Origin of the sequence: Rhodanobacter fulvus Jip2 (genome assembly GCF_000264315.1) — a bacterium.
Taxonomy (GTDB): Bacteria; Pseudomonadota; Gammaproteobacteria; order Xanthomonadales; family Rhodanobacteraceae; genus Rhodanobacter; species Rhodanobacter fulvus.
Genome location: NZ_AJXU01000075.1, coordinates 1 through 56905, shown reverse-complemented (window position 1 = coordinate 56905; position 56905 = coordinate 1). Strand labels below are relative to the sequence as shown.

The following is a 56905-nucleotide window of genomic DNA, read 5'->3' as shown; positions in this document are numbered from 1 at the left end:
GTCTACAAGCTCGAGGAGTTGATCGATCGCGACCACCTGCTCAAGCCGGGCATCAACGTGGTCGATCTTGGCGCCGCGCCAGGCAGCTGGTCACAGTTGGTGCGCAACCGGCTGGGCGACACCGGCAAGGTGCTGGCGCTCGATATCCTGCCCATGCAGAGCATCGCCGGCGTCGATTTCCTGCAGGGCGATTTCCGCGAGGAATCCGTCCTGCGCGAGCTGGAATCGCGTCTGGAAGGGCAGAAGCTGGATCTTGTACTGTGCGATCTGGCCCCCAATATGAGTGGTGTGGCGCTGGCCGACCAGATTCGTGCCATGGTTCTGGCTGAGCTGGCGCTCGATTTCAGCAAGCAGTGGCTCAAGCCAGGCGGCTCGTTCCTGATCAAGTTGTTCCAGGGAGCCGGATTCGACGTTTACCTGCGCAACTTGCGCGCGGAATTCACCCGCGTAACGATGCGTAAACCCAAAGCCTCGCGCGCCCGGTCGCGCGAGGTCTACGCGCTGGCGGTAGGCCGCAAGCCTTCCGCCGCGTCACCGGCGAGAACCGTGCATGAATGAAACAGCGAAAAACGTGTTGCTCTGGGTAATCATCGCGGTGGTGTTGTTCACCGTGTTCCAGAGCTTCAGCCCGCACGGCGCGGCCTCGTCCGAAATGCCATACAGCGGCTTCGTGCAGAGCGTCGACAACGGCAACGTGGCCAGCGCCACGATCAGTGCCGATCAACCCGCCACCATCAGCGGCAAGCTGAAGGACGGCAGCCCGTTCCGCACCGTTGCGCCGATGCTGGGCTTTTCCACCAACGAGGTGGTCAAGCAGATGCAGGACAAGGGCGTGGAAGTACGCCAGGACCCGGCCGAGGGTTTCTCGCTGATCGGTTTGCTGGTGAGCTGGCTGCCGGTGCTGCTGATCGTGGGCGTGTTCATCTGGTTCATGCGCCAGATGCAGTCCGGCGGTGGCGGCCGTGGCGCGATGAGTTTCGGCCGTTCACGCGCCAAGTTGCAGGGTGAGGATCAGATCAAGGTCAACTTCAGCGACGTCGCCGGTTGCGACGAGGCGAAGGAGGAGGTCGGCGAACTGGTCGAGTTCCTGCGTGATCCGGGCCGCTTCCAGAAGCTGGGCGGCAAGATTCCGCGCGGCGTGCTGATGGTCGGCCCCCCGGGTACCGGCAAGACCCTGCTGGCGAAGGCCATCGCGGGTGAGGCCAAGGTGCCGTTCTTCGCGATCTCCGGCTCCGATTTCGTCGAGATGTTCGTCGGCGTCGGCGCCAGCCGCGTGCGCGACATGTTCGAGCAGGCCAAGAAGCATGCCCCGTGCATCATCTTCATCGACGAGATCGACGCGGTCGGCCGCCATCGCGGCGCCGGCCTGGGCGGTGGTCACGACGAACGCGAGCAGACGCTGAACCAGTTGCTGGTGGAGATGGACGGTTTCGAGGGCACCGAGGGTGTCATCGTGATCGCCGCCACCAACCGTCCCGACGTGCTGGACCCGGCGCTGCTGCGTCCGGGCCGCTTCGATCGCCAGGTGGTGGTCGGCCTGCCCGACGTGCGCGGCCGCGAGCAGATCCTGAAAGTACACATGCGCAAGGTGCCCACCGCAAGCGACGTCAACGCGATGACCATCGCGCGCGGCACGCCGGGTTTCTCCGGTGCCGACCTCGCCAACCTGGTCAATGAGGCGGCCCTGTTCGCCGCGCGCGAGAACGCCCGCGAGGTTCGCATGAGCCATCTGGACAAGGCGCGCGACAAGATCCTGATGGGCAGCGAGCGGCGCTCGATGGCGATGAGCGAGGACGAAAAGAAGCTCACCGCCTATCACGAGGCCGGGCATGCCATCGTGGGTCGTCTGGTGCCCGAGCATGATCCGGTCTACAAGGTCACGATCATCCCGCGCGGGCGCGCGCTGGGCGTCACCATGTACCTGCCCGAAGGGGACAAGTACAGCATCAACCGGGTGGCGATCGAATCGCAGCTGTGCTCGCTGTATGGCGGGCGCGTTGCCGAAGAGTTGATCTTCGGCGCGGACAAGGTCACCACCGGTGCCTCCAACGACATCGAGCGGGCCACCAAGATGGCGCGCAACATGGCCACCAAGTGGGGCCTCTCCGACGAGCTTGGTCCGATCACCTATGGCGAGGACGAGGACGAGGTGTTCCTCGGTCGTTCGGTGACCCAGCACAAGAGCATCTCCAACGAGACCGCCAGCAAGATCGACGAGGTCGTGCGCAGCATTCTCGACCGCGCGTTCGCTCGGACCAGGGAACTGCTCACGGCGAACCTGGACAAGTTGCACGCCATGGCCGATGCGTTGCTGCAATACGAAACCATCGATGCCCACCAGATCGACGACATCATGGCCGGGCGTATCCCCGGCCCGCCCGCGGACTGGAGCAGGAACAACTCGACCGGTAGCACGCCACCGCCGCCTCCGCCGAGAGGGGATGCCGGCCAGCCCGTGGGCAATGTGGGTGATCCCGCGACGCAGAACAGGGCAGGCATCGACGATTGAAATGGACGGCCAAACGGGCGCGGTCATGCTGGCGCGCCCGGGTACTGTCGTGTCACGGTCTTGGTTGCGTAACTTCGGCACGTTTCGGCTGCGACGTACCTCAAATTCATTGACGTCGAATGACGCGCAATAAAAAATTTCACGAAAAAGGTTGACGCACGACGACGGAATCTGAATAATTCCGCTTCTCGCTTCACCGCCTCGGTGTCCCAAACACGGCAGCGGTGAAATGAAAATTTTTTTCAGTGCGCCCGTAGCTCAGTTGGATAGAGTACCTGGCTACGAACTAGGTGGTCGGGAGTTCGAATCTCTCCGGGCGCACCATTTTTATACTGTTGGATGAGGTGCTCGCACCTCGGTGCCTTTCACGAACGGAAGCGCTTTTGCCGGTCGTTGAAAGGGGCTCCAGATGTCATGGTGTGCTTCGACACGGATTGACTGGGCGAGGCGTCACCCGTAACAATTCAAGGCTTCGGTGTTTGATCAACCGGGGATTCGAAAGCGGGGTATAGCTCAGTCTGGTAGAGCGTTGCGTTTGGGACGCAAAAGTCGGGGGTTCGAATCCCTCTGCCCCGACCAGCGATACGTTCTGCCATAGGGACTGCGCCTGTAGCTCAACCGGATAGAGCATCGGCCTTCTAAGCCGACGGTTGCAGGTTCGAGTCCTGTCTGGCGCACCAGTTGCAAGATTTATGGTGGATGTAGCTCAGCTGGTTAGAGTCCCGGATTGTGATTCCGGTTGTCGTGGGTTCGAATCCCATCATCCACCCCAGTTTCAAACCCGGTTCCGGCGTCACGTCAGTTCATGGGCCGTTAGCTCAGTTGGTAGAGCAGTTGACTCTTAATCAATTGGTCGAAGGTTCGAATCCTTCACGGCCCACCAATCAGAACAGGCACCTCACGGCAACGTAGGTGCCTGTTTTTTTATATGCGGTCCAGCCCGCGGCGGGGGATTCGACGGAGGCGGGCGCGACTGCCATCGTGCGCGAAGGCGCGGCCCGCAAGCGGTCTCGCGTGCTTGTGCTGCATGGTGCGGCAACCGTAAAATGGCCCGTTATCCAGTGCCTGAATGCCATCGGTGGACAAGGGGTGGTGGCGGTATCCGGGTCGACGTTGACCGGTGCGCCGGGGCAAAGTTTTTGTTGCGCCAGTTGCGGCAAGGCGAGAGTGGCGGAATTGGTAGACGCACCAGATTTAGGATCTGGCGGTTAACCCCGTGGGGGTTCGAGTCCCCCCTTTCGCACCATGCCAAGCTGGTTTTTTCCATTTGCGGTGGCACAGTCGCCATGGTGCCTGTGGCAGGCCCATACATCAGGTAGTACCAGGAGACGTCATGCAGGTTTCGGTTGAGAACATCGGCACCCTCGAGCGCAAGCTCACGGTGAAGTTTCCCGCGGAGCGTTTCGATTCGCAGGTGAGCGCACGTATCGCGGAAATGGGCCGCACCGTGCGTTTGAAGGGCTTCCGGCCGGGCAAGGTGCCGGTCGCAGTGATCAAGCAGCGCTTCGGCAGCCAGGTTCGTGGCGAGGTTCTGTCCGACCTGATCGGCAGCACGCTGCGCGAGGCGGTGACGCAGGAAAAACTGCAGCCGATCGCGAATCCGGCGATCGACACCACCGGTGAGCCGGTGGACGGCGAGATTGCGTACACCGCCACGTTCGAGATCATGCCCGAGTTCCCGGTGGTCGATGTGGCCGCGCTGGAGATCACGCGTACCGTAGCCAGCGTCACCGATGCCGATATCGACAAGATGCTGGAAACCCTGCGTCAACAGCGCCGCAGCTTCGAGGACGTTGCCCGTGCCTCGATCGAGGGCGATTTCGTGATGTTCGAATACGCCGCCAAGGTAGACGACTACCGCTTCCCGGCGGATGGCCTGGAGCGTGCGGGCAGCGTGCTTGGTTCGGGCACCCTGTTCAAGGCGCTGGATGATTCCCTGCTTGGCCGCAGTGCCAACGACGAATTCGAGGCGGATGTCGCGTTTCCGGCTGATTTCCGCAACCCGGCGTTGGCTGGAAAGACCGCCAAGGTCAGTTTCAAGATCATCAAGGTGCAGGCGCAGAACCTGCCCGAGGTCGACGGCGAGTTTGCCAAGCTGTTCGGCATTGCCGACGGCAACCTGGAGACGTTCCGCAAGGAAGTGCGTGCCAATCTCGAGCGGGAATTGAATGCCGCGTTGATGGGCCGGTTGAAGTCCGAGGTGGCGGAGAAAGTCGCCGAGGCGCACAGCAATCTCGACGTGCCGCCGATGCTGGTGCGGTCGGAGGCGCAGAACCTGGCGGCCAACAGCGTGCCGCGTGGCGAACAGCCGCCGCCGCAGCTGGTCGAGTCGGCCATGCCGATGGCGCGCAAGCGCGTGATCGCGGGCTTGCTGATGAGCGAGATCGCTCGCAAACAGGAACTCAAGATCGACCGTACCCGCGTCGCCGAGCAGCTGGCGGCGATTGCCTCGACCTACGAGGAGCCGGAAAAGGTCATTGAACTCTACAACGGCGACCCCCAGTTGATGTCCGGGCTGCAGAATCGCGTGATGGAAGACCAGGTGGCCGAGTGGGTGGCGGAGCACGCCAAGACCACCAGCCTGGATCTGAGTTTCGACGAGGTGATGCGCCCGGCGGGTGCCTGATTCCACCGGTACCGTTCCAGTCCGGCCCTGATGTATCGGGCCGGATGCCATACTGTCAGGCACATCACCCGGAGAGCTGCTAATGGCCATGGATCAGATCCAGAACCTCAATTTGGTACCGATGGTCGTCGAGCAGACGGCCCGTGGCGAGCGCTCCTACGACATCTATTCACGCCTGTTGAAAGAGCGCGTGATTTTCCTGGTTGGCGAGGTCAATGACCAGGTGGCCAACCTGCTGGTTGCGCAGATGCTGTTCCTGGAGTCGGAGAACCCCGACAAGGACATCCAGTTCTACATCAACAGTCCTGGCGGCGCGGTCACGGCCGGCCTGGCGATCTACGACACCATGCAGTTCATCAAGCCGAGCGTCAGCACGATGTGCATCGGCCAGGCCTGCAGCATGGGTTCCTTCCTGTTGATGGCCGGCGCCAAGGGCAAGCGTTATGCGCTTCCCAACTCCCGCGTCATGATCCATCAGCCGTCCGGCGGCGCGCAGGGCCAGGCGACCGACATCGAGATCCAGGCGCGGGAAATCCTGTATGTGCGCGAACGCCTGAACAAGTTGTACGCGGAACACACCGGTCAGCCGCTGGCGAAAATCGAGCTGGACATGGAACGCGACCGCTTCATGGACGCGAACGAAGCCAAGACTTACGGCCTGATCGACGAGGTGCTGGAAAAGCGCGCCGGCGAAACGGTGAAATCGGCCTGATTCCCAGCACCAACCTTACTGTCACGAGTGGGGCTCCGCGTCTGCAGGCAGACGCGGAGCCCTGTGGTATTCTCGCGACGCATTCAGATTGACCAGCGGGATCGAAAGTATGAGTGACGACCGGCAGGGGCGTTCCAGCGACAGCGGCAAGATTCTCTATTGCTCCTTCTGTGGCAAGAGCCAGCATGAAGTGCGCAAGCTGATTGCGGGCCCATCCGTATTCATCTGTGACGAATGCGTCGAGTTGTGCAACGACATCATCCGCGAGGAGCTTGAGGAAAAGGCCGCTTCGGGCCGCACCCAGTTGCCCAAGCCGCGCGAGATCCGTGAGTCGCTGGACCAGTACGTGGTGGGCCAGTCGCGCGCCAAGAAGGCGCTGGCGGTGGCGGTGTACAACCACTACAAGCGGATCGAGTCGCGCCAGAAAAGCGACGACATCGAGCTGGGCAAATCCAACATCCTGTTGATCGGCCCCACCGGCTCGGGCAAGACGTTGCTGGCCGAAACGCTGGCGCGCCTGCTCAACGTGCCATTCACGATCGCCGACGCCACGACGCTGACCGAAGCGGGCTATGTGGGCGAGGATGTCGAGAACATCATCCAGAAGCTGTTGCAGAAGTGCGACTACGACGTGGAGAAGGCGCAGTCGGGCATCGTCTATATCGATGAGATCGACAAGATCTCGCGCAAGAGCGAAAACCCGTCGATCACCCGCGATGTCTCGGGTGAGGGCGTGCAGCAGGCCTTGTTGAAGCTGATCGAGGGCACGCTCGCCTCGGTACCGCCGCAGGGCGGGCGCAAGCATCCGCAGCAGGAATTCCTGCAGGTCGACACCAAGAACATCCTGTTCATTTGCGGCGGCGCCTTTGCCGGGCTGGAGAAAGTCATCCAGCAGCGCTCGGAGACCACCGGTATCGGCTTCTCGGCGGAGGTGCGCAGCAAGGAGCGCACCGAGAACCTCGGCAAGGTGCTCGCTGATGTCGAGCCCGAGGATCTGGTGCGGTTCGGCCTGATTCCCGAGTTCGTGGGACGCCTTCCGGTGGTCGCCACGCTCGACGAGCTGGACGAGGCGGCTTTGGTGAAAATCCTCACCGAACCGAAGAACGCCGTCACCAAGCAGTTCAAGAAGCTGTTCGAGATGGAAGAGGTGGAGCTGGAGTTCCGCCCCGAGGCGTTGCAGGCGATCGCCAAGAAGGCGCTCAAGCGCAAGACCGGCGCCCGTGGCTTGCGCACCATCCTCGAACAGGTGCTGCTGGAGACCATGTACGAGCTACCCTCGCTGGAACACGTGAGCAAGGTCGTGGTGGATGACGCGGTGATCAACGGCCAGGCCGAGCCTTACCTGATTTATCGTGGCAACCTGCAGCAGCGCGTGGCCAGCGACGGTAACGACGCAGCCTGATCGATGCCCTGTGGGAAAAAGGCGGCCCCGGTGAGTTACCGGGGCCATTTTTTTGGGTACGGCGGCATGGAAACCTTGTGCATCGCGCCGGATGCCTCCACTTGACGTGTCATGGGTCCCGGCGCAGTGTCAGAGCCCGTATGTCGATTCACCAGGAACTATTTTTCGATGGCCAAGACCGTCCGTAAAACCGAATTGCTGGATGCGCTGCCCGTGCTGCCGTTGCGCGACGTGGTGGTGTATCCGCACATGGTCATTCCATTGTTTGTCGGCCGCGACAAATCGATGCGCGCGCTCGAGCGCGCCATGGAAGGCGAACGTCAGATTCTGCTGGTAGCGCAGAAGAGTCCGGATATCGACGATCCGGAAGCCGCCGACCTGCACACGGTTGGCACGCTGGCGGGCGTGCTGCAGCTGCTCAAGCTGCCTGATGGCACGGTCAAGGTGCTGGTCGAAGGCCAGTCGCGGGTCACCATCGAGGACTGTCGGGAGGCCGACGGCATGCTGGTGGCGCGTTCACGCACGATTGAGCCCGTGTACAACGCCAAGGAGCGCGAGCTTGACGTGGTGTCGCGCACGCTGATCTCGTTGTTCGAGCAGCTCGTCAAGCAGAGCCGCAAGCTTCCGCCCGAAGTGCTGGCCAGCCTGTCCGGCATCGAGGAGCCGTCGCGCGTCGCCGACTCCATCGCCGCGCATCTTTCCGTGCGCATGGCCGACAAGCAGAAGGTGCTTGAAACCGCCGATGTGGCGCAACGGCTGGAGCTGCTCATCGGCCTGGTCGACAGCGAGATGGATCTGCAGCAGGTGGAGAAGCGCATCCGCGGCCGGGTCAAGACCCAGATGGAAAAGAGCCAGCGCGAGTACTACCTCAACGAACAGATGAAAGCCATCCAGAAGGAACTGGGTGACAACGAAGAGGGCACCAACGAAATCGAGGAGCTGCAGAAGAAGATCGAAAATGCCGGCATGCCCAAGGCTGTGCTGACCAAGGCGCGGCAGGAGTTTGGCAAGCTGAAGCAGATGTCACCGATGTCGGCGGAAGCGACGGTGGTGCGCAACTACCTCGACTGGCTGGTCGGCGTGCCGTGGAAGAAACGCAGCAAGGTGCACAAGGATCTGCGCATGGCGCAGGAAGTGCTGGACGCCGATCACTTCGGGCTGGAAAAGGTCAAGGACCGCATCCTCGAATACCTGGCGGTGCAACAGCGCGTGGCCACGATGAAGGGTCCGATCCTGTGCCTGGTCGGTCCGCCGGGTGTGGGCAAGACCTCCCTGGGCCAGTCGATCGCGAAGGCCACCAACCGCAAGTTCGTGCGGATGAGTCTGGGTGGCGTGCGTGACGAGGCCGAGATCCGTGGCCATCGACGTACCTACATCGGCTCCATGCCGGGTCGCATCGTTCAGAACCTGACCAAGGTCGGCACCCGCAATCCGCTGTTCATGCTGGACGAGATCGACAAGATGTCGATGGACTTCCGCGGCGACCCGTCGTCTGCGTTGCTCGAAGTGCTCGACCCGGAACAGAATCACGCCTTCAACGACCACTACCTTGAAGTCGATTTCGACCTGTCCGAGGTGATGTGGATCGCCACCGCCAACTCGCTGAACATTCCCGGCCCCTTGCTCGATCGCATGGAGGTCATTCGCATTCCCGGTTATACCGAGGATGAGAAGCTGGGGATCGCGCAGCGGTATCTGCTTGCCAAGCAGTTGAAGGCGAACGGCCTCAAGCCCGAGGAACTGCACGTGGACGAGGAGGCGTTGCGGGACATCGTGCGCTACTACACGCGCGAGTCCGGCGTGCGCAACCTCGAGCGCGAGATCTCGAAGATCTGCCGCAAGGTAGTCAAGGAGCTGACCCTGGGTGAAGTAACCAGGGCCAGGAAGGCGAAAACAAAAAGCGCGAAGCCCCAGAAGAAAGCCGCCGCCGGTGTCGAAGTGACGTCGGCGAATCTGGATCATTACCTCGGCGTTCGCCGTTTCGATTTCGGCCGCAAGGAAATCCAGAACGAGATCGGCCTGGTCACGGGGCTGGCCTGGACACAGGTCGGCGGCGAGCTGCTCAGCATCGAGGCATCGATTGTTCCCGGCAAGGGGCGGTTGGTGAATACCGGGCAACTCGGTGACGTCATGAAGGAGTCGATCCAGGCGGCGCTGTCGGTGGTGCGCGCGCGCGTGGATCAGCTCGGCATCGATCCCGAGTTCCACCAGAAGCTCGACGTGCACATCCACGTGCCGGAGGGCGCCACGCCCAAGGATGGCCCCAGTGCCGGCGTGGCAATGTGCACCGCGCTGGTGTCCGCCCTCACCAAGATACCGGTGCGTTCGGAAGTGGCCATGACTGGTGAAATCACCTTGCGTGGGCGCGTACTGCCGATTGGCGGGCTGAAGGAAAAACTGCTGGCGGCGCTTCGTGGCGGCATCACCACGGTGATCATTCCCGAAGACAACAAGAAGGATCTCGTCGACATGCCGGCCAACATCACCACGTCGCTGGAGATCCATCCGGTGCGCTGGATCGACGAGGTGCTCGACATCGCGTTGGAGCGTCCGTTGCAGCCCAGCCAGGCGGTCGATTCCGAGGAGGCTCACGCGTCCAAGGAAGGGGCGTCGGCGGAGGACGGTGCCGAGGTCCATTCGCGTACGCATTGAGTTGTTGGCCGGTCTCCATGGGCCGGCTCCTGTTCACCTGACGTGACGGCGGACGATGCTGAATCGGCATCGTTCGCTGTTTGCTTTACGCGTCGTTTCGTGCGCTGTATTTCCGCGAAAACGCTTGCCATGACTTGTGTTGCGAAGTTCGGCAACGCACTGGTATAAAGGTGGAACCGCAGATTTCATGCCCACCGCGGCGATTCCTGTTGCGACACGGCACCTGGCGCGAGCCAATCATCCACGCTGGCGTTGTTTCGTCGAAAACGAACCGCGTCGGTCGAAAACTAGGAGCTTTTCAATGAATAAAACCGATCTGATCAACGCCATCGCCGAAAAGGCCGAACTGACCAAGGCCGATGCAACCCGCGCGCTCGAAGCGTTCTTCGAGACCGTGCAGAAGACGCTCAAGAGCGGCGAAGACGTTTCTGTCGTCGGATTCGGTACTTTCACCGTGCGTGCGCGTGCTGCCCGTACGGGTCGCAACCCGCGGACCAACGAAATGATCCAGATCCAGGCGTCGAAAGTGCCGGCGTTCAAGGCTGGCAAGACCCTGAAGGATGCCCTAAACTAAGCGGCTGACGCTTGGTTCCGGGTGCTTAGCTCAGCGGTAGAGCGTCGCCCTTACAAGGCGGTGGTCGTAGGTTCGATCCCTACAGCACCCACCAGAAATGCGGAGCGGTAGTTCAGCTGGTTAGAATGCTGGCCTGTCACGCCGGAGGTCGCGGGTTCGAGTCCCGTCCGCTCCGCCACAGTTCACAAGGGCGCCCGTGTGGCGCCCTTGTTTTTTGGCACAAGGCTTCGTCAAGGCGAGGCTGATCATCAGGCGGTGCGTGATTGATGTTCTTGTGGCATCGCACGCGGGGGTAGCCTGGTGTTCGCATCGCGCTTCATGCGCCTACAACCACGTTGCGGGAAGATTTCAATGCTGCAGGCAATGCGTAACAAAATGCATGGATGGCCAGCCATCATCCTTCTGGGCATTTCCGTTTTCGCCATGTCGTTTTTCGGCATGGAAGGCTACCTGACGTCCAGTAGCGACATGTCGGTGGCGAAGGTCGGCAAGCATGAGATCAGCCAGAACGACATGCAGGATCGGCTGAACCTGTTGCGGCAGCGCGCCAACGCGGAGCAGGGCGATCAGTTCGACACCAGCATTTTCGAAAAGCCGGAAATGAAGCTGCGCGTGCTGAATTCGATGATCGACCAGCAGCTGCTGCTCAAGGCCAACGATGATTTCGGCCTGACGGTGTCCGACCAGGCCGTGCGTGATTACATCGCATCCATCCCGGCGTTCCAGGTCGATGGTCATTTCGACCCGACGTCCTACAGCGCGGTGCTGGCCAGCCAGCGCAAGACGCCCGAGATGTTCGAGGCCGAGGTTCGCTCCGATCTGGCCGTGCAGTTGCTTCCACGCGCCATCGATGCCAGCACCATCATTCCCGCGGCCGACGCCGAACGTTTCCTGGCGCTGCGTATGCAGCGTCGCGATGTCCGTTATTTCCTGTTGCCGCGTCCGACGATTTCCGACGCCAAGGTGACCGATGAGCAGATCGACGCCTACTATAAGGCGCATCTGGCCGACTACACGGACCCCGAGCGTGTTTCGGTGAAATACATCGAAGTGAATGGCGCGGATCTCGCGTCGGCATCGGCACCCAGCGACGAGGAACTGCGCAAGCGCTATGCCGATGAGAAGCAGCGCTTCGTGCAGCCGGAGCAACGCCTGGTTTCGCACATCCTCATCGACGTGCCCGCCAACGCCACGCCTGAGCAGCAAAAGGCCGCCCTGGCCAAGGCCAACGATATTGCCGCCCACGCGACCCCCGAGGATTTTGCCGAGCTGGCCCGAAAGGATTCGCAGGACCTGGGCTCCAAGCGCCAGGGCGGCGACCTGGGCTGGCTGGAGCGGGGTGTGACCAATCCGGCGTTCGAGTCGGCCATGCTCGCCATGACCAAGGGCCAGATATCCAAGCCCGTGTTGTCGCCGGAGGGTTACCACATCATCTGGTTGCGTGATGTCCGCAGCGGCGACGCCAAGCCGTTCGAGGAGGTGCGCGACACGCTGGTGAAAGAGGCGACGGCGGCGGACAAGGATCGGCTTTACAACGAAGTGGCCGGCAAGCTTTCCGACAACACGTATCAGAATCCGTCCTCGCTGGAGCCCGCTTCCGAGGCGCTGAAGCTGCCGATCAAGGAAACACCCCTGTTTTCCCGCGCGGGTGGTGAAGGCGTCGCGGCCAATCCCAAGGTTGTCGCCGCCGCGTTTTCGGATGACGTGCTGGCGCAGGGCAACAATTCGGGTCTGATCGACCTGGGTGGCGACCACTCGGTGGTGATCCACGTCGACAAACACCTGCCGTCGACGCCGCGGGCCTTGGCCGACGTACGTGGCGACGTACACGATCGCATCATCGATGAGCGTGTCGCCGCTGAAGCGAAGACGCAGGCGCAGGCGTTGCTGGCGCGCTTGCAGAAGGGCGATTCGATGGAGGACGTGGCCGCTTCCTCGAAGCTCGATGTGACCGCCGTCAAGAATGCGCTGCGCGTCCAGGCTGATCTGCCGCCATCGATCCGTGACCACGCGTTCCTCTTGCCGCATCCGGCCGACGGCAAGCCGCAGTACGCCTCGGTCGATATGGGCAAGGGCGTCTACGCTTTGCTCGCGCTGGACAAGGTGCAGCCCGGTGATCTGTCCGACGTGACAGCCGACCAGCGTGAGTCGCTGCGTCAGCAGATGGCGCAAGCCTACGGTGCCGAAGCGACGAGCGAACTGATCGAGATTTTGCGGTCGCGGACCGAGATCAAGATCAACAAGGAACGCCTGTAACCTGATTCGCAGCCTTGCCGCGAGACCAGGCCGGTAGTGGAAAAGTTCGAAAATGAAAAGGCGGCCATTGGCCGCCTTTTTCGTGGTGTCGTTTGTTGGGCGGCAGGCCGGTCGCCGCCGATGGTGGCTTGCGCGCTCGGCCAGCCGCGATGTGGATCGTCCACTCAGTGGGCGCTGCCCACTTTCAGCACCAGACCAGGCTTGATCGACTGTCCGCGCAGGTGGTTCCAGCTCCGCAGTTGGTCGACGCTGACCGAGTAGTGGCGGGCAATGCCCCAGAGGCTGTCGCCGGAGCGGACCGTGTGGTGGCGCGGTGATGTGGCCGATGGCTGACTGTTGTCTGCGCTACCCGGCGAAAGCGATGCGGCCGGCTCACGGTCCGCGTCTGCGGTGGAGGCCTCGTTGACCAGTGCGGTGCGAAATTGCCGTACGTGCTTCGCAGGCAGCACCAGGTAGGACGCCGCCTGGGCATCGATGGTGTCGCTGCGGAAGGCCGCATTGAGGTGTTTGAAGCGATCGACCGACATCCCCGCGTGGCTGGCCGCATCCGTGATCGACAAGGATTGATCGACCGGCACCTTGACCAGTTGCCGTTCGGGCGGCAGCGCCGGCAAGGTCACGCCGAATCGCGCCGGTTCGCGCACGACGCAGGCAATGGCCAGCAGTTTGGATAGATGTTCACGAGTCCCGCGGCGAACCGGCAGCTCGGGTATGGCCGGCAGTTCGGTGGGCGCGCCGTGTTTCTTCACCAGCTTGCGCACCGCGAATTCGCCCGCGTTGAACGCGTAATCGGCGAGCCGCCAGTCGTTGAATCGCCGGTGGTATCGCTGCAATTCTTTCATGACCGCGTGCGTCGCCGCGGGTACGTCCAGGCGTCCGTCGTAGCTGTCGTCCACACGCAGCCCCATGGCGCCCGCCGTGGCCGGCATGATCTGCCACATGCCGGCAGCTCGATTCCGGTGTCGCCCTGGCACGGGCTGGAAGTGACTTTCCACCCACGGCAGCAGCACGAACTCTCCGGCGACGTCGTAGTGGTCGGCGACCTGTTGCACATAGATCAGGCGCGGCAGTACCGCGCTCAACTGGCTTTCGAACTGCTTCGGATGACGCGTGTAGGTACGGGCCCAGGCGGTGATCGCCGGATCGGCCGCGCAATCGGCCATTTCAAAACGGCTGCGCAGTTGTTGCCATACATCGATCTGCGCTTGCGGCGCGGTTTCCGATGGCGGGAGCAGGCGGCTGCCATCCGTGGCAATCGGCGTGGTGACCACCGGATGATGGGTCTTTTGCGAAGGGCCGGTGGCGCAGGCCGTCAGCACCAGCGTCAGCGTGAGCGGAAGTAGCCGCCGACTCATGCGGCGAACGTGTTCTTGGCGTGGCGCAACGCGGCGAAGCGGGCAACGCGGTCGCCGCGGCCGTCATGGCGTTCGCACCAGGCAGATACGTCGTCGCTATCCACCCGCAGGAAGGGATTGGTGGCCAGCTCGCTGGCAAGGGAGACCGGCACGGTGGGCAACCCCTGGGTTCGCAACGTATCCACTTCCTGGCGTCGGGCCGCGAGGGCGGTATTGGCCGGTTCGACCGTGTGCGCAAAACGTCCGTTGGCCTCGGTGTATTCGTGGCCGCAGCACACCAGGGTGTCTTCCGGCAACGTCGACAAGTGGTCCAGGGATGCCAGCATTTGCGCGGGCGTACCCTCGAACAGGCGGCCACATCCGAGACTGAACAAGGTGTCGCCACAGAACACGATGCCCGCACCGAGGTAGGCGACGTGGCTCAGGGTGTGGCCAGGGATGGCGATGGTGTCGAATCCGATGCCGGGCGCCGCGAGTTCGATACGCTGGCCGTCCGCGACGGGATGCGTGGTCGCGGCGATACGTCCGTCGTCGGGGGCGTAGACGGGTACGCCATGCTGCGCGGCCAACGCCGCGGCACCGCCGATGTGGTCCAGATGGTGATGCGTCAGCAGGATCGCGCGCAGTTGCAGATCGTTCGCGATCAGTGCGTCTTCGACCACCTGGGCCTCGCCCGGATCCACCACGATGGCATCGCCCGCGTCGTCATGAAGAAGCCAGATGTAGTTGTCGGAAAGCGCCGGTAGGGGGATCAGGTGCACGATGAACTCCACTGCGTTGGGTGATCCGGAAACCGACAGGTGCAGCCTTCCGAGGCGGGAAACGCCCGACTATAAGGGGGCGGCGCCGGCGCCTCGTTAGCCTGGTGTTAAATGCTTTTAACCGTTCAGTTGCGCTCACGACCTCCGCCGCCGGCATGGTTGGCAGCAGCTACACTTCCTGGATAGATGAGTCAGGACGTCCGCATGCTTCATCGCGATCACCGGATCTACAGCAGCGCGCCTCTGCGGCAGCTGGCCGACGAGCAGACGCGTGCGATGTTGCCCGATATCCAGCGCAGCGCCGGCGCGCGTGCGTTGTCGCTGGGCGCTTCCGGCGACGGCGTGGTTCCCTCGCTGCCGATGATCGGCGGCTGGACCCGGATGTGGATTGCGACCGGCGGTTATCGCGGCGATGTGTGCGCCGCGATCGACGCACCGTTGCCCTTCCTGGACGAAGCCTTCGATGTGGTGTTGCTGCGCCACGCCCTCGAGGCCGTGGCCGAACCATCGGTCCTGCTGGTCGAAGCCATGCGCGTACTGGCGCCGGGCGGCGTGCTGGTCGTGACCGGGTTGCATCCCGTGAGCGGCTGGGCGCCCTGGTTCTATTGGCGATCCGGTGGCACGCGGACGCTGCGGTTTCCGGGGCAACTCGGCCGGCGGCTTGAACGCCATGGGCTGGAAATCGAATGGACACGGCGGGTGGGTCGACCGTGGCCAAGTGATGCGGCCCCGCGTGCAGCACCGTTCAACCCCTGCGGCGGCGGCTACGTGATGATGGCGCGGAAAAGGTGTCGCAGGGCGACGCCATTGCGCATACTCCCCGCCCCGACCCGACTGCGCGTGGCCAGTGGAAGCCTTTCACCCGGCACGCGACGCAGTGCGGTTTTGTGATTTCAATTCATAGCGAGCAATGATGAGCGAAGTGGAAGCATTTACGGACGGCGCCTGTCTGGGCAATCCGGGACCCGGTGGCTGGGCGGCCTTGCTGAGGGCAAAAGGCAGTGAACGCATGATCGCCGGCGGTGATCCGGCCACCACCAATAACCGCATGGAACTGATGGCCGCCATCGGTGCACTGGAAGCGCTGAAGCGCCCCTGCCAGGTCGTGCTCACCACCGATTCGCGCTACGTGATGCAGGGCATCGAGCAGTGGATGCCGAAGTGGATGGCCAACGGCTGGCGCACCGCGGACAAGAAGCCGGTGAAGAACCAGGATCTGTGGCAGCGCCTGTCGGCGGCGGTGGCGTCGCATCAGGTGCGCTGGAAGTGGGTACGTGGGCATAACGGCCACGTCGAGAATGAACGGGTGGATCAGGCGGCGCGTGAGCAGGCCGAGCTGCTGCGGGTAAGCGCATGAGGCAGGTCGTCCTCGATACCGAAACCACGGGCCTGGAGGTGCGTCAGGGCCACCGGCTGGTGGAAATCGCCTGCGTGGAGATGGTCGAACGCCGGCTTACCGGTCGTTATTACCAGACGTATCTCAACCCCGACCGTGCCATCGACGAAGGTGCGCGCATGGTCACCGGCATCGAAGACGCGTTCCTGCTGGACAAGCCGCACTTCGAGGACGTGGCCGAGGAATTCCTGGCGTTCATCGATGGTGCCGAGCTGGTCATCCACAACGCCAGTTTCGATATCGGTTTTCTCGATGCGGAGCTGGCGCGCCTGGGCGAGCAGGCCGGGCGGGTAGGCGACCGCTGCGCCGTACTCGATACGTTGAAGATGGCGCGGGAGCTTTTTCCCGGTCAACGCAACAACCTCGATGCCTTGTGCAAACGGCTGGGCGTGGACAATTCGCGTCGCGATCTGCACGGCGGCCTGATCGATGCGCAGTTGCTGGCCGACGTCTATCTGGCCATGACCTCGGGCCAGGTTGCGTTCGACCTGGGTTTCGAGGACGAAGCCGATACGCGCAGCACGACGGTGGCGGTGCCATTGTCGCTGCAGGAACGGCCACGCGTGCTGCGTGCCTCGGCGGAGGAAGTGGAAGCGCATCAGGGTCGGCTTGCCGCACTGGACAAGAGTGCCGCCGACGGCAGCCTGTGGCGCCGGCTTGCGTCGCCACAGGCCGAAGCCGTCGAGTAAGGCATCAACTGATGCGTGCGAGGATCGCGGTGATGTTGTCGCTGCCACCGCCGTCCAGTGCGCCGAGCAGCAATTGATCGACGCATTCCTGCGCGGCCAGGTCCGTGCGCGCCACCAGTCGGCCGATGGCCGCATCGGTGACATCCTCGGTGAGTCCATCGCTGCACAGCAGGAAACCCATGCCGGGAAGGGCGGTGCCGCGGTTCATGCCGATATGCAGCTGATCCGCCGCCGTCACGCCCAGCGCCTGGGTCAACACATTGCGCTGCGGATGTTGCGAGGCCTGCGCAGGATCCAGTTGGCCCGCTTCCACCAACGCCTGCACCAACGAATGGTCATGGCTGATCTGGCGCAAACCCTGTTGCCATAGATAGATGCGGCTGTCGCCCACCCAGGCAACCTCGTAGTTGTCGCCGATGATCCGCAACGCGGCAATGGTGGTGCCCATGGGGAGCCGGTCGCCGTTGCCGCGCGTAAGCGCAAGCAGTCGTTCGCCGGCGCCTTGCACGGCTTCGATGAGCCCATGCCCGCGCGCGACCAGATCCACCACGGCATCGCGTACCAGCGCCGAAGCCACTTCACCGTGCTGGTGTCCGCCCATGCCGTCGGCCACCAGGAACAGGCCCAGCGAGGCATCTGCGTAATACGTGTCTTCGTTGCGCGTGCGGCGCAGGCCGACGTGGGTGGCGTGTCCGAATTCGATCATGGGGGTCTGATCAAGCGAGTGGGATGCAGCATGCCGGATGCGGGGGTGGGGCGCAAAAGCAATTAGGGGTGAGCAAGTACGGGGCGTTTGCGATGGGCACGGGAAACGTGGGTATTCCGGGGTTGTTCGGCCCATCCATGGGTCGTACCCCTTCGCGCTGCGCGGGAGGGTCTCACCCAGCCGTCACCAACAGAAAAGCAAAAACGCCCCGTCTGGGGCGTTTTGCTTTTCTGGCGGAGAGGGAGGGATTCGAACCCTCGGTACGCTTACACGTACGCCTGATTTCGAGTCAGGTACATTCGACCACTCTGCCACCTCTCCAAAAGGTTCGCGTGGTCTGCGCGAGCCGGCAAGTTTACGCGGTAGGTTTGGCCGAAACAAGCGCGAAGGCATGGCCCGGAAGGCAAGGCCTGGCGCTCAGCCCGCCTTCTTCTTCGCCAGCCGCAACCAGGTATCGACCACCGTATCCGGGTTCAGCGAAAGCGATTCGATGCCCTGTTCCATCAGCCACTCGGCCAGATCCGGGTGATCGGACGGCCCTTGGCCGCAGATGCCGATGTACTTGCCCTTGGCGCGGGCGGTCTTGATCGCCATGGCCAGCAGCTTCTTCACCGCCGGGTCGCGCTCGTCGAACAGGCCGGCCACGATGCTGGAATCGCGGTCGAGGCCGAGCGTGAGCTGGGTGAGGTCGTTGGAGCCGATCGAGAAGCCATCGAAGATATCCAGGAATTCGTCGGCGAGCAGGGCGTTGGAAGGTACCTCGCACATCATGATGACCTTGAGGCCGTGCTCACTCCGGACCAGGCCGTTCTTCGCCAATACCTCGATCACCTTGCGGCCTTCGCCCAGGGTGCGCACGAACGGGATCATCACCCAGACGTTGTCCAACCCCATCGTCTCGCGCACGTGCTTGACTGCCTTGCACTCCAGCGCAAACGCTTCGGAGAAACTGGGGTCGACGTAACGGCTGGCGCCGCGGAAGCCGATCATCGGGTTTTCCTCGTGCGGCTCATAGCGTGCACCGCCGATCAGGCCCGCGTATTCGTTGGACTTGAAATCGGACAGGCGCACGATCACCGGCTTCGGGTACACCGAAGCGGCGATGGTGGCGATGCCTTCGGCCAGGCGGTTGACGTAAAACTCCACCGGGCCCGGGTAACCGGCAATGCGCTCGTCGATCTTCGCTTTCGTTTCGGCGTCCTGCTTGCCGTACTCCAGCAATGCCTTGGGATGCACGCCGATGTGGCTGGCGATGATCATTTCCAGGCGCGCCAGGCCGATGCCGGCGTTGGGCAGCATGCCGAAGTCGAAGGCGCGTTCGGGGTTGGCCACGTTCATCATGATCTTCAGCGGTGCCTCGGGCATGTCGCCGAGATCCGCCGTGATGCGCTCGAACTTCAGGATGCCCTCGTAGATCGTGCCGGTGTCGCCTTCGGCGCAGGACACGGTGACGTCGGCGCCATCGGGGATCAGCTCCAGCGCGTTGCCGGTGCCGACCACGGCCGGTACACCCAGTTCGCGGGCGATGATCGCCGCGTGGCAGGTGCGGCCGCCGCGGTTGGTGACGATGGCCGAGGCGCGCTTCATCACCGGCTCCCAATCGGGGTCGGTCATGTCGGCGATCAGCACGTCGCCGGCCTGCACCTTGTTCATGTCGGACAGCGAACGCACCACGCGCGCCTTGCCGGCGCCGATCTTCTGGCCGATCGAACGACCCTCGGCCAGGACCTTGCCTTTCGCGCTCAGGTGGAAGCGTTCGAGCTGGGTGGCGTGCGAGCGCGACTTCACGGTTTCCGGACGCGCCTGCACGATGTAGATCTTGCCGGTGTGGCCGTCCTTCGCCCATTCGATGTCCATCGGGCGGTCGTAGTGTTTCTCGATGATCAGCGCCTGCCGTGCCAGCTCCTGCACGTCCTCGTCGCTGATGCAGAACTGGTTGCGCAGTTCGGCGGGCGTGTCTTCCGTGCGTACGCGTTCGTCGGCCGCATCGGAATAGACCATGCGCAATTGCTTGGCGCCAAGGTTGCGGCGCAGGATAGCCGGCTTGCCGGCGTTCAATGTGGGTTTGAAGACGTAGAACTCGTCCGGATTGACCGCGCCCTGTACGACCATTTCGCCCAGACCATAACTGCCGGTGACAAACACCACATCGCGGAAGCCCGACTCGGTGTCCAGCGTGAACAGCACGCCGGACGCACCCACGTCCGAACGCACCATCAACTGCACGCCGGCGGAGAGGAACACCTCTTCGTGCCTGAAACCCTGGTGCACGCGGTAGGCGATGGCGCGATCGTTGTAGAGCGAGGCGAAAACTTCCTTCACCGTGTGCAGCACATCGTCGATGCCCGCCACGTTGAGGAAGGTTTCCTGCTGGCCGGCGAACGATGCATCGGGAAGATCCTCGGCGGTGGCCGATGAACGCACCGCCACGGCGATGTTGTCGGCGCCGGCATCCTTGCACAGCGTGATGTACGCGTCGCGGATCGCCTGCTCGAGTTCGGCGGGCAGGGCGGTGTCCACGATCCACTGGCGGATCTCCTTGCCGGCAGCCACCAGCGCATCCACGTCATCGACGTCCAGCGAGGACAGCCGATCCTGGATTCGTTTCGCCAAGCCGCTTTTTTCCAGGTATTGCTGGAACGCATCGGCGGTGGTGGCAAAACCGCCCGGCACCGAGACACCCAATCGGGACAGGTTGCCGATCATTTCGCCAAGTGAGGCATTCTTGCCGCCTACCTTGCCAAGGTCGGTCATGCGCAGCGCATCGAGCCAAAGCACCAGATCGTTCAAGGGGATCTCCTGAAGGCTTTCGTGTGACAACGGGGAGGGTGCAAACTGACCGGAACGGTCGGCAAAGGAGTGGTATTGTCCGCTGCCGATCGTGTGCAGCACAAGAAGACCATTGCCGTTGAGCCCCACTCCAACTGCATACCAGTCAGCTTTTGTGAAGCAAGCGCAATGATTTAATCGTGATCTATGGCGTCGTAAAAACGGTCATGACCCACCGGGAGCAGGCATGCAACGCACGGTTTTCTACATATCCGACTCCACTGGTATTACCGCGGAGACGATCGGCAACAGCATCCTGACGCAATTCGAGGGCGTCACGTTCGACAAGCATCGCCTGTCGTTCGTGGATGACGCGCAAAAGGCCGAGGCCGCCGCCGTGCGGATCAAGACCCACTACGCGCAGAGCGGGCAGCGGCCGATCGTGATCAACACGATGGCCGAGCCGGCCTTGTGCGACATCGTCGCCGCCAGCGGGGCGTTGATGATGGATGTGTTTGCGCCGTTCATCGGGCCGCTGGAGGACGAGTTGGGCGCCAAGCGCTCTGGCGCGGTCAACCGCGCGCACGGCATGGTGGACTACGGCAAATACGAGGCGCGCATCAACGCGACCAACTATGCGCTGTCGCACGATGACGGCATCGACGTGGACTATGCCGACGCGGATCTGGTCCTGATTGGCGTGTCGCGTTCCGGCAAGACGCCCACCTGCCTCTACATGGCCTTGCACTATGGTGTCAGTGCCGCCAACTATCCGTTGACCGAGGAGGATCTGGACCGGCTGGAATTGCCGGCACTGCTGCGTCCTTACAAGTCGCGGTTGTTCGGCCTCACGATCGAGCCGGCGCGGTTGGCGCAGATCCGCGAGCAGCGCAGTCCGGGCAGCAAATATGCCACCTTGAAACAATGCCGCTGGGAGCTGGACCAGGCGGCCAGGCTGATGCGTCAATCCGGCATACCCAGCCTCAACACCACGCACGTGTCGATCGAGGAAATCGCCAGCAAGATCTTTTCCCGCTTCGGTATCGAGCGGACCATGTTTTGAACGCAGGGTTTTGAACGCAGGAGTTTCGTGACAACGATGAGTGCCGTACTGGACAGCCGAACCAACTTGTTGCCGGGGCGCTTTGGCTTCCTGATGGGGCTTTATGCGGAAAATTACCATCGGCTGACGCGCCTGTTCGCGCCGCAGCAACTTGCGCCGGGCCGCTACCTGTCCAACGTGGACGACGGTTTGAACGTGCATCTCCATGTGCAGGAGTGCCATCCGTACACGCTGGAGCTTGAACTCACCTACGATTTCGTCGACGCCCACACCGGCCAGCGTTCGCCTTCGGCGCAACTGCGCATGTACACCGATGCGCACGTGGCTGAAGCGATGCATTGCCATCCCGGCCGGCACTTGTGGCAGGTGCTGGGGCCGTTCGCGCCGGCGCATACGGTGTTCCAGCATCGTCTGCGCATGAACGGCTTTCTCTCGCGCTGGCTGGAATACCTGGCCGAGCAGGGCCATTCGACGGGCACGCTGGAACGCGATCCGGCTGATACCGCGGGCTGAGCATCACGTTGTCGCGCGCACGAATCGCGCGCAACAAAAAACCCGCGCAAGGCGGGTTTTCCGTTGTGTAGTGGCGGAGCGGACGGGACTCGAACCCGCGACCTCCGGCGTGACAGGCCAGCATTCTAACCAACTGAACTACCGCTCCACATTCGTTTTTGCAGCTATTTACGTTCCAGCGTTGCGAGCCAACTTGGCGTCCCCACGGGGATTCGAACCCCGGTCGCCACCGTGAAAGGGTGGTGTCCTAGGCCTCTAGACGATGGGGACAATTCAAGTTGGTGGAGCCAGGCGGGATCGAACCGCCGACCTCCTGCATGCCATGCAGGCGCTCTCCCAGCTGAGCTATGGCCCCGCCGCTGGAAGCCCGGAAGAATAGGTCCGAGTGTCATATCCGTCAAGCGTTTTTTTCACATCGGTGAAGCACGCGAACTGCATCCGGCAACTCGGCCTTCTGCCTGTGCTTTCGCGAACGAACAGTGAGCGGGTGTTCGTTTAAGCTGGAGAATTCTGCGGCGCTGAAGAGAAGGCATGCACGAAATCGGTTTCATTCGCGACCTGGCCATGGTGATGATCGTGGCCGGTGCCACCACGATCCTGTTCCAGCGTCTGCGGCAGCCTGTACTGCTGGGCTACATCCTCGCTGGCGTGCTGATCGGCCCGCATACCCCGGGTGTGCTGGTGGCGGATCCGCGAGCGATCGAAGACATTTCCAACCTCGGTGTCGTGCTGCTGATGTTCACGCTGGGGCTGGAGTTCAGCGTACGCAAGTTGCGCCAGGTGGGAGTGGGCGTGCTGGTGGTCGCGGTGGCCGAGGTCGGGTTGATGCTGTGGATCGGCTTCGGCATCGGTGAGTTGTTTGGCTGGAAGGGCATGGATTCGCTGTTCCTGGGCGCGATCATCTCGTTGTCGTCGACGATGGTGGCCACCCGGATGCTTTCCGAGGGCGGGCAGCGGCACCACCCGTTTGCGCAGTTGGTGGTGGGCTTGCTGGTGGCCGAGGACATGCTGGCGATCATCATGCTGACCCTGCTGACGGCCGTGGCCATCGGTGGCTCGGTACAGGCGGAAGCGGCTTTTACGCTGATTGGCCACCTTGGCCTGTTCGTGATCGTGGGCATGATCCTGGGGTTGCTGCTGCTGCCGCGGCTGGTGGATTACGTGGCCGGTTTCGGTCGCGACGAAACCTTGCTGGTCAGCGTGCTTGGCATCTGTTTCGGTGCCAGCCTGCTGGCCGCGTGGATGGGTTTCAGCGTGGCCCTGGGCGCGTTCCTGGCGGGTGCGATCGTGGCCGAATCGCGCAGCGTCGCCCGCGTGATGCATCTGGTCGAGCCGTTGCGCGACATGTTCGCCGCGCTGTTCTTCGTGGCCATCGGCTTGAAGATCGACCCGGCGATGCTGCTGCATTACGTCCTGCCGGCGCTGCTGATCGCCGGCGCGGTGATGCTGGGCAAGACGCTGGCCTGCAGCGTGGGCATTTTTGCCATCGGCCACGATGCGCGCACCTCGTTGCGTGCCGGCCTGGGGATGGCGCAGATCGGCGAGTTCTCGTTCGTCATCGCCACGCTGGGTCTGTCGCTGGGCGTGATCAGCGATTTCATCTATCCGATCGCCGTGGCGGTGTCGGTGGTCTGCATGGCGGTCTCGCCGTATCTGAGCCGCTCCGCGGACAAGCTCGCCAACGGATTGACCCGGGTAACGCCACGCTCGGCGCGGTTGCTTGCCACCAGCTACAACGGCTGGCTGGCCAACCTGAAGCCGGTCAACGAGAACGCGGCGCTGGCGGCAATCTTTCGCCGGTTGTTGTGGCATATCGGCATCAACGTGCTGCTGGTGGTCACGCTTTTCATGCTGGGTGCCTACGTCAATGCGCATAACTGGGCGTGGTTCTCGATGATCGGCATCGGTCGCGAATTGCGCCACACGCTGATTTGGGCGACCGCATTGTTCCTGTCGCTGCCGATGCTGATCGCGGTGTATCGCAAGGCCGAGGCGCTGGGCATTCTGCTGGCGGAAATCGGCATCAGCGAGCGCTTTACCGGCGCCTATACCCAGCCGATGCGCAACGTGCTGGCGCGGATCATTCCACTGGTGACCTTGCTGGCGCTGGGGGTGCTGGTCAGTGCACTGGGTTCGACCATCCTGCCGCCGCGCGGAGTGGCGCTGTCCCTGGCCCTGCTGGGCGTGGTGCTGGCAGTGGTGATGTGGCGCAACCTGGTGCAAATGCACGCGCGTCTGCAAGCCGCACTGAAGGACACCCTCGACAAACCGGAACAAACGCCCTGACCGTGGTGGCGGCCGGCGACATGTGAAATGGATGTCACGTCGAATGAACCTTTACCGTTGCCGAAGGTCGGACGTCTGCATCGTTGCCAAGACCGGGCAGGCACCGCACAATGCGTGGCCTGCCTCCATCGGGGAGGCCCGGATGGTGACGCCGGCATATTCCATGACGAGGGAGTTTCGAATGAAGCAATTTCTGCGTCCCACGCTGACCGCCACTGCGCTGGTCGTTGCGTTGGGCATGACGTCGAGCGTGTTCGCTCAGGCTGCCGCCGGCGCCGCCGGCACGGTCGACAAGGCCAAAGCCAGCTACGTGATTGGCTACCAGATGGGCGAGCAAGTGCCGCCGATCATGCGCGACGAGCTGGATCCGACCGCCGTTGCCAACGCTGTCAAGGCTGCCATGCTCGGCCAGAAGCCGACCATGACCGATACCGAGGCCAAGCAGGTTCATGACGCGTTCATGGCCAAGGTGCAGGCCAAGTACAAGGTCGAGATGGACAAGCTCGGTGCCAAGAACAAGGCCGAAGGCGCCGCGTTCCTGGCCAAGAACAAGTCCAAGCCGGGTGTGAAGACCACGGCTTCCGGCCTGCAGTATGAAGTGATCAGCCAGGGTAGCGGCCCGCGCCCGGGTCCGAACGACACGGTCGAGATCAACTACACCGGCAGCTTCATCGACGGTCAGGTGTTCGACGCCTCGTCCAAGCACAATCCGCCGGGCGCCGCCAAGATTCCGCTGGCTGGCGTGATCCCCGGTTTCCGCGAAGGCCTGCAGCTGATGCAGCCGGGTGGCCACTACAAGCTGTATATCCCCTCGACCCTGGCCTATGGCTCGGAGCCGCGTCCGCCGATGCCGCCGAATGCCACGTTGATCTTCGACGTGACGCTGGTCAAGACCGGCCCGACGCCGGCCGGTTCGGGTGCCTCGGGCGGCTGATCACCTCCGACGTCCCGCGATAGCAGCATGGCAAGGGCGCGAAGCGATTCGCGCCCTTTGCTTTTCTCGAGCGGCAACAAGCGTCACGTTGCCACCGGCGGCCGGCTAGAATAGTCGGCTCGGTTTCAAGGAATTAACTTGCGATGAAAGTAACGATTTTTGGCACCGGCTATGTAGGCCTCGTAACAGGCGCCTGCCTCGCGGAAATGGGCAACCAGGTGATATGCGTCGACATCGACGCATCGAAAATCGAGCGCCTCCAGCGCGGTGAAGTTCCCATCTACGAGCCGGGCCTGGAACCCATCGTGCGGTCCAATGGCGCCGAGGGGCGGCTTGGCTTTACCACCGACGCAGTGTCCGCCGTGGCCCATGGCGAGGTTATTTTCATTGCCGTGGGGACGCCGCCGGACGAGGACGGCAGTGCCGATCTTCAATATGTGTTGAGCGTTGCGCGCACCATCGGGGCGCATCTTGACCGGTATGCGGTGGTGGTGAACAAATCCACCGTTCCCGTGGGTACCGCCGATCGGGTGCGCGCCACTATTTCGCAGGCAGTGGAATCGCGCGGCGTCGAGGTGCCGTTCGACGTGGTTTCCAACCCCGAGTTCCTGAAGGAAGGGGCTGCGGTGGAGGATTGCCTGAAACCGGACCGCATCATCGTCGGCGCTTCAAGCGAGCGCGCGGTGACGGTGTTGCGCAGCTTGTACGCGCCGTTCAACCGCAGTCACGACCGGATGGTGGTGATGGACGAGCGTTCGGCCGAGCTGACCAAGTACGCCGCCAACGCGATGCTGGCAACCAAGATCAGTTTCATGAATGAGATCGCCAATATCGCCGAGCGGGTCGGCGCCGACGTGGAACTCGTGCGCCAGGGCATCGGCTCCGATCCGCGTATCGGTCACCATTTCATTTACCCGGGCGCCGGTTACGGTGGCTCGTGTTTTCCCAAGGACGTGCAGGCGCTGGAACGGACCGCACGCAGCCATGGCTACGACGCACGCCTGCTGGCGGCGGTCGAGGCGGTCAACCACGATCAGAAGGCCAAGCTGTTCGAGTTGATCTCGCGTCATTTCGATGGCCAGTTGGCGGGCAAGACGATCGCGCTGTGGGGTTTGGCATTCAAGCCCAATACGGACGACATGCGCGAAGCGCCCAGCCGCCGACTGATGGAAGCCTTGTGGCAAGTCGGTGCCAAGGTACGCGCGTTTGATCCGGAAGCACGGGCCGAAACGGCTCGCCAGTACGGCGAGAGGGACGACCTGGTGCTGTGCGAACACGCCTACGATGCGCTGCAGGGCGCCGACGTACTGGCCATCGTCACCGAATGGAAGGCGTTCCGCAGCCCCGATTTTTCGCGTATCCGTGGCCTGCTGAAAACCCCGGCCATTTTTGACGGGCGCAACCTCTATGAACCGGCGGCGGTGGAAGCGGCAGGGCTGGCGTATTACGGCATGGGGCGTGGGCGCAGCCTGCAGGTGGCGAAGTGAGCAACGATGGCGCGGGCTACGAGGGGCTGGAGCAGCGGCTGGCCGAGCTGGAAGTGCGGCTGACCTTCATCGACGACACCGTCGAGGCGCTTGCGGTGGCCGATGCCGATCAGTCGCAGCGCATCGCCGCGCTGGAGCGTGCGGTGCGCGAACTGCGCGGCGAGCTGATGTCGGTACGGTTGGGCCAGGCGCCCGACCCGCATAGCGAGCCGCCACCGCCGCATTATTGATACCCACCGAGATTTCCGACCATGGCCGATTCCCTGCGCGACCAGTTGCTGAAAAGCGGCATCGTCAAACAAGTACGCGAAGAAAAACGCCCCGCTGCCCCATCCGCCAGGCCGGCACAGAAAGGCCGGCCATCGAAGCCGCCACGCCACCGCGTACCCGCTGCCGCTACCGACGCCGACGGCATCAACCTGGCGCGCGCGTATGCGATGCGCGCGCAGACCGAAGCCAGCGAGCGCAAACGCGCCGAGCAGGAGGCAGCGGAACAGGCGCGTCTGCGGCGCGAGCAGAAGCAGAAGATCCAGCAGTTGCTGGCGGGGAATACGCTCAACAAGGCGGACGCCGACCAGCCACGCAACTTTGAATATGGCGGCAAGATCCGCCGCATCTACGTCGATGCGGCACAGCTGGCGGCGCTCAATGCCGGCGAGCTGGGCGTGGTGCAGCAGGGCGGTCGGTACGTGCTGGTGAACCGCGACATCGCCGAGCAGGTCAAGGCGATAGACGCACGGCAGCTCGCCTTGCTGGTCGATCCCGCCGCGGCGGGTGTCGGCGATGATGGCGTGCCCGACGACCTGATGTGGTGAAGCGGCTTGGAACAACCGGCGCGCCGCGCCGGTAATCCGGTCTATGCGCCGGTCATGAGGGCGGCGCCGGCGCTGACTGCCAGGGCCGGGTTGTCCCAACCTTTCTTCGGCATGAAACGCTCGCCGTGGCGTTGCGCCAGCTGCTCCAGCTTCTGCTTGAGCTTGTCCACGCCTTCGCTGCGCGCGTACTGGATCGGACCGCCACGAAACGGGGCGAAGCCGGTGCCGAAGATCACGCCCGCGTCGAGCAGGTCGGCGTCGTCGACCACACCCTCGTCGAGGCAGGCGATCGCCTCGTTCACCATCGGCAGGATCATGCGCTCCTGCAGATCCGGCGGGGTGATGTAGTCCGGGTCGACTTCGGGTTTTTGCGGCTTGCCGTCCTGCCAGACATACAAGCCCTGGCCATCCTTCTTGCCACGCTTGCCGGCGCCGAGCCGATCATCCAGCCCGGGCGGAAGTTCCAGCCCCAGGAACGGCGCCAACTCCTTGCCGACGGAGGCGCAGACATCGAGCCCGACGGTATCGGCCAATTCGATCGGGCCCATCGGCATGCCGAATTTCTTCGCTTCGCGGTCAAGCACCGGGCCGGGTACGCCCTCGGCATACATGCGCATGGACTCGAGCAGGTACGGCATCAGGATGCGGTTGACCAGGAAGCCCGGCGTGCCCTTTACCGCCACCGGCAATTTGCCGATCGCCTTGCAGAACGCCAGCGCGCGTTTCTCGATGGCTGGATCGAGCCGGTCGTGACGCACCACTTCAACCAGCGGCATCTGCGCGACCGGGTTGAAGAAATGCAGGCCCAGGAAGCGTTGCGGTGCGACCAGCCCTTCGCGCAGCTCGTTCAATGGAATGCTGGACGTGTTGCTGGCGAGAATTTCGTCGCTTTGGAACTGCGGCTCCATCGTGGCGTACAACGCACGTTTGGCGTCGGCGTTTTCGTAGATGGCCTCAATGGCCAGATCGGCTTCCGCCACGCCGCTGCCTTCCACGTCGGCGCGCAGGCGGTGCGCCGCCGCGGCGATTTTCTCCGGCGTCTTGAGCTTTTTTTCGTACAGCGCACGGGCGCGATCCAGCGCCGGCTGCACGTATTTCATCTCGCGATCCTGCAGCGTCACCTCGAACCCCTTCAACGCCGTCCACGCGGCGATGTCGCCACCCATCACGCCCGCGCCCACCACGTGCACGTGTTCAATGCCGTGCTCGACGCCGGCGCCCTGGTTCTTGAGGCGCTCGCTGAGGAAAAAGATGCGGATGAGGTTTTGCGCTGTCGGCGTTTCGGCCAGCTTGGCGACGGAACGCGCTTCCAGTTTCAGCCGCTGACGGATATCCGGCCCACCGCGCTTCCACACGTCGATCAGGGCGAACGGCGCGGGGTAGTGTTCCTTGCGCACTTTCGCGGCCGTCTGCTTCAGTATCACCGGCGCCAGGATCTGGCGTACGGGCCAGAGGTTGCTGGCCCAGGCCTTGGCGCGTCGTGCCAGCGGGCGAGAGGAGGGGCGACGCACCATATGGCGCGCCTCGGCCAGCAATTCGCCGGCGCTGGCCAGGCGGTCGACCACGCCCAGGTTCAGGGCGCGGCGGGCGGACAAGGGTTTGCCTGTCAGCATCAGCGGCAAGGCGTCGGTCGCGCCAATCAGCCGTGGCAGGCGCGCGGTGCCGCCCCAGCCGGGATGAATGCCCAGTTGCACTTCGGGCAGGGCGATGCGGGTTTTTTCGTCGTCGACGGCGATGCGCTGGCGGCAGGCCAGGATCAGTTCGGTGCCGCCGCCCATGCAGGCGCCGTGCACGGCCGCCACCGTGGGGCAGGGCAGGCGCGCCAGTGCTTCATAGATCCGCTGGCCGTTCTCGATGTTCTCCAGCACCGTGCCGCGCCGGGCGTAATCCTTGAACTCGGTAATGTCCGCACCGACGGCGAAGCCGGCGGGCTTGGCGGAATGAATGATCACCCCGGCCGGATTCTCGATCGCCAGCCGTTCGACGATCTGCCCCAGCTCGTCCAGCACGGCGCCCGAAATGGCGTTGACGCTGCTGCCGGCGCGGTCGAGCGCGAGGGTGACGATGCCGCTGTCGTCCTCGTTGGCTTTCCAATGATTGAAGCGTAATCCTTCGAACATGGGATCTGCAGACATGGCTTGGGAATGTCGAACCTTACCGTTCCATCGCCGTGAATGCGAGACTCGTCACCCATCGATTCAGGCATCACCGGATGAGGGGCGAGGGCGGATGCGGGATCGGCCAAACGTTAATTTTTCGACGACGGCTGTCGTCGGCACGGATTCAAAAAAGTGCGCGCAGTGGCTGGGCGATGGCGCGTGCACCGGGCTAGACTTGAGCGAGACATGATTGCCGCGCCGGCGGGGATATCAATGACGAGACGCATGCTGTGGGCACAATGATCTTGCCGATGGATACCGCATCGTCGCAGGCGGGCACCGAGGTGTTCGAGCAGATCCTCGGTGCGTCCAGCGGCCTGGTGCTGCTGCAGAGCGAGGATTGCCCGGGCTTGCTCGAACAATTCCGCTCGATCGCCCGCCACACCGGGCAGGCGGTCTACCTGTGGCAGCCGGATACCGGCCTGGGCAGCATGCGTGACGCGCACGTGCGCGTTCCCGATTGCCAGCGCCTGGGCAATGCGCTGCGTTTCATGCAGCAAAGCCTGCATTTCGGCGTGTATGTGCTGGTTGGCCTGGAGCTGCCGCTATCGGCGATGGACGACACCTTGCTGCGGCAACTGGCCCGCATGCCGCAGGGGCACCTGCGTCGCGTGGTGCTGGTGAACGCACCGCCCGCGCTGGCCGAGCACCTGGGTACGCTGGCGGTGCATCTGCGCAGCGACGACAGCTCGCCGCGTCGCCTGCGCCTTCGCGATGGCCGCTGGCTCATATGAGGGCTTGCGCATGATGGCGGGCGTCCTGATCGTGGCCGAGCAGCGCGAGCTGCGTCGGCGGGTGTTCGACGCGCTCGACCAGGCGGGCTACGCGCAGATCTACAGTGCGCGCGATATCACCCACGCGGCGATCCTGCTGGAAGGGCGTCCGCCCTTGCAGTTGATGGTGGTCGTCATCAAGGGTGATGGCGTGCAGGGCCGCGCCTCTTGCGAGCAACTGCGCCAACTGCCGGCGACGCTCGACGTGCCGTTGATGCTGATAACGACCGACGAGGCGCCGCTTCATCCCGATCATTGGCCGGCGGGCACCGTGGATTGGTTGCATGCCTCGCGCGTTGCCGCGGAACTGTTGCCGCGCTGGCGCCGGGCCAGCGCCCTTGCCGGCGCACCCTTGCCGGCGTTGCCGCAGATGCCGATGTCGGAACCGACCGGCGACCGTTATGCATTCCAGGAAGACGACAGTGAATGGCTGATCGCCGAACTGTCCGCCACTTGCCCACTGCTCGAAGTCAGTTCCGCCGTGATCCGGCACAGCCGCCTGCCGGCCGATCATTGGAAGGGCCGTGCGCTGTCGCAGGTGCTTTCCTTCGAGGGCGTGACGATCGAGCAGGTGATTACCGAGGCCAATCGACGCTGGTATCCCTGCCAGCGACGCTCGGCCGAAGGCAGCGATACCGGGCAGGCAAACGCGCGGCTGGTAAGCCACGACGGGCGCGATGCGGTGGCGTTGATCTTCCGCAGCGATCGCGCGGATCTGCGCGCCGAGGCCGCGCTGTCGCTGCTGTCGCGCATGTTTGCCTCGACCAATGGCGTCGATGCGCAGACGGCGGCGGCACGTTTGCTGTTCGATGAACTCGGTCTCGATTACCTCGCGGTCTGGTCGTTGCCTTCCGGGAGCGCCGGCATACCGGTGCAGCAACTGCAATTGTGGAACGGCCCCGAACCAAGCTGGCCACCGCCCGCGGCGCAGCCTTCGCTGACCCAGGTATTGGCCGGTGGCACGGTGACCTACCGGCACGATGGGCGCAGCCAGGTGGCCGACGATCCACTGCTGCAGGTGCTGGGCCTGACCGACTTCGCCGGCATGCCGCTGTACGACGAGCGGCATACCGTGCTGGGCGCCATGCTGGCCGGCAGTCGTCGTGGCTTTGGCGCGGCGGGCATCGTCGAACCCGTGCTGCATTGTGCCGCGGCGCGGTTCGCGCAAATGCTGGAGCTCGGCCTGACCCGCGAGCAGGGCCGCAGCGAAGGTCTGCTTGATTCGCTCACCGGTCTGCCCAACCGGTTGCTGTTCAACGACCGACTGGAAACCATCATCCGCGAGGCGGTTCGCAACGGCGAATGTTTCGCCGTGCTGTTCGTGGACCTGGACCGATTCAAGGCGGTCAACGACAGCCACGGCCATGCCGCCGGCGATGCCGTGCTGCGCTCGGTATCGCGACGCCTGTGCGGCAGCGTGCGCGCGTCCGACACGGTGGCACGCTACGCCGGCGACGAGTTCACCGTGGTGCTGCGCCACATCGTGAAGAACGATGACGTGCTGCGCGTGGCGGAGAAGATCGTGCAGGTGATGGAGACGCCGCTGTACCTCGACGACGGCACCGAGTTGCAGATCACCGTATCGATGGGCGTGAGCTTTTTCCCGGATGACGCCAGCGACGCCGAAACCCTGCTCAAGCACGCGGACGAGGCGATGTACGCGGCCAAGCATCTGGGCCGCAACAACTTCCAGATCTATGAGGTCAGCCCGGAATACGCGCAGGAGCACGGCATGGCGCTGAAGACGCGCCTGCGCCATGCCGAGGGCAATGGCGAGCTGCGCGTGGTCTACCAGCCGCAGGTAAACACCGAGACCGAGGACATTGTCGGCATGGAGGCGCTGCTGCGCTGGGAACATCCGGAGCTGGGCACCATCAGCCCCGCGGTGTTCATTCCACTGGCCGAGGAAACGGGCCTGATCGTGTCGATCGGCGAGTGGGTGATGCGTACCGCCTGCCGCCAGGCGCGGGAGTGGGAGGAACGCTACGGCCTGCGTCTGCGCCTTGGCGTCAACCTTTCTGCGGTGCAACTGATGGAGCCGCGCCTGCTCGACACGGTGGCGAAGGTGTTGATGGACACCGGGCTCGATCCCGACTTGCTGGAAATGGAAGTCACCGAGAGCATCAGCATCAAGGAAGCACCGAACCTGGTGGAAAACCTGCACGGACTGCATGAGCTGGGCTGCCACATCGCCATCGACGATTTCGGTACCGGCGCCGCCTCGCTCGATTACCTGCGGCGCCTGCCCGCCGACCGGATCAAGATCGACCAGAGCTTCGTGCGCAACATCGGTGTCGACCCGGATGACGAGGCGATCGTTCGCGCCACTATCGAAATGGCACACCGGCTGAAGCGCGCCGTGGTGGCCGAGGGCGTGGAGATCGAGCAGCACCTGGAATTCCTGCGTGCCCACGATTGCGACGAGTTGCAGGGCTACCTGTTCTGCCGGCCGGCCACGCCGGTCAGCTTCGGCAACCTGCTGGCCGAGCGGCAGCGGCTGTTGAGCACGCGGGCCACCGAGCCCGCCTGAACGGACAGGTGGCAGGGGCCAACGTTTTTTCCACAATCAATCCGGCGCGCGACATTACACTGTGCGGCGCGCAAGCTGAACTTGTGCGGCGGGCGTCGGTCTGAGATGCGCGTTCGGCTCCTACAGTTTCGCAGCGGATGACGGCATTGATGATGGATACGGCCCGCACGGGCGAAAACGAACTGGACCAGGCGCTGGTTGAGCGCGTCCAGAAAGGGGACAAGGCCGCCTTCGATCTGCTGGTGCGCAAATACCAGCACAAACTGATCGGGCTGGTGTCGCGCTACGTGCGCAGCCATGCCGAATGCGAGGACATCGCCCAGGAGGCCTTCATCCGCGCCTGGCGCGCCATCGGCTCGTTCCGCGGCGACAGCGCGTTCTACACCTGGCTGTACAAGATCGCGGTGAATACCGCCAAGAACCATCTGGTGGCCGCGGGCCGCCGACCGCCCACCGACGACATCGATGCCGACGACGCGGTGTTCATGGCCGGCTCCCAGCGCATGCACGACAACGCCACGCCCGAGCGCGAAATGATGCGCCAGGAAATTGAACAATCGGTGTTCTCCACTGTCCAAGCGTTGCCCGAAGAGCTGCGTACCGCCATAACACTGCGTGAAGTGGATGGCCTCAGCTACGAGGAAATCGCCGAGGCGATGGGCTGTCCGATCGGTACGGTGCGGTCACGCATATTTCGGGCACGTGAAGCGATCGATGAAAAACTGCGGCCACTGTTGTCGGACCGCGAGGACCAGACATGAATCAGGCAGGCATGAACCCGGAACACCGCGAGCAACTATCGGCCGCCATTGATGGCGAATTGTCGGCGGAGGAGCTGCGCTTTCTGCTGCGTCGCCTCGACCACGACACCGCATTGTCGCAGGCGTGGTCGCGGTATCACCTGGCCGGCGATGGCGTCCGGCGGCAAATGCCGCCGCTGGCGTCGGCCGGTTTTGCCGCGCGTGTCATGCGCGCCGTCGAGCGGGAATCGGCCGCAGCTTCCGCGGCACCGGCGCCAGGCGCACGTCGCCATTGGCTGCATTGGTCGGCCGGCGGCGCCATAGCCGCCAGTGTGGCGGTGGCCGCATTGCTGCTGGTGCAACCGGCGGGTGAAACGGGTCGCGTCGAAACCGCCGCGGTCGATTCGGCGGGCGTGACCACATCGTCCGACCACGCCGCGCTGCCGTCCTCGGCGGTGCCGGCCACGGTTCCACCGTGGTTGAGCGGCAACTCGGCCGAGTTGTACAGCCAGCGCGCCTCGGCCACGCTGGGTGTGCCCGGCGGCGGCAATCTGGTGCCGTATGCCCGCGACGGGACGCCGATGCATCGCTACCGCACGCTCGACAATCACGACGGCAGCTATCTGTTGTTGCTCGATCCGCAGCAACAGCGCGAGACCGCGAACAGTCGCGCATTCCCGCGCTGACCCGCGCCCGCGCGTTGCTCTGCGCAGACTTCCTGTTTTCACGCGCCGCCGGTTCGTGGTCCGGCCGACGCGGTTGCTGGCGACCGGTCATGCCCTGACGGTCGCGTATCCAGCCGTTTGCCCACTCCCAAGGAGGAATCATGAATCGATCCATCTTGCGCGTTGTCGCGTGCCTCGCGCTGACCGGCTTTCCCGCGTTCTTCGCGGTGCAGGCGCAACCGGCCGCTGCTGCCGGCCTGCCTGATTTCACCGGGATCGTTGAAAGGAATGCACCGGCCGTGGTGCATGTCGAAGCGAAATACACCGGCGCGAACGATCGCAGCCGCGGCATGGTGCCGGGCCCGGGCCAGGCCGATGATCCGCAGGCGGAATTGTTCCGGCGTTTCTTCGGCATGCCGATGATGCCGTCGCCGCAGGAGCAGCGGCACACCTCGCTGGGGTCGGGTTTCATCATTTCCGGTGATGGCTACATCCTCACCAACAATCATGTGGTCGACGGGGCCGACAAGGTCAGCGTGCGGCTGCAGGACCGGCGCACGTTGACCGCCAAGGTGGTCGGCACCGACCCGACCTACGACATCGCGTTGCTGAAGGTCGACGCGGGCGGCAAGTTGCCGACGGTGAACATCGGCGATTCGCGCAGCTTGAAACCTGGCCAGTGGGTGCTGGCGATCGGCTCGCCGTTCGGCTTCGACTACACCGTGACCCAGGGCATCGTCAGCGCGGTGGGACGCAACCTGGGCCAGCGCGACCAGCCGTATACCTCGTTCATCCAGACCGACGTACCGATCAACCGCGGCAACTCGGGCGGCCCGCTGTTCAATCTGGACGGCGCCGTGGTGGGCGTGAACTCGCAGATCTATTCCAACACCGGTGACTACCTGGGTGTGTCGTTCTCGATCCCGATCGACGTGGCGATGAATGCGGTGCAACAGATCAAGAGCAAGGGCTATGTATCGCGCGGCATGCTGGGCGTGATGGTGCAACCGGTCGACGACGACATGGTCAAGGCGTTCAAGCTGGACAACGCCGTGGGTGCGGCGGTGGCGGCGGTCACGCCCGGTAGCGGTGCGGAGAAGGCCGGCGTGCAACCTGGCGACATCATCCTGGCGTACAACGGCCACGCACTGCAGCAGGCTCCCGATCTGCCGCCGCTGGTCGGCATGACCAAGCCTGGCACCACGGTGCCGCTGGAGATCCTGCGCGACGGCAAGAAGCAGACGCTCAAAGTCACCATCAGCGAGGCCGAACGCGACAAGAACGCGGTAGGTGCAAGCGCCGGCGGCCCATCGTCCGCGCGCAGCGGTTCGGCGGCGCTTGGCTTGACCGTACAGCCGCTGGACAACGACACGCGCAAGCAACTGGGGCTGAAGTCGGGGCAGGGCGTGGTGATCGGCGAGATCACCGGGCCGGTGGCAGCGCAGGCCGGGTTGCGTGCGGGTGACGTGATCCTGATGGTCAACCAGAAGCGGATCGGCACGGTCGCCGAATTCCATGACGCCACCAAGGATGTGAAGCCCGGCAGCACGGCCTTGCTGCTGGTGCGTCGCGGCGAGCAGAGCAACTTCGTGGGGTTGACCGTACCCGACGGGAAATAAGCGCCACGTTCCATCGCTTTGACGCGCGGGCGCCATCCGGTCGGTGGCGCCCGTCGCGTTTTCCGGGCTGGCAGACGCCGGTTCCATGCGATAATGCCGGGTTCGCGCCGCCATACCGGCAGCGCGCGCCTGCGCTCCCCGCATGGCGACAATCCCCGTTCGGCAGGCCAGCAGCGTTCCATGGAATTGATCCGCAACTTCTCCATCATTGCCCACATCGATCACGGCAAGTCGACGCTGGCCGATCGCATCATCCATCTCTGTGGCGGCCTCGCCGACCGCGAGATGGAAGCCCAGGTGCTGGACAACAACCCGATCGAACGCGAACGCGGGATCACCATCAAGGCGCAATCGGTATCACTGCCGTACACCGCGCGGGATGGAAAAACCTATCAGCTGAACTTCATCGACACGCCGGGCCACGTCGATTTCTCCTACGAAGTCAGCCGCTCGCTGGCGGCCTGCGAAGGCGCGCTGCTGGTGGTCGATGCGGCGCAGGGTGTCGAGGCGCAGTCGGTGGCCAACTGCTACACCGCCGTGGAGCAGGGGCTGGAAGTGATTCCGGTGCTGAACAAGATCGACCTGCCCACGGCCGATGTGGAAAAGGTGAAGGGCGAGATCGAGGCCGTCATCGGCATCGACGCCACCGACGCGGTGGCGGTCAGCGCCAAGACGGGGCTCAACGTGGTCGAGGTGCTGGAGGCGATCATCGCCCGCATCCCGCCACCGAAGCCGCGCGATACCGATCGCTTGCAGGCGCTGATCATCGATTCCTGGTTCGACAACTACCTGGGCGTGGTGTCGCTGGTGCGCGTGATGCAGGGCGAGATCAAGCCCGGCGACAAATTGCTGGTGATGTCCACCGGGCGTTCCCATGAGGTGGGCGAAGTGGGCGTGTTCACGCCCAAGCGCAAGAAGCTGGCCAAGCTCGGCGCGGGCGAGGTGGGCTGGATCAACGCCTCGATCAAAGACGTGCACGGCGCCCCCGTGGGCGACACGCTGACCCATGCCGGCAAGCCCGCCGACAAGCCGCTGCCCGGTTTTCAGCAGATGCAGCCGCGCGTGTTCGCCGGCCTGTTCCCGGTGTCGTCGGACGATTACCCCGCGCTGCGCGAGGCGCTGGACAAATTGCGCCTGAACGATGCAGCGATGTTCTTCGAGCCCGAGTCCTCCGAGGCGATGGGCTTCGGTTTCCGATGCGGCTTCCTCGGCATGCTGCACATGGAAATCGTGCAGGAGCGGCTGGAGCGCGAATACGATCTCGACCTGATCACCACCGCGCCCACCGTGGTCTACGAGGTGCTGAAGAGCGACGGCACCACGATGCTGCTGGACAACCCGGCCAAGCTGCCCACCAACACCAGCCTGATTCAGGAAATCCGCGAGCCGATCATCGTGGCCAACATCCTCACGCCGCCGGACTACATCGGCAACGTGATCACCTTGTGCGAGGAAAAGCGCGGCGTGCAGCGTTCGATCCAATACTTGGCCACCCAGGTTCAGATCAGCTACGAGCTGCCGCTGGCGGAAGTGGTGATGGATTTCTTCGACCGCCTGAAATCCGTCTCGCGCGGCTACGCCTCGATGGATTACCAGTTCGAGCGTTTCGAGGCCGGTCCGTTCGTGCGTACCGACGTGCTGATCAACGGTGACCGCGTCGACGCGCTGAGCCTGATCCTGCATCGCAGCCATGCCGACCGCAAAGGTCGTGAGCTGGTCGAGCGGATGAAGGACCTGATCCCGCGCCAGCAGTTCGACGTGGCGATCCAGGCGGCCGTCGGCGCGCAGATCATCGCCCGCTCCACCGTCAAGGCGCTGCGCAAGAACGTGCTGGCCAAGTGCTACGGTGGCGACGTCAGCCGCAAGAAGAAATTGCTGGAAAAGCAGAAAGAAGGCAAAAAGCGCATGAAGCAGGTCGGGCGGGTGGACATTCCGCAGGAAGCCTTTCTCGCCGTGCTGAAAGTGGATAAATAGTTTTTGGCCGGGATTCGGGATTCGGGAGACGGGATTCGAAAGGGCGGTTGTGCGCTCCGAATCCCGTCTCCCGAATCCCCAATCCCGGCTCCCAATGGAGCCCCACATGGAATTTGATTTCTCGGCGATCCTGCTCGGCCTCACTGTCCTGTTTGGTGTGGTGTGGGGGCTTGATCGGCTGTTTCTGTACAAGCAGCGCAAGGCGCGGCTCGATGCCGCGGGTACGGAATACAGCGACCCGGTACCGGTGGATTGGGCGCGCTCGCTGTTCCCGGTGGTGCTGGTGGTGTTGCTGCTGCGCACGTTCGTGGCAGAACCGTTCCGGATTCCGTCCGGCTCGATGATGCCCACGCTGGACGTGGGCGATTTCATCCTGGTCAACAAGTTTGCCTACGGCCTGCGCCTGCCCGCGTTCAACAACAAGGTCGTGGACCTGGGCGAGCCGCAGCGTGGCGACGTGGTGGTGTTCCGTTTCCCCGGTTTCCTGTGTGACGACGGCACCGGCAAGCTGATCCGCAGCGGCGATCCGGGCTGCAGCGATCCGCACGCGAAGGTGCCCAGCCAGAACTGGATCAAGCGCGTGGTGGGCCTGCCCGGCGACTCCATCGAAGTGCATGGCGCCGATCTGCTGATCAACGGCCAGCCGGTGCGGGCCGAGGAGATCGGGCCGTACACGGGCAACCCGCAGCGTGCGGAGGACCGCCTGATGCTGGACATGGGCGCCACCGTCTGGAAGGAGCACCTGGGCAAGGTCAACCACATGATCGCGCGCATGCCGGCCTACAACATTCCCAACCCGATCCCCAACGCCAAGGTGCCCTCGAAGGTGCCGGAAGGTTGCTACGTGGTGATGGGCGACAACCGCAACAACAGCGAAGACAGCCGCTGGTGGGGCTGCATGCCGGAGAAGAACCTGGCCGGCAAGGCGTTCCTGATCTGGATGAGCTGGAAGGGCTGGGGTACCGGCGGCGTGGACTTTTCCCGTATCGGCACCGTCATTCATTGATCGGTGCCCCGGACTCGGACGTGCCATTGGTGCGAGAATTCGCCGGCATCGTCGATCCCGGCGAGCATTGGGGTTTCGGACTGGCATATCGGGCAGGCAAGCCGCGCAGGCGGCATAGCGAGGGGACTATGAAATCGAGGCAATCGGGCATCACCCTGATCGGGTTCCTGGTGATTCTGGCCGTGGTGGGCTTTCTGGGTTACATGGCGATGCGGCTGGCGCCGTCGTACAGCGAGTACATGGGCGTGGAGAAGGCGATGACGCAGATCTCCACCGCCGGCGTGGATGGCAAATCGCTGGACGACCTGCGCCGCGAGCTGATGTTCAAGATGAACTTCCAGTATGTCGACGACGCCACCATCCAGCCGTCCGACATCACCCTGGTGCGCGACCGCGACGGTGGCCCGACCCAGTTGCGGGTGGCCTACGACAAGGTCGTACCGTTCATGTACAACATCGATTTTCTGCTGCACTTCGACAAGAGCGTGCCGCTGCAGGGCAATCCGAATCAGTAACTGGTCAGCGCATCCCTTGGAATTCAATTACCGTTTTCGCGATCGTTCGCTGGCCGAGTTGGCGTTGACCCATCGCAGCATGGGCAAGCCCAACAACGAGCGTCTGGAGTTTCTGGGCGACGCCTTGCTGGGTGCGATCGTGGCCGAGATGCTGTTCGAAGCGCATCCCAAGGCAAGCGAAGGCGAGCTGTCGCGGTTGCGTGCGCAACTGGTCAGTGGTCAGGCGCTGGCCGGGATGGCGCGCGAATTGTCATTGGGCGACGAGTTGAAACTGGGTATCGGCGAGTTGAAGACGGGCGGCTTCCGCCGCGAGTCGATCCTTGCCGATGCGTTCGAGGCGATGATGGCGGCGGTATACATGGACGGTGGTTTCGACGCCTGCCGTGAAACCGTGCGCGGCCTCTTCGGCGAACGCATCGCGGCCTTGCGGCGGTCATCCAAGGACGCCAAGACGCGCCTGCAGGAATGGTTGCAGGCCGGCGGCTGGCCACTGCCGCATTACGAGCTCGTCGCCAGCCACGGCGAAGACCACGCCAAAACCTTCGACATCCGCTGCAGCGTCAGCGAGCCGATGGTACTGGTTGCCGAAACCACCGGCCCCAGCCGTCGCGGCGCCGAGCAGGATGCAGCCGAGATCGTGCTGGCGCAGCTGCTGGACGGGCAGCGCAAAGCCTGATTCGCGTTTTCATCATTCCCCCGAAAATCCGCTCCGCCGCCATGCCGTCGCGGGGCGGTGCTGCCATTTCCTTTGGCGACAAGGCATTACACTTGCCGTCCAACTTGCCGAGCACTTTGTCATGAACCACGAACTGGATCCCGCCGCTGTCCTGCCGCACGAGAATTATCGCTGCGGCACGGTGGCCCTGGCCGGCCGGCCCAACGTGGGCAAGTCCACCTTGCTCAACGCGTTGATCGGCTTTCGGCTGTCCATCATCAGCCCGCGGCCGCAGACCACCCGCCATCGCATCCTCGGCATCAACACCACCGAGGCGGGCCAGATCATGTACGTGGATACGCCCGGCCTTCACCGCGGCGCCAAGCGCGCCATGAACCGCAGCTTGAATCGCGCTGCGCGCTCGGCCATCAGCGATGTCGACCTGGTGGTGCAGCTGATCGAAGCCGGCCGCTGGACCGACGAGGACGAAGCCCTGTACGCCGCGCTGGTCGAACAGACCACGCCGCGGCTGCTGGTGATCAACAAGGTCGACCTCAACAAGGACAAGACGGTGATGTTGCCGTTCGTGGCCGAGCTGGTGGCCAAGCACACTTACGACGAAATCCATTACGTCAGCGCGCTGAAGGAGCAGGGCCTGAAGGAGCTGGAGCAGGCCATTCTGAAGCGCCTGCCGATCCAGCCGCCGGTGTACGGCGAGGATGAGGTCACCGACCGCAGCGAACGCTTCCTGGCCGCCGAAATGGTGCGCGAGCAGTTGATGCTGCGGCTGGATCAGGAACTGCCGTACGCCACCACGGTGGAGATCGAGCGGTTCGAGGATCGCCCCGACGGCATCGCCGAAATCCACGCCATCATCTGGGTCGAGCGCGACGGCCAGAAGGCCATCGTGATCGGCAACGGCGGCGCCCAGCTCAAATCCATCGGCAGCAGCGCCCGCCGCCACATGGAGCGCATGTTCGAGCGCAAGGTGTTCCTGAAACTGTGGGTGAAAGTGCGCGAAGGCTGGGTCGACGACGACAACATGCTGCGCAAGTTCGGGTATACGGATTAACCGCCGGGATTCGTGATTCGCGATTCGGGATTCGTGAAAGCTCAGGTTGCCGCGCTCTTGCGAATCCCGAATCCCTAATCCCGAATCCCGCCCCCAACGCCATGCGCCTCGACCAGCAACCCGCCTACGTCTTGCATTCGCGCCCGTACCGGGAAACCTCGTTGTTGCTGGAATGCCTGACCCGTGACCAGGGACGTTTGGGCGTGGTGGCGCGTGGCGTACGGGGGGAGAAGACGCGTTTGCGCCGGGCACAGCTTGAGCCGTTCCAGCCGCTGGCGATGGGGCTGCTGCTGCGCGGTGAGCTGGCCACGCTGACGTCGGTGGAAACCACCGGTACACCGCTGCGGTTGGTTGGGAATGCCGGCCTGGCGGGCCTTTATCTCAACGAGTTGGTGGTGCGCCTCAGCGAGCGGCAGGATCCTTCGAGCGCGCTGTTCGACGCCTACGCCCTGGCGCTGCAGCGACTGGGCACGGACGAGTCGCTGGCCTGGAGTCTGCGCCGCTTCGAGCGCGACTTGCTGCAGGCGATGGGTTACGCCCTGCAGCTGGAACACGATGCGGAAACGGGCGAGCTGCTGGAGCCGCAGGCGCATTACGAATATCGGGTTGAACAGGGCGCGGTGGCGTGCCTGCCGGGTCGCAGGCATGTCCTGCGTGGCAGCGACCTGCTGGCGCTGGCCCACGACCGCATGCCGGATGACGAAGGGCTGAAAGCGCTGCGCGGCATGATGCGCGAGGTGATCCGCTTTCATCTCGGAGGCGGCGAGCTGCGCGCCTGGCGGGTACTCGGTGGCACCACTTCGTGGCGCTGATGACCGGGGTCAGGTGTCCAGCGCCAGCAAGGTGGCGTCCAGCGCCTGGTTGAAGCGCTGCAGGCTTGGCGTGATATCCGTGGGTGCGTGGGCAAGCGCTTCCTGCAACGCCACGGTTTCGGTCGACAGCATGGCGGCGCCGCAGAACCCGCAGGACGAACGCAACCGATGCAGCCGTTCGGCAAGCGCGGCGCGGTCGACGTCCATGCGCGCGAGCTCGTCCTTGAGCCGCTCCAGTTCTCCCCGCAACAACCCGCGCAGCGCCTGCATGGTGACCGGGTCGCCGCTGGCAAGCAGGCCGGCCTGATCGTCAAGCGGTGGGCTCGGATGGTTCGCCAGCGAGCCCAGCAACCGTTGCAGGTCCACCAGTTTGCAGGGCTTGACGAGCACCTCGGCGAAACCGGCCGCCAGCAATGCCGAGCGTTCGCCGGGCGCCATTTCGGCGCTGCTTGCCACCGCGATGGCGCGCCGCGAACAGGCCTGCGCATCCGATCGCAGCGTCGACAGAATCTGCAGCGCCCCCGCGCCGGGCATGCGGCAATCCAGCAGCAGCAGGTCGAAAGCCTGGTCGCGAGCCAGCGTCAGCGCTTCGATACCGTCGGCGCAGGTGACCACGCGGGCCTCCAGGCGGCGCATGCCGTCCGCCAGAAAGCGGCGGCTGGCCGGGTCGTCGTCGGCTACCAGCACATCCACGCCGGTGGCGTGAAACGGGAATGACGACGGGGCGGTGACGGTGGCGGGCATGACGAAATCCATATCGTTCATCTGAGTTTGGCAGAATGGCCCGACATGCGTTTTTCATCAAGCCATCTTCTGCTGGGTTTTTGCCTGCTGTTTCTTGGCGGCGGCTGGGCCGCGCCTGCGCGTGCGGATGTGGTTTTCGCGGCCCGTTCCATCAGCGTGCCGGGGGTGAAGCTGTCGACAGTCACGGTGCATCTCAGCGATCGCGCCGATGGCGGCATCCACCTGCAGTTGAGCGCGAAGCAGGCGGATGTGGCGGCCATGGGCTGGCGCAAGGTTGGCCTGGCGCTGGATGGCGACCTGCAGCGCGACGCGCGCATGCGCTGGATCCTGGATGGCCAACTGCAATTGCGCGGTGCTCCGGGCGGTGCGCTGAGCGATGCCACGCTGCGGCTGGTAACCAGCGAAACCACCAACACCATCCAGGTCGATATCGAACAGGGCAAGGCGAAGGCCAGCGCCGCGTTGCCGCTGGATCAGCCCACCCACGCGCAGATCACGCTCACCCAGTTGCCCGCCACCTGGCTGCAGGGCTTGCTGGGCACGGTGTGGTCCGGGCGTCCCACCGGCGGCCGGCTGGATGCCGAGCTGGCGCTGGATGTGCGCGACAGCGGCCTGCAGTCCTCCGGCCAGTTCAACCTGGCCGGCGTCGGCTTCGATACCCCCGCCGGCACGCTGGCTGCCGAGGGCCTGGGGGGCTCGGGCCGGTTCGGGCTGGACACGACGAGGGTGCCTTCGCGCATCGACCTGGACGCCAGCCTGCGCGGCGGCGAATTGTTGCTGGGCCCGATCTACGCCAGCCTGCCGGACCATCCAGTGCAACTGGGGTTGAACGCCACCGCCCAACAGGGCGCCTTCGCGCTGGACCACTTGCGCGTGAACGACGCCGACGCGCTGCAATTGGAGGGCGCGCTGGCGTTCGATGCGAAGGGCGAATTGAAGCAGCTCAAGCTCGACCGGCTGCATGCGGTTTTTCCGGCCGCCTACGAACGCTACGGCCGTGCCTGGCTGGCCACGATGGGCTTGCGCGATGCGCAGCTGAACGGGCAGTTGAACGCCAGCGTGGACATGCGCGCGAGCGGCTTGCGTGCATTCGCCTTCACCACCGACGGGCTGGACTTTGGCGAGGCGGATGGCCGCATCGCCGTGAGCGATCTTCGCGGTGGACTGGACTGGACCGCTTCGGGCGACCGTCCCGCCACGACGCTGCAATGGAAGGGTTTCAAGTTCTATCGGTTGCCGGTGGGCGGCACGCAATCGCGCTGGCAAAGCCGCAACGGCGCGCTGGCGCTGCAGCAGCCCATCGACATGGCCTTGCTGCAAGGCCAGTTGCATCTGGGCGAGTTCAGCTGGCGCCCGGCCGCGGCCAGCGGGCAGCGGTTGTCGACCGCGCTCAACGTGACCGGTGTCGACATGGCCGCCTTCAGCCAGACCATGGGCTGGCCGAAGTTTCCCGGCACCCTGGGCGGCGCCATTCCCTCGCTGAAATGGGTGGACGACCGCGTCGAGTTGGCCGGCGGCCTGTCGGTGAACCTGTTTGGCGGATTTGCCGACATCACCGATCTTTCGCTGCAGCAGCCGTTCGGCAACAGCCCGGTGCTTGCCGCCGACATCAAGCTGAGCCAGCTCGACCTGGGCGCCATCACCAGTGTCTTCGACTTCGGCAGCATCACCGGCAAGCTCGACGGATCGATCGACGACCTGCGTCTGGTCAACTGGCAGCCGGTGGCATTCAAGGCGCGATTGCTGGCCGGTGACGGCGGCCGCATCAGCCAGCGCGCGGTGAACAACCTCACCTCCGTCGGTGGCGGTGGCATCGCCGCCGGCTTGCAGGGCGCGGTGCTGAAGCTGTTCAAGACGTTCGGCTACAAGCGCATTGGCCTCAATTGCACACTGCAGGGATCGGTCTGCCGGATGAGTGGCCTTGAGCGCGAACAGGGCGGATACACTATCGTGGAAGGTAGTGGTTTGCCGCGATTGCAGGTGATCGGCCACCAGACCGAGGTCGACTGGCCCACCCTGGTCCGCCGCCTGAAGGAAGCCATCGCCGGCAATGCCCCGGAAATCCGCTGAAGTTTTTCCCCCACCCCAGCCGGAGTTGCCGCATGCGCAAGCTCGTTTATCTGATCCTGACCACCGTGACCGTGGCGCTGGTCGGTTGCGTCACCATCAACGTGTATTTCCCCGAGGCGGCGGCGCAGAAAGCGGCGGACCAGTTCATCGGCAACGTGCTCGACGGCACCGGAAAGGCACCGGCCGAACCGAAGAAGGACACCCCGCCACCCGGCAACGGCCCGCAGCCATCGGCGATGCTGCTGGACCTGCTGATTCCCGCGGCTTACGCCGCCGATGCACCCAACCTGCAGATCCAGAACGCCACCACCGAGGCCATCCGTGGCCGCATGCGCGCACGCGTGCAAGGCGCGCTGGGCGGCCTGCTCGACAGCGGCGCCGTGGGCTTCACCAACGATGGTCTGGTCGCCTTGCGCGACACCGCCAAGGTGCCGCTGAGCCAGCGCGCGCAGGCGAACGCCACGGTGGCCGATGAAAACCGCGATCGCAACGAGTTGTACCGCGAGATCGCCCAGGCCAATGGTCATCCGGAATGGCAAGACCAGATCCGCACCACCTTCGCCAAGGGCTGGGTCAAGCACGCGCATGCGGGCTGGTACTACCAGAACGCCGCCGGCGCCTGGCAGAAGAAATAGCAGCCGCGGTCGGTGCCGCCGATCTGAGATAATCGGCGGCCTACCGCTGCGGCCCGATGCGTTTTCATGTCCCGATCCAACTCCGTTCCCGCCACTCCCTTCGAAGCCACCATCACCGACCTGAGCCACGATGGCCGCGGCGTCGCCCGCGTGGACGGCAAGGCGTTGTTCGTCAGCGGTGCCTTGCTGGGCGAGCAGGTGATGGTGCGGCTGCGCAAGCGCCACCGTCACTTCGACGAAGCGGAAGTGGTGGAGGTGATCACCCCTTCGCCGCATCGGGTCGAGCCGCGTTGCCGGCATTTCGCCGAGTGCAGCGGCTGCTCGATGCAGCACCTCGATGCCGAAGCGCAGATTGCGGCCAAGCAGCGCGTGCTGGCGGAAAACTTCGAGCGCATCGGCAAGGTCGCGCCGCAGCAATGGCTGCCGCCGCTCACGGGTGAGCCGTGGGCGTATCGGCGCAAGGGCCGCCTGTCGGTGCGTCACGTGCTGAAGAAGGGCCGCGTGCTGGTGGGTTTTCGCGAGGAGGCGAATCCGCGTTTCGTGGCCGACATCCAGCAGTGCGAAGTGCTGCATCCGGCGATCGGCCCCAAGGTGGGCCTGCTGGCCGAACTGATCAACGGCCTGGACGCCGTCGACGCCATCGCACAGATCGAGTTCGCCGGCGGCGACGACACCATGGCTCTGGTGTTCCGTCACCTGCAACCGCTGGGCGAGGTCGATCTGGCCGCGCTGACCGCGTTCGGACAGCAGCACGGATTGGCCATCTATCTGCAGCCGGGCAACAACTCCAGCGTGCATCCCCTGTGGCCGGCGCAGCCGCGGCTGGCGTTCCGCATCGCCAGCGACGACGCGCGCTTCGCCGATGTGGAGCTGGAGTTCGAGCCGCTGGATTTCGTGCAGGTCAACGCCAACATGAACCAGCGCATGGTGGCGCACGCGATGGCGCTGCTCGATCCGCAACCCACCGACCGCGTGCTGGACCTGTTCTGCGGCCTGGGCAACTTCACCTTGCCGATCGCCCGTCGCGTGGCCGAGGTGGTGGGCGTGGAGGGCGAGCATGGCCTGGTGCAGCGGGCGGCACAGAACGCCGCGCGCAACGGCATCGACAACGCCACCTTCCACGTCGCCAACCTGTTCGAGGACCAGCGCGCCAGCGACTGGGCACGCACGCCGTGGGACAAGGTGCTGCTCGACCCGCCGCGCGCCGGCGCCGATCAGTTGCTGGCGTACCTGCCGCATCGCAAGACGCAGCGCGTGGTGTATGTCTCCTGCCATCCGGCATCGCTGGCGCGCGACGCCGGCATCCTGGTCAACCAGCATGGTTTCACGCTGGCGTCGGCTGGCGTAATGGACATGTTCCCGCACACGGCCCACGTGGAATCCATCGCCTTGTTCGAACGTTGAGGCTTGGCGCAACTTCAAAAAGGAGAACGCAGCAGAATGCGGGTTTTCTCCCTCGACCGTAGCTGCTCAAATTCGTCATCCCCGCGAAAGCGGGAGGTGCTTTTCAACAGCCGAAGGGCTGGTCATCCAGCGCCTCAACAACGGAGGTCACTGGATTCCTGCTTTCGCAGGAATGACGGAAGTGGGGTTCCCACTCCAGTGGCGCCGTTGGTTCTCACTCATCCCGGTATTGCTTACCCATGCCCATCGAAATCGAACGCAAATTCCTGCTGGCCACTGACGACTGGCGCGCCGCCGTGGAGCACAGCGAGCCGATGGCGCAGGGTTACCTGGTGGGCGCGCAGGCGCTGCGCGATGGCAGCGCGCGCGCCTCGGTACGTGCACGGCTGGCCGGCGAGCAGGCATGGCTCAACATCAAGGCCGCCACGCCCGGTATCGCGCGGGCCGAGTTCGAATATGCGATACCGGCGAGCGACGCCCGGGCCTTGCTGGCCACCTTGTGCGACGGCGTACTGGAGAAAACCCGCCATCATGTGCGGGTCGATGGCGTACTGTTCGAGGTCGATGAATTCCAGGGCGACAATCGCGGCCTGGTCGTCGCCGAGGTGGAACTGCCGGCGGTCGATGCGCCATTTCCCCGGCCACCGTGGCTGGGCCGCGAGGTGAGCGCGCTGGTGCGCTACTACAACGTCAACCTGATCGCGCATCCGTACCGGCAATGGTCGCCGGCGGAGCGTGCTGCCGAGGATGCCGCATGCTGATGATCGGTGTGGCCGCGCTGGAGCTGGCCGAGCATGAAAAGCGCTGGCTGAGCGAGCCCGGCGTGGCCGGCGTGTTGCTGTTTTCGCGCAACTACCGGTCGCGCGATCAGCTGTCCGCCTTGTGCGACGCGATTCGCGAGGCCGGCGGCGACGACATGCTGATCGCGGTGGATCAGGAGGGCGGCCCGGTACAACGCTTCCGCGACGGCTTCACCCGGCTGCCGCCGCTGTCGGCGATCGGCGAGCGCTACGCCCACGATCCGCACGAGGCGGTGCGCCTGGCCGAGGAGCACGCCTGGGTCATGGCCAGCGAGCTGCGCGCCAGCGGCGTCGATTTCAGTTTCGCGCCGGTGGTGGATCTGGCCCGCGGCAATGCCGCGATCGGGCTGCGCGCGTTCCATGCCGAGCCGGCGGTCACCGCCGAACTGGCGCAGGCCTATGTGCGCGGCATGCACCTGGCCGGCATGGCCGCCGTCATCAAGCATTTCCCCGGCCACGGTTCGGTGGCCACCGATACGCACAAGGCCGCGGCGATCGACCCGCGCCCACTCGAACGGATTCTCGGCGACGACCTGCTGCCCTTCGCCGAATGCATCGAGGCGCGGGTGGAAGCGGTGATGATGGCGCACGTGACCTATCCCGCCGTGGACGCGCAACCGGCGGGCTACTCGCGCATCTGGATCGAGCGCATCCTGCGCGGCGAACTGGGCTTTACCGGCGTCGTCGTCAGCGACGACATCAGCATGGCCGCCGCCGGCGCAGCCGGTTCCGTGGGCGGGCGCGTGCAGGCTCATCTGGATGCGGGTTGCGACCTGGTGCTGGCCTGTTTTCCCGACGTGGTCGACGAAGCCATCGCCGCGGTGCAGGGCAGGGAGACGGGTCGTGCATCATTAGCCAACCTGCGCGGCGCCATCGCTGCCGGCTGGGAAGGGCTGATCGACAACCCGCAGCGCGATCGCTTCGTGGCGCGCATCACTGCGTTGCATGCCGGGCCGGGAATAGGGAATGGGGAATAGGGAGTCGTCGAAGCGAAACCTGTCCGCACCCACCACTCTTGATTCCCCCATGGAGACAACTTATGAGCCCTACCGTACCGTCCCTTGCCGCTGCGTTGGCCAACGCCGAACTGTTATATGAGCGTGTCACGCTGGAAAGCGTGATCGCCGACATGGGCCGCCAGATCGACGTGGCGCTGGATGGCGAGCGGCCGGTGTTTCTCACCGTGATGAACGGCGCGCTGATCTTTGCCGGGCAGCTGGCGCTGGCGATCCGCACCGATCTCGAGTTCGACTACGTGCACGCCACCCGCTACCGCGGCGACACCGCCGGCAGCGAGCTGATGTGGTTGCGCGAGCCGCAGGCGTCGCTGCGCGACCGCATCGTGCTGCTGGTCGACGACATCCTCGACGAAGGGCATACCCTGAAAGCCGTGCGCGACGACTGCTACCAGCGCGGCGCGAAGAAGGTGCTGATCGCCAGCCTCTGCACCAAACAGCACGATCGCCTGGTCGACGGCATCGCGTCGGATTTCAACGGCGTCGAGCTGCCCGACCGCTACGTCTTCGGCTACGGCATGGACTATCACGAGCAGGGCCGCAACCTGCCCGACATTTACGCCCTGCGCGACGATTGACTCCTCCTCCTGCCTGCAGGGGGAGGTTGGGAGGGGGTAACGCTCTTGCGTTTGACTCGAAGATCAAAAGCCACCCCTCCCCAGCCCTCCCCTGCGAGCAGGGGAGGGAGCAAAGCAAAAGCCACCGCTTTAGCCTTAAACGGATCATTACGATGCCTCATTCGGACCACACTTCCATCGACCTGGCCGTCATCGGCGGCAGCGGGCTCTACCATTTTTCAGGGTTGGAAAACGCCACACGCCACACGGTGGAAACCCCGTACGGCCCCGCGTCCGGCGATGTGGTCGTCGGCGATTTCGTGGGCCGGCGGGTAGCCTTCCTGGCGCGCCATGGCGAGAGCCACAGCCTGCCGCCGCATCGCGTCAACTACCGCGCCAACGTGTGGGCCCTGCACAGCCTGGGTGCGCGACGGGTGATCGGTGTCAACGCGGTGGGCGGCATCCGTGCCGACATGGGACCGCGGGTGATCGTGGTGCCCGACCAGCTCATCGATTACACGCATGGCCGCGACACCAGCTATTGCGATGTCGAAGGCGCCGATGTCAGGCACATCGATTTCAGCGAGCCGTACACCGAATCCCTGCGCCAGTCGCTGCTGCAGGCGGCGCGCAAGCGCGGCGTGCCGATCATCGATGGCGGCTGCTACGGTGCTACCCAGGGCCCGCGGCTGGAAACCCGCGCCGAGATCGCGCGCATGAAACGCGATGGCTGCGACCTGGTCGGCATGACGGGCATGCCCGAGGCCGTGCTGGCTCGCGAGCTGGGGCTGGACTACGCCTGCCTGGCGCTGGTGGCCAACCACGCGGCCGGTTGCGGCGACGAGGCCGAGATCAGCATCGAGGAAATCTTCGCCCACCTGGCGGCGGCAACCGCCGAAGTCCCAGGCCTGTTGTCCGCGCTGCTGGAAGATTGACGATACCTGCCTGGTCGATACAGACGGCCGAATGGCAGGTTGCGCTTTGCCCTCGAACCCGCTGATACTTTTCCCCGCACCAATGCGGGGAGCCGAAGGATACGGCGGTTCAGCGCACAGATCTGGTGCATCCAGCCCGAGGAACTGGGCGGTCGAATCTTCCGGGTTTTCGCCTGACAGTTTCCAGCCGCCCACACTCCCAACATGCAGAGGTCGACGCAATGAGTTTTGGTACGGTCAAATGGTTCAACGACGCCAAGGGTTTCGGTTTCATCGCGCCCGAGGACGGTGGGGATGACGTGTTCGTCCATTTTTCAGCGATCAATTCCAAGGGCTTCCGCAGCCTGCAGGAAGGCCAGCGCGTACAGTTCGAAGTAACCCAGGGCCCCAAGGGCGCCCAGGCATCGGCCGTAGAGCCAGCCCTCGCCTGATCACAGGCCAAGGTTGTATCGCAAGATTGAAACCCCGCATCCTGTGCGGGGTTTTTTGTTTTCCGCGCCCTGCTTTTCTCCCTCCCCTGCTCGCAGGGGAGGGCCGGGGAGGGGTCGCTCTTCAGCCGTCCATAGAGGACCACGCCATGCCAAACCGCAGAAATTTCCTCAAGGCATCCCTGCTGGGCGCCTCGGCATCGATGCTGGCGTGGGGCGGCAAGCTGGCCGCGGCACCGACGCGCGCCGGCGCGAAAGCCACGGCGGCGCGGGTCGTCTCCACCTGGGATTTCGGTATTGCGGCCAACCAGGCGGCGTGGGCCGTCCTGGGCAAGGGCGGTAACGCGCTGGACGCGGTCGAAACCGGCGTGCAGGTGCCCGAATCCGATCTCAAAAACCACAGCGTGGGCAAGGGCGGCTATCCCGACCGCGACGGCCACGTGACCCTGGACGCCAGCATCATGGACGCCGACGGCAGCTGCGGCGCGGTGGCCGCACTCGAACACATCGAGCATCCGATCTCCGTAGCGCGGCGCGTGATGGAGCGCACGCCGCACGTGCTGCTGGTGGGTGAGGGCGCGCTGCAGTTCGCGCTGGAGCAGGGCTTCAAGAAGCAGAACCTGCTCACGCCCGAAGCCGAGCAGGCCTGGCACGAGTGGCGGAAAACGGCGAAATACCAACCGTCGATCAACAGCGAAGTGCGTGACTACGGCACGGGTCTCCCCGGCGGCGCCAACAACCACGACACCATCGGCATGCTGGCCATCGACGCGCACGGCCGCCTGGCCGGCGCCTGCACCACCAGCGGCATGGCCTGGAAACTGCGCGGCCGCGTGGGCGACAGCCCGATCATCGGCGCCGGCCTGTACGTGGATGGCGAGGTCGGCGCGGCCACCTCCACCGGCGTGGGCGAGGAAGTGATCCGCAACGCCGGCAGCTTCCTGGTGGTGGAGCTGATGCGCCAAGGCCGCTCGCCGCAGGAGGCATGCAAGGAGGCCGTAATGCGCATCGTCCGCAAGCGTCGCGAGGCCTCCAAGACGCTGCAAGTCGGCTTTCTGGCCATGAACCGTGACGGCGAGGCCGGCGCGTACGCGATCCAGCACGGCTTCGCCTACGCCGTGTGCGATGCGCAAAAACAGGATGCCCTGATCCCCGCGCAAAGCGTCTACCGCACGAGCTACTCATGATCCTGGAAATCGCCGCCAACTCGGTCGCCTCTGCCCTTGCCGCGCAACAGGGCGGAGCAAACCGCGTCGAGCTTTGCACGGCGCTGGAACTGGGCGGCCTCACGCCCTCGCACGCGCAGATCGCGCTGGCCCGCGAGCATCTGCGCATTCCCTTGTACGTGTTGATTCGTCCGCGCGCCGGCGATTTCCTCTACAGCGAGCTGGAATGCGAAACCATGCGGCGTGATATCGAGACCTGCGTGGCGCTGGGTTGCGACGGCGTGGTGCTGGGCGTACTCGACGCCGAAAGCCGGGTAGACAGCGCACGCTGCCGCCCGCTCATCGCCGCCGCCGGAAAACTCGGCGTCACCTTCCATCGCGCGTTCGATCTCAGCCGCGATCCCGCGCAGGCGCTGGAAGACATCGTGGCGCTGGGTTGCGAACGCATCTTGACCTCGGGCGCGCAGGTCAGCGCGCCGGACGGTGCGGCATTGATCCGCGAGCTTGTTGCGCAGGCTGCGGGGCGCGTCGCGGTGATGCCCGGCGCTGGAATCACCGCGCAGAATATCGCCGCCCTGGCGGCAGCGACCGGGGCTGTCGAATTCCACGCCTCCGCCAAACAACAGCATCCCTCCGCCATGCGCCACCAGCGGCCGTGCCTGAGCGATATGGAAGGCGGCGAAATCCGCAGCGACGTCGAACAGGTGCGCGCGCTCGCGACAGCCCTGCAAACCGCTGTCCCTGAGCATCCCTAGACCTGCAGGGCAGGCAGACAGCTTCTGTGGGAGCGACTTCAGTCGCGATGCTCTTTGTTCAATGACCCAAAAATGCAAAAGCATCGCGACTGAAGTCGCTCCCACAGGGGATCATCCTGCCTCGTCGGGCGCATCACCTCCGATAGCATCGTCCTCCCTACGGCAGCGCACGGCCGCCCCGCTTGGTTACTATGGCGAATTGCCAAAACAGCATCGGGAGCCACCGTGATCATCAAGCCCAAAGTCCGCGGTTTCATCTGCGTCACCGCCCACCCGGTCGGTTGCGAGCGCAACGTGCTCGACCAGATCGCGATCACCCAGGCCGCTGGCCACGACAAGAGCAAGGGCCCCAAGCGCGTGCTCGTCATCGGCGCCTCCACCGGCTACGGCCTGGCCTCGCGCATCACCGCCGCGTTCGGCTATGGCGCCGCCACGCTGGGCGTGTTCTTCGAGAAACCCAGCAGCCCGGACAAGACCGGCACCGCCGGCTGGTACAACGCCGCCGCGTTCGACAAGGCCGCCAAGGCCGCCGGCCTCGTCGCCAAGTCGATCAACGGCGACGCGTTCTCCCACGAGACCCGCGCCAAGGCCATCGAGATCATCAAGAACGACCTGGGCGGCCCGATCGATCTGGTCGTCTATTCGCTGGCCTCGCCCGTGCGCAAGCTGCCCGACACCGGCGAAGTGGTGCGCTCGGCGCTCAAGACCATCGGCGAACCGTTCCACAACACCTCGGTCGACACCAACAAGGACACCGTCATCGACGCCACCGTCGAGCCGGCTACCGAACAGGAAATCAAGGACACCGTCACCGTGATGGGCGGCGAGGACTGGGCGCTGTGGATCGACGCGCTGAGCGCCGCCGGCGTGCTGGCCGACCACGCCAAGACCATCGCCTACAGCTACATCGGCACCGAGATCACCTGGCCCATGTACTGGCACGGCACCCTGGGGCAGGCCAAGCAGCACCTGGACAACACCGCGAAAGAACTGCGCAGCCGCCACCCCGGCCTGGAAGCGTATGTGGGCGTGATGAAATCCGTCGTCACCCAGGCCAGCGCCGCCATCCCCGTGATCCCGCTGTACGTCTCCATCGCCTTCAAGATCATGAAAGCGAAAGGCATCCACGAAAACCCGATCGAACAAGCCAACCGCCTGTTCCACGACCGCCTCTACCGCGCCGACGGCGTCCCTGCACCCACCGACGACGAAGGCCGCCTGCGCCTGGACGATTGGGAACTGCGCGCCGACGTGCAGGAACCCTGCAAGACGCTCTGGCCTACCGTCACCACCGAAAACCTGCGCGAGGTTACCGACTACGCGGGGTACAAGCATGAGTTCTTGAAGTTGTTCGGGTTTGATCGGGGGGATGTGGATTATGACGCGGAGGTCGAGGCGGATAGGCGGTTTGATTGTTTGGAGGGGTGATATTGCGCGAGTTGCTGCTGAGCCACTTATCGTCCAGGAAGTGGCTCTGACCCGGTTATTTGAATTGCAGACAATGCAGTTCAAACCGAAAGCATGAAGCTGCGCTCTGAGATTATGTTGGCGCTCAAGGACTACATCCATCGTGTACACCTGAGCCAATCACAAGCCGCCAAGGCGTTTGGTGTAACTCAGCCTCGTATTTCCGACTTCACAAGTGGGAAGGTCGACGAGTTTGGCTTGGATGCCCTAGTAAACATGGCCGGAAAGGCTGGGCTGCGCGTAGAGCTACATATTTTGGAAGTTGCGCGATGATCTTCTAATCAAAAAGGAGGCAAGGTAAAGGGGCAACAATATTTATTTGAGATATTCGGAAGTAGGGCGATGGAAGTTGATGCGAATTAATCGCGAGGCTAAGAAGCCAGCGAAGGGTCTGTTTGCATCAATGCGGCGAAATGCGCCGGATCTTCTTGAAGCAGCGCAATCACCTCGTTTGCAACCGCTTCAATGTCCGCAATGACATTTGAATGAGTTGCCAGTCGCTCGACCGTTTCAAGATGGCTGAAATGGTGCAGCAGCTTGGTGACGCGAAGCGATTTTTCAGGCCCCACCAGGGCAGCTAGCCGTTTTTCCACAGAGCTTCCGGGCCATGGCAGGCGCATGTAGGTGTATAGCTCCACAAACCGGCGTAGCGCATTGGGCAGCGCTAGGAGCTGCCCCAAATCATCCTTGTTCGGGTTCTGAACAAACTCCTGGATGACGCTAAACAGGTAGTGATATTCCGATGTATAGCGCCGCAGTGAGTCGGGAAGGTCGGTCAAAGTTGAACTCGTTGGACTGGTCCTCTTGACGAAGAAATATCGCTCATCTGCCTTCCCGCCAACGGGAAGTTTTTTGAGCATCTCGAGGAACTCGAAGTTGTGGGTGGAAAGAAACAATTGTTGACAGCTGGTCACCCACTTTTCTTTCCCGTTCGGTTGAGCGACCTTCTTAAAGAAGGTTTTTTCGATGACCGAATAAATCTGGAAGACGTGGTTGCTATCGAGACTGGAGATAGGGTCATCGATATAGACGATGACGTCATCCATCGATTTGTGCTCTTCGAGTTTTGTTAGGAAGAAGGCGAAGGCAATGGCTGTGCGTTCCCCGTCACTCAGGTTGCGGGCTGGCTGTCCTTGCCGACGCAACGTAAAACGGTCGGTGTCATTCAGGCGCACGACTTCGATTTGAATGATGCCAGTGCCCAACAATCCGCTGATGCGGTCATTCAGTCGTTCTCGACCCTTTTGCGCCCGGTCGATTTTCGCCTGAAGGTCTTTGATTCGTTGCCCTATCCTTTCGCCCAGCGGTTTGAGGCGGCCCTGATAGCGCAGGGCACGATCTCGGTTCTTGTTTTCTTTAGCTCGGGTCGTATCGAGGGCAAATTTGGCTGCGAAATGGGCCTTCAGTCGGCCAATCGCTGACTTCTTCTCTTGGCCGAAGTTGCCAATATTTTTGTTGTTGCGATGGATTATATCTTTCGCTTGAGTGAAGGTGCTTTCAAGGACGAGCGACATATCCGGAAACACCACCGGAGCAAGTTGATCAACGAAAGGGTCATCCACTTTCGCCTGGATCGCGGTCATCAGGCGGTCTAAGTCGTCGTTGTAGGCTTCACAGAGTTGTTTGAGCCTTGTATTGAGGGTCGTCGCTTCCGCCTGAAACTGAGGAGAAAAGGCAGTTGGCGTTAGCCATTCGGTGATGAGTTGAGCCGTTTTTACGCGGTTGAGCAGCGCATTCAAGGACGCCTTGTGTTGGGTGAGGTCTTTTGAAAAGTGCCCGCGTAGCTGCGTCAGTCGTTCCTCCGTCAGAGGGCCGCCACAGAACTCACACGCCGCTACGTCCGCGTGCAAGCTCAGTCCCTGTTCGACCCATCGTGCTGTGTCTGCGTGCGCACGAAGGTGGTCCAACGTGGTGGAGATGGCTGGGAGGTACTCGAGAAGGGGTGTTGCGTCCTGAAGAAGGCTGAGCAGGGAGAGCATTGGCGCACTGATGGATGGAACAGCCGGCAACTGTTCTTGTTCGCTGGTCATAGCCAGTCGCATATCTGCCGCATAGGCTTCATCAGACAGCACCGCTTGCTGAGGCTCGGCGGGCAGACGCGTGATTTCAGATGCGAGATGTGTGGCGTTAAATGCCTCAACGATTTGAAGGGTCGTTTTAATGGCTTTGGCGGTAGTGGTCTTTGCCCCGTTGACGCGACCATCGATGTCGCTAATCTTGGCGCGGGTGTTGGCCCATCGGCTACGGCATTCGGTCAGTCGCTTCGACCAGTGCTCGATTGCCTTCTCTGCCTCGATTGACTCATCGCCTAGCAGAAGAATGGATTGGAAGTCTTCGCCGTCCCAGCTGAGGTTCGTCGTCACAAAATCGCTGTTGAAGACTTCCACTTTGAGATTGGAAGTGGAGAGCGTGGCCTCAGTAACGGATTGGCCGGTCGAGGTCTGGACCTCAAAAGTGGCCGTGGGGCATTCGGCGTATGGCTTGCCTTGACCCAGCGCAGAGAAGAGCCGGGACAGGGTGGTCTTCCCGGAGTAGTTCCAACCGTAGATGATGTTTTTGGTCCCGAAGTCTGACAGCGCCGCTGTCTTTCGGAAGTCGTCAAATACGCCGAACTGGCGCAGCCGCTGGATGGAACGTATCACCTGGCCCCCTGTGGGCACGGAGCTGGCGCTTTCCAGTCCTTGGTGTGCGGTCCCCATGGTGCTCTGGCCACGCATGACGTGCAACTTTCTTGCATGCTCGGAAAAGGTGTCAGGGCCCCGATTCGTTGAAGAGCGCAGTCAAAGACAGTTCCGTGCCATTCGTGTCAGGGACAATTCTTTGCGTCAGGTTGGAATTGTCTCTGGCACCTTGATCAAGGTCACAATAAAAAGGTGTCAGGGTGAGATGGCCCGGGTTTGACG

General features: G+C 63.8%; 47 protein-coding genes, 12 tRNA genes and 1 pseudogene (1 of these 60 cut by a window edge). 49 read left to right on the top strand and 11 right to left on the bottom strand.

The features are described from left to right. From rlmE to UU9_RS15665, 16 genes and pseudogenes are all read left to right on the top strand, one after another. Nucleotides 1–554 (top strand): annotated as a pseudogene (rlmE, locus tag UU9_RS15740) (23S rRNA (uridine(2552)-2'-O)-methyltransferase RlmE) (it extends 96 nt beyond the left edge of the window). Then, on the top strand, nt 551–2509 hold the full coding sequence (ftsH, locus tag UU9_RS15735) for an ATP-dependent zinc metalloprotease FtsH (RefSeq protein ID WP_007082754.1): 1959 nt from the start codon (nt 551–553) through the stop codon (nt 2507–2509). The pseudogene rlmE and the gene ftsH overlap by 4 nt, the downstream one beginning before the upstream one ends. Nucleotides 2510–2756: 247 nt before the next feature. Then, a tRNA-Arg gene (locus UU9_RS15730) sits at nt 2757–2833 on the top strand. A 178-nt stretch (nt 2834–3011) separates the two neighbouring features. Then, nucleotides 3012–3088: transfer RNA gene (locus UU9_RS15725), tRNA-Pro, on the top strand. Between the two features lie 24 nt (nt 3089–3112). Continuing rightward, nucleotides 3113–3189: transfer RNA gene (locus UU9_RS15720), tRNA-Arg, on the top strand. Nucleotides 3190–3204: 15 nt separating this feature from the next. Beyond that, nucleotides 3205–3281, top strand: a tRNA-His gene (locus UU9_RS15715). 35 nt (nt 3282–3316) lie between these two features. After that, nucleotides 3317–3392: transfer RNA gene (locus UU9_RS15710), tRNA-Lys, on the top strand. A 278-nt stretch (nt 3393–3670) separates the two neighbouring features. Next, nucleotides 3671–3755: transfer RNA gene (locus UU9_RS15705), tRNA-Leu, on the top strand. A gap of 87 nt (nt 3756–3842) precedes the next feature. Next, complete coding sequence (gene tig, locus UU9_RS15700; protein ID WP_007082753.1) at nt 3843–5135, top strand: trigger factor; 1293 nt, start codon at nt 3843–3845, stop codon at nt 5133–5135. Nucleotides 5136–5217: 82 nt separating this feature from the next. Beyond that, nucleotides 5218–5847: an ATP-dependent Clp endopeptidase proteolytic subunit ClpP gene (clpP, locus tag UU9_RS15695; protein WP_007082752.1), complete on the top strand. Its 630-nt coding sequence runs from the start codon at nt 5218–5220 to the stop codon at nt 5845–5847. A gap of 109 nt (nt 5848–5956) precedes the next feature. Beyond that, the gene (gene clpX / locus UU9_RS15690; RefSeq protein WP_007082751.1) at nt 5957–7249 is read left to right on the top strand and encodes an ATP-dependent Clp protease ATP-binding subunit ClpX; all 1293 of its coding nucleotides are present in this window, start codon (nt 5957–5959) and stop codon (nt 7247–7249) included. Nucleotides 7250–7417: 168 nt separating this feature from the next. After that, entirely contained in the window at nt 7418–9901 is a 2484-nt protein-coding gene (lon, locus tag UU9_RS15685; protein ID WP_007082750.1) for an endopeptidase La, read from the top strand. A gap of 301 nt (nt 9902–10202) precedes the next feature. Next, on the top strand, nt 10203–10475 hold the full coding sequence (locus tag UU9_RS15680) for an HU family DNA-binding protein (protein ID WP_007082749.1): 273 nt from the start codon (nt 10203–10205) through the stop codon (nt 10473–10475). A 19-nt stretch (nt 10476–10494) separates the two neighbouring features. Continuing rightward, nucleotides 10495–10569: transfer RNA gene (locus UU9_RS15675), tRNA-Val, on the top strand. A 7-nt stretch (nt 10570–10576) separates the two neighbouring features. Further along, a tRNA-Asp gene (locus tag UU9_RS15670) sits at nt 10577–10653 on the top strand. A 173-nt stretch (nt 10654–10826) separates the two neighbouring features. Continuing rightward, nucleotides 10827–12731 carry a SurA N-terminal domain-containing protein gene (locus UU9_RS15665; RefSeq protein ID WP_007082748.1) on the top strand — a complete coding sequence of 635 codons (1905 nt, stop codon included), beginning with the start codon at nt 10827–10829 and terminating at the stop codon, nt 12729–12731. A gap of 164 nt (nt 12732–12895) precedes the next feature. Here the strand turns inward: UU9_RS15665 and UU9_RS15660 are convergent, their stop codons facing one another. Continuing rightward, nucleotides 12896–13894 (bottom strand): transglycosylase SLT domain-containing protein, encoded by a 999-nt coding sequence (locus UU9_RS15660; protein ID WP_040671223.1) that lies wholly within the window; start codon nt 13892–13894, stop codon nt 12896–12898. 188 nt (nt 13895–14082) lie between these two features. Continuing rightward, complete coding sequence (gene gloB / locus UU9_RS15655) at nt 14083–14847, bottom strand: hydroxyacylglutathione hydrolase (protein WP_040671222.1); 765 nt, start codon at nt 14845–14847, stop codon at nt 14083–14085. 204 nt (nt 14848–15051) lie between these two features. On the opposite strand from gloB, the gene UU9_RS15650 reads away from it, so the two are divergent. Genes UU9_RS15650 through dnaQ form a run of 3 tightly spaced genes read left to right on the top strand, consistent with a single transcriptional unit; the run spans nt 15052 to nt 16932 of the window. Further along, entirely contained in the window at nt 15052–15738 is a 687-nt protein-coding gene (locus UU9_RS15650) for a class I SAM-dependent methyltransferase (RefSeq protein ID WP_237710306.1), read from the top strand. 22 nt (nt 15739–15760) lie between these two features. Then, on the top strand, nt 15761–16204 hold the full coding sequence (gene rnhA, locus UU9_RS15645) for a ribonuclease HI (protein WP_040671209.1): 444 nt from the start codon (nt 15761–15763) through the stop codon (nt 16202–16204). Then, nucleotides 16201–16932: a DNA polymerase III subunit epsilon gene (gene dnaQ, locus UU9_RS15640; protein ID WP_007082743.1), complete on the top strand. Its 732-nt coding sequence runs from the start codon at nt 16201–16203 to the stop codon at nt 16930–16932. Before rnhA ends, dnaQ begins: the two co-directional genes overlap by 4 nt. Before the next feature lie 4 nt (nt 16933–16936). Here the strand turns inward: dnaQ and UU9_RS15635 are convergent, their stop codons facing one another. The 3 genes from UU9_RS15635 to ppsA all read right to left on the bottom strand — a co-directional run bounded on the left by UU9_RS15635 (nt 16937) and on the right by ppsA (nt 20428). Next, the gene (locus UU9_RS15635) at nt 16937–17638 is read right to left on the bottom strand and encodes a PP2C family protein-serine/threonine phosphatase (RefSeq protein WP_007082742.1); all 702 of its coding nucleotides are present in this window, start codon (nt 17636–17638) and stop codon (nt 16937–16939) included. 231 nt (nt 17639–17869) lie between these two features. Beyond that, nucleotides 17870–17959 (bottom strand) — tRNA-Ser (locus UU9_RS15630). 96 nt (nt 17960–18055) lie between these two features. Then, the gene (ppsA, locus tag UU9_RS15625; RefSeq protein ID WP_007082741.1) at nt 18056–20428 is read right to left on the bottom strand and encodes a phosphoenolpyruvate synthase; all 2373 of its coding nucleotides are present in this window, start codon (nt 20426–20428) and stop codon (nt 18056–18058) included. 226 nt (nt 20429–20654) lie between these two features. Here ppsA and ppsR point away from each other — a divergent pair, with 226 nt between their 5' ends. Both ppsR and UU9_RS15615 read left to right on the top strand, forming a co-directional pair. Then, nucleotides 20655–21470, top strand: a complete 816-nt coding sequence (gene ppsR, locus UU9_RS15620; RefSeq protein ID WP_007082740.1) for a posphoenolpyruvate synthetase regulatory kinase/phosphorylase PpsR — start codon at nt 20655–20657, stop codon at nt 21468–21470. A gap of 36 nt (nt 21471–21506) precedes the next feature. Further along, on the top strand, nt 21507–21983 hold the full coding sequence (locus UU9_RS15615; RefSeq protein WP_007082739.1) for a DUF1249 domain-containing protein: 477 nt from the start codon (nt 21507–21509) through the stop codon (nt 21981–21983). A gap of 71 nt (nt 21984–22054) precedes the next feature. Here the strand turns inward: UU9_RS15615 and UU9_RS15610 are convergent. From UU9_RS15610 to UU9_RS15600, 3 genes are all read right to left on the bottom strand, one after another. Then, nucleotides 22055–22131: transfer RNA gene (locus tag UU9_RS15610), tRNA-Asp, on the bottom strand. A gap of 46 nt (nt 22132–22177) precedes the next feature. Then, nucleotides 22178–22253: transfer RNA gene (locus UU9_RS15605), tRNA-Glu, on the bottom strand. Nucleotides 22254–22262: 9 nt separating this feature from the next. Then, nucleotides 22263–22338: transfer RNA gene (locus UU9_RS15600), tRNA-Ala, on the bottom strand. A gap of 176 nt (nt 22339–22514) precedes the next feature. Here UU9_RS15600 and UU9_RS15595 point away from each other — a divergent pair. The 5 genes from UU9_RS15595 (at nt 22515) to UU9_RS15575 (ending at nt 27505) form a co-directional block, all read left to right on the top strand. Next, complete coding sequence (locus UU9_RS15595) at nt 22515–24269, top strand: cation:proton antiporter (RefSeq protein WP_007082738.1); 1755 nt, start codon at nt 22515–22517, stop codon at nt 24267–24269. A gap of 181 nt (nt 24270–24450) precedes the next feature. Then, nucleotides 24451–25203 carry an FKBP-type peptidyl-prolyl cis-trans isomerase gene (locus UU9_RS15590; protein WP_007082737.1) on the top strand — a complete coding sequence of 251 codons (753 nt, stop codon included), beginning with the start codon at nt 24451–24453 and terminating at the stop codon, nt 25201–25203. A gap of 143 nt (nt 25204–25346) precedes the next feature. Then, nucleotides 25347–26690: a UDP-glucose dehydrogenase family protein gene (locus UU9_RS15585; protein WP_007082736.1), complete on the top strand. Its 1344-nt coding sequence runs from the start codon at nt 25347–25349 to the stop codon at nt 26688–26690. Continuing rightward, nucleotides 26687–26920: a SlyX family protein gene (locus UU9_RS15580; RefSeq protein ID WP_007082735.1), complete on the top strand. Its 234-nt coding sequence runs from the start codon at nt 26687–26689 to the stop codon at nt 26918–26920. Before UU9_RS15585 ends, UU9_RS15580 begins: the two co-directional genes overlap by 4 nt. A 21-nt stretch (nt 26921–26941) precedes the next feature. Further along, entirely contained in the window at nt 26942–27505 is a 564-nt protein-coding gene (locus UU9_RS15575; RefSeq protein ID WP_007082734.1) for a DUF2058 domain-containing protein, read from the top strand. 41 nt (nt 27506–27546) lie between these two features. On the opposite strand, the gene UU9_RS15570 is transcribed toward UU9_RS15575, so the two are convergent. Then, nucleotides 27547–29625, bottom strand: coding sequence for a 3-hydroxyacyl-CoA dehydrogenase NAD-binding domain-containing protein (locus UU9_RS15570; protein ID WP_007082733.1), 2079 nt, complete (start codon nt 29623–29625; stop codon nt 27547–27549). A 290-nt stretch (nt 29626–29915) separates the two neighbouring features. Between UU9_RS15570 and UU9_RS15565 the strand changes: the two genes are divergently transcribed. The 11 genes from UU9_RS15565 to recO all read left to right on the top strand — a co-directional run bounded on the left by UU9_RS15565 (nt 29916) and on the right by recO (nt 42025). After that, the gene (locus tag UU9_RS15565; RefSeq protein ID WP_235577482.1) at nt 29916–30398 is read left to right on the top strand and encodes a mutator mutT family protein; all 483 of its coding nucleotides are present in this window, start codon (nt 29916–29918) and stop codon (nt 30396–30398) included. Nucleotides 30399–30408: 10 nt separating this feature from the next. Then, complete coding sequence (locus UU9_RS15560) at nt 30409–32967, top strand: putative bifunctional diguanylate cyclase/phosphodiesterase (RefSeq protein WP_007082731.1); 2559 nt, start codon at nt 30409–30411, stop codon at nt 32965–32967. A 149-nt stretch (nt 32968–33116) separates the two neighbouring features. Then, complete coding sequence (gene rpoE, locus UU9_RS15555) at nt 33117–33728, top strand: RNA polymerase sigma factor RpoE (RefSeq protein ID WP_007082730.1); 612 nt, start codon at nt 33117–33119, stop codon at nt 33726–33728. After that, nucleotides 33725–34393 (top strand): sigma-E factor negative regulatory protein, encoded by a 669-nt coding sequence (locus UU9_RS15550; protein ID WP_050982465.1) that lies wholly within the window; start codon nt 33725–33727, stop codon nt 34391–34393. Before rpoE ends, UU9_RS15550 begins: the two co-directional genes overlap by 4 nt. Nucleotides 34394–34533: 140 nt before the next feature. Further along, the gene (locus tag UU9_RS15545) at nt 34534–35991 is read left to right on the top strand and encodes a Do family serine endopeptidase (RefSeq protein ID WP_007082728.1); all 1458 of its coding nucleotides are present in this window, start codon (nt 34534–34536) and stop codon (nt 35989–35991) included. A 180-nt stretch (nt 35992–36171) separates the two neighbouring features. After that, nucleotides 36172–37965, top strand: a complete 1794-nt coding sequence (lepA, locus tag UU9_RS15540; RefSeq protein ID WP_007082727.1) for a translation elongation factor 4 — start codon at nt 36172–36174, stop codon at nt 37963–37965. 106 nt (nt 37966–38071) lie between these two features. Then, entirely contained in the window at nt 38072–38971 is a 900-nt protein-coding gene (gene lepB / locus UU9_RS15535) for a signal peptidase I (protein ID WP_007082726.1), read from the top strand. A 128-nt stretch (nt 38972–39099) separates the two neighbouring features. Further along, a complete protein-coding gene (locus tag UU9_RS15530; protein WP_007082725.1) occupies nt 39100–39486 on the top strand; it encodes a DUF4845 domain-containing protein in 387 nt (128 codons plus the stop codon). 16 nt (nt 39487–39502) lie between these two features. Next, nucleotides 39503–40162 (top strand): ribonuclease III, encoded by a 660-nt coding sequence (rnc, locus tag UU9_RS15525; RefSeq protein WP_007082724.1) that lies wholly within the window; start codon nt 39503–39505, stop codon nt 40160–40162. A 121-nt stretch (nt 40163–40283) separates the two neighbouring features. Then, on the top strand, nt 40284–41213 hold the full coding sequence (gene era / locus UU9_RS15520; RefSeq protein ID WP_007082723.1) for a GTPase Era: 930 nt from the start codon (nt 40284–40286) through the stop codon (nt 41211–41213). A 101-nt stretch (nt 41214–41314) separates the two neighbouring features. Further along, entirely contained in the window at nt 41315–42025 is a 711-nt protein-coding gene (gene recO / locus UU9_RS15515; protein WP_007082722.1) for a DNA repair protein RecO, read from the top strand. A gap of 9 nt (nt 42026–42034) precedes the next feature. Here the strand turns inward: recO and UU9_RS15510 are convergent, their stop codons facing one another. Then, nucleotides 42035–42769, bottom strand: a complete 735-nt coding sequence (locus UU9_RS15510) for a response regulator (RefSeq protein ID WP_237710305.1) — start codon at nt 42767–42769, stop codon at nt 42035–42037. A gap of 45 nt (nt 42770–42814) precedes the next feature. Here UU9_RS15510 and UU9_RS15505 point away from each other — a divergent pair, with 45 nt between their 5' ends. The 12 genes from UU9_RS15505 to UU9_RS15450 all read left to right on the top strand — a co-directional run bounded on the left by UU9_RS15505 (nt 42815) and on the right by UU9_RS15450 (nt 54275). Then, nucleotides 42815–44839: an AsmA family protein gene (locus UU9_RS15505; protein WP_007082720.1), complete on the top strand. Its 2025-nt coding sequence runs from the start codon at nt 42815–42817 to the stop codon at nt 44837–44839. Between the two features lie 32 nt (nt 44840–44871). Further along, on the top strand, nt 44872–45474 hold the full coding sequence (locus tag UU9_RS15500; protein WP_007082719.1) for a YdbL family probable chaperone protein: 603 nt from the start codon (nt 44872–44874) through the stop codon (nt 45472–45474). 66 nt (nt 45475–45540) lie between these two features. After that, a complete protein-coding gene (rlmD, locus tag UU9_RS15495; RefSeq protein WP_007082718.1) occupies nt 45541–46878 on the top strand; it encodes a 23S rRNA (uracil(1939)-C(5))-methyltransferase RlmD in 1338 nt (445 codons plus the stop codon). A gap of 239 nt (nt 46879–47117) precedes the next feature. Next, nucleotides 47118–47639 carry a CYTH domain-containing protein gene (locus UU9_RS15490; protein ID WP_007082717.1) on the top strand — a complete coding sequence of 174 codons (522 nt, stop codon included), beginning with the start codon at nt 47118–47120 and terminating at the stop codon, nt 47637–47639. Next, on the top strand, nt 47633–48655 hold the full coding sequence (nagZ, locus tag UU9_RS15485; RefSeq protein ID WP_007082716.1) for a beta-N-acetylhexosaminidase: 1023 nt from the start codon (nt 47633–47635) through the stop codon (nt 48653–48655). The genes UU9_RS15490 and nagZ overlap by 7 nt, the downstream gene beginning before the upstream one ends. A gap of 62 nt (nt 48656–48717) precedes the next feature. Then, nucleotides 48718–49272, top strand: coding sequence for a hypoxanthine-guanine phosphoribosyltransferase (locus UU9_RS15480; protein ID WP_007082715.1), 555 nt, complete (start codon nt 48718–48720; stop codon nt 49270–49272). 152 nt (nt 49273–49424) lie between these two features. After that, nucleotides 49425–50186, top strand: coding sequence for an S-methyl-5'-thioinosine phosphorylase (locus UU9_RS15475; protein ID WP_007082714.1), 762 nt, complete (start codon nt 49425–49427; stop codon nt 50184–50186). 221 nt (nt 50187–50407) lie between these two features. Further along, a complete protein-coding gene (locus UU9_RS15470) occupies nt 50408–50617 on the top strand; it encodes a cold-shock protein (protein WP_007082713.1) in 210 nt (69 codons plus the stop codon). A 146-nt stretch (nt 50618–50763) separates the two neighbouring features. After that, entirely contained in the window at nt 50764–51801 is a 1038-nt protein-coding gene (locus UU9_RS15465; RefSeq protein ID WP_007082712.1) for a glycosylasparaginase, read from the top strand. Continuing rightward, entirely contained in the window at nt 51798–52535 is a 738-nt protein-coding gene (locus tag UU9_RS15460) for a copper homeostasis protein CutC (RefSeq protein WP_007082711.1), read from the top strand. The genes UU9_RS15465 and UU9_RS15460 overlap by 4 nt, the downstream gene beginning before the upstream one ends. 225 nt (nt 52536–52760) lie before the next feature. After that, on the top strand, nt 52761–53963 hold the full coding sequence (fabV, locus tag UU9_RS15455; protein ID WP_007082710.1) for an enoyl-ACP reductase FabV: 1203 nt from the start codon (nt 52761–52763) through the stop codon (nt 53961–53963). 63 nt (nt 53964–54026) lie between these two features. Continuing rightward, nucleotides 54027–54275 (top strand): helix-turn-helix domain-containing protein, encoded by a 249-nt coding sequence (locus UU9_RS15450; RefSeq protein WP_050982464.1) that lies wholly within the window; start codon nt 54027–54029, stop codon nt 54273–54275. A gap of 98 nt (nt 54276–54373) precedes the next feature. Here UU9_RS15450 and UU9_RS15445 read toward each other — a convergent pair whose 3' ends face one another. After that, nucleotides 54374–56719: an AAA family ATPase gene (locus UU9_RS15445; RefSeq protein ID WP_007082708.1), complete on the bottom strand. Its 2346-nt coding sequence runs from the start codon at nt 56717–56719 to the stop codon at nt 54374–54376. Nucleotides 56720–56905: the final 186 nt, after the last annotated feature.

What these genes read in the sequence shown, in the direction of transcription:
- UU9_RS15475 (WP_007082714.1), top strand. Translation starts at nt 49,425, where the DNA reads ATGCCTCATTCGGACCACACTTCCATCGACCTGGCCGTCATCGGCGGC.
- rpoE (WP_007082730.1), top strand. Translation starts at nt 33,117, where the DNA reads ATGATGGATACGGCCCGCACGGGCGAAAACGAACTGGACCAGGCGCTG.
- UU9_RS15530 (WP_007082725.1), top strand. Translation starts at nt 39,100, where the DNA reads ATGAAATCGAGGCAATCGGGCATCACCCTGATCGGGTTCCTGGTGATT.
- UU9_RS15665 (WP_007082748.1), top strand. Translation starts at nt 10,827, where the DNA reads ATGCTGCAGGCAATGCGTAACAAAATGCATGGATGGCCAGCCATCATC.
- lepB (WP_007082726.1), top strand. Translation starts at nt 38,072, where the DNA reads ATGGAATTTGATTTCTCGGCGATCCTGCTCGGCCTCACTGTCCTGTTT.
- nagZ (WP_007082716.1), top strand. Translation starts at nt 47,633, where the DNA reads ATGCTGATGATCGGTGTGGCCGCGCTGGAGCTGGCCGAGCATGAAAAG.
- UU9_RS15560 (WP_007082731.1), top strand. Translation starts at nt 30,409, where the DNA reads ATGATGGCGGGCGTCCTGATCGTGGCCGAGCAGCGCGAGCTGCGTCGG.
- dnaQ (WP_007082743.1), top strand. Translation starts at nt 16,201, where the DNA reads ATGAGGCAGGTCGTCCTCGATACCGAAACCACGGGCCTGGAGGTGCGT.
- UU9_RS15505 (WP_007082720.1), top strand. Translation starts at nt 42,815, where the DNA reads ATGCGTTTTTCATCAAGCCATCTTCTGCTGGGTTTTTGCCTGCTGTTT.
- UU9_RS15490 (WP_007082717.1), top strand. Translation starts at nt 47,118, where the DNA reads ATGCCCATCGAAATCGAACGCAAATTCCTGCTGGCCACTGACGACTGG.
- lepA (WP_007082727.1), top strand. Translation starts at nt 36,172, where the DNA reads ATGGAATTGATCCGCAACTTCTCCATCATTGCCCACATCGATCACGGC.
- UU9_RS15590 (WP_007082737.1), top strand. Translation starts at nt 24,451, where the DNA reads ATGAAGCAATTTCTGCGTCCCACGCTGACCGCCACTGCGCTGGTCGTT.
- rnhA (WP_040671209.1), top strand. Translation starts at nt 15,761, where the DNA reads ATGAGCGAAGTGGAAGCATTTACGGACGGCGCCTGTCTGGGCAATCCG.
- UU9_RS15680 (WP_007082749.1), top strand. Translation starts at nt 10,203, where the DNA reads ATGAATAAAACCGATCTGATCAACGCCATCGCCGAAAAGGCCGAACTG.
- UU9_RS15445 (WP_007082708.1), bottom strand. Translation starts at nt 56,719, where the DNA reads ATGCGTGGCCAGAGCACCATGGGGACCGCACACCAAGGACTGGAAAGC.
- UU9_RS15615 (WP_007082739.1), top strand. Translation starts at nt 21,507, where the DNA reads ATGAGTGCCGTACTGGACAGCCGAACCAACTTGTTGCCGGGGCGCTTT.
- recO (WP_007082722.1), top strand. Translation starts at nt 41,315, where the DNA reads ATGCGCCTCGACCAGCAACCCGCCTACGTCTTGCATTCGCGCCCGTAC.
- UU9_RS15660 (WP_040671223.1), bottom strand. Translation starts at nt 13,894, where the DNA reads ATGGCCGATTGCGCGGCCGATCCGGCGATCACCGCCTGGGCCCGTACC.
- UU9_RS15650 (WP_237710306.1), top strand. Translation starts at nt 15,052, where the DNA reads ATGCTTCATCGCGATCACCGGATCTACAGCAGCGCGCCTCTGCGGCAG.
- UU9_RS15585 (WP_007082736.1), top strand. Translation starts at nt 25,347, where the DNA reads ATGAAAGTAACGATTTTTGGCACCGGCTATGTAGGCCTCGTAACAGGC.
- UU9_RS15545 (WP_007082728.1), top strand. Translation starts at nt 34,534, where the DNA reads ATGAATCGATCCATCTTGCGCGTTGTCGCGTGCCTCGCGCTGACCGGC.
- lon (WP_007082750.1), top strand. Translation starts at nt 7,418, where the DNA reads ATGGCCAAGACCGTCCGTAAAACCGAATTGCTGGATGCGCTGCCCGTG.
- UU9_RS15595 (WP_007082738.1), top strand. Translation starts at nt 22,515, where the DNA reads ATGCACGAAATCGGTTTCATTCGCGACCTGGCCATGGTGATGATCGTG.
- UU9_RS15570 (WP_007082733.1), bottom strand. Translation starts at nt 29,625, where the DNA reads ATGTTCGAAGGATTACGCTTCAATCATTGGAAAGCCAACGAGGACGAC.
- clpP (WP_007082752.1), top strand. Translation starts at nt 5,218, where the DNA reads ATGGCCATGGATCAGATCCAGAACCTCAATTTGGTACCGATGGTCGTC.
- UU9_RS15575 (WP_007082734.1), top strand. Translation starts at nt 26,942, where the DNA reads ATGGCCGATTCCCTGCGCGACCAGTTGCTGAAAAGCGGCATCGTCAAA.
- ftsH (WP_007082754.1), top strand. Translation starts at nt 551, where the DNA reads ATGAATGAAACAGCGAAAAACGTGTTGCTCTGGGTAATCATCGCGGTG.
- UU9_RS15465 (WP_007082712.1), top strand. Translation starts at nt 50,764, where the DNA reads ATGCCAAACCGCAGAAATTTCCTCAAGGCATCCCTGCTGGGCGCCTCG.
- ppsR (WP_007082740.1), top strand. Translation starts at nt 20,655, where the DNA reads ATGCAACGCACGGTTTTCTACATATCCGACTCCACTGGTATTACCGCG.
- UU9_RS15550 (WP_050982465.1), top strand. Translation starts at nt 33,725, where the DNA reads ATGAATCAGGCAGGCATGAACCCGGAACACCGCGAGCAACTATCGGCC.
- UU9_RS15470 (WP_007082713.1), top strand. Translation starts at nt 50,408, where the DNA reads ATGAGTTTTGGTACGGTCAAATGGTTCAACGACGCCAAGGGTTTCGGT.
- clpX (WP_007082751.1), top strand. Translation starts at nt 5,957, where the DNA reads ATGAGTGACGACCGGCAGGGGCGTTCCAGCGACAGCGGCAAGATTCTC.
- UU9_RS15635 (WP_007082742.1), bottom strand. Translation starts at nt 17,638, where the DNA reads ATGATCGAATTCGGACACGCCACCCACGTCGGCCTGCGCCGCACGCGC.
- era (WP_007082723.1), top strand. Translation starts at nt 40,284, where the DNA reads ATGAACCACGAACTGGATCCCGCCGCTGTCCTGCCGCACGAGAATTAT.
- UU9_RS15565 (WP_235577482.1), top strand. Translation starts at nt 29,916, where the DNA reads ATGGATACCGCATCGTCGCAGGCGGGCACCGAGGTGTTCGAGCAGATC.
- tig (WP_007082753.1), top strand. Translation starts at nt 3,843, where the DNA reads ATGCAGGTTTCGGTTGAGAACATCGGCACCCTCGAGCGCAAGCTCACG.
- rlmD (WP_007082718.1), top strand. Translation starts at nt 45,541, where the DNA reads ATGTCCCGATCCAACTCCGTTCCCGCCACTCCCTTCGAAGCCACCATC.
- UU9_RS15510 (WP_237710305.1), bottom strand. Translation starts at nt 42,769, where the DNA reads ATGCCCGCCACCGTCACCGCCCCGTCGTCATTCCCGTTTCACGCCACC.
- UU9_RS15460 (WP_007082711.1), top strand. Translation starts at nt 51,798, where the DNA reads ATGATCCTGGAAATCGCCGCCAACTCGGTCGCCTCTGCCCTTGCCGCG.
- UU9_RS15500 (WP_007082719.1), top strand. Translation starts at nt 44,872, where the DNA reads ATGCGCAAGCTCGTTTATCTGATCCTGACCACCGTGACCGTGGCGCTG.
- UU9_RS15480 (WP_007082715.1), top strand. Translation starts at nt 48,718, where the DNA reads ATGAGCCCTACCGTACCGTCCCTTGCCGCTGCGTTGGCCAACGCCGAA.